The sequence below is a fragment of the Streptomyces sp. SID13666 genome (assembly GCF_010548325.1).
Taxonomy (GTDB): Bacteria; Actinomycetota; Actinomycetes; order Streptomycetales; family Streptomycetaceae; genus Actinacidiphila; species Actinacidiphila fildesensis.
On sequence record NZ_JAAGLX010000015.1, the window covers coordinates 56,317 to 113,987 of the forward strand.

The 57,671-nt window shown below is 69.2% G+C and carries 45 protein-coding genes and 1 pseudogene (1 of these 46 running past the window's edge); 31 read left to right on the forward strand and 15 right to left on the reverse strand.

What is annotated here, in order from left to right; genetic code table 11:
• A protein-coding gene (locus G3I60_RS20650) for a GNAT family N-acetyltransferase (RefSeq protein WP_164294458.1) crosses the window boundary here: on the forward strand, positions 1–3 show its final stretch. It extends 495 nt beyond the left edge of the window; the window shows 3 of its 498 coding nt (coding positions 496–498); its start codon lies off the left edge, out of view; the stop codon is at positions 1–3.
• A 632-nt stretch (positions 4–635) separates the two neighbouring features.
• Here the strand turns inward: G3I60_RS20650 and G3I60_RS20655 are convergent.
• Entirely contained in the window at positions 636–1,646 is a 1,011-nt protein-coding gene (locus G3I60_RS20655) for a hydroxyacid dehydrogenase (RefSeq protein WP_164294459.1), read from the reverse strand.
• A gap of 481 nt (positions 1,647–2,127) precedes the next feature.
• Here G3I60_RS20655 and G3I60_RS20660 point away from each other — a divergent pair, with 481 nt between their 5' ends.
• From G3I60_RS20660 to G3I60_RS20715, 12 genes are all read left to right on the forward strand, one after another.
• A complete protein-coding gene (locus G3I60_RS20660; RefSeq protein WP_164294460.1) occupies positions 2,128–3,456 on the forward strand; it encodes a sugar ABC transporter substrate-binding protein in 1,329 nt (442 codons plus the stop codon).
• Positions 3,453–4,424 carry a carbohydrate ABC transporter permease gene (locus G3I60_RS20665; RefSeq protein WP_138355320.1) on the forward strand — a complete coding sequence of 324 codons (972 nt, stop codon included), beginning with the start codon at positions 3,453–3,455 and terminating at the stop codon, positions 4,422–4,424. Before G3I60_RS20660 ends, G3I60_RS20665 begins: the two co-directional genes overlap by 4 nt.
• Positions 4,421–5,287, forward strand: a complete 867-nt coding sequence (locus G3I60_RS20670; protein ID WP_138355321.1) for a carbohydrate ABC transporter permease — start codon at positions 4,421–4,423, stop codon at positions 5,285–5,287. The genes G3I60_RS20665 and G3I60_RS20670 overlap by 4 nt, the downstream gene beginning before the upstream one ends.
• A gap of 297 nt (positions 5,288–5,584) precedes the next feature.
• A complete protein-coding gene (locus G3I60_RS20675) occupies positions 5,585–6,961 on the forward strand; it encodes an alpha-L-fucosidase (protein ID WP_164294461.1) in 1,377 nt (458 codons plus the stop codon).
• A gap of 47 nt (positions 6,962–7,008) precedes the next feature.
• Complete coding sequence (locus G3I60_RS20680) at positions 7,009–8,442, forward strand: polysaccharide lyase 6 family protein (protein ID WP_164294462.1); 1,434 nt, start codon at positions 7,009–7,011, stop codon at positions 8,440–8,442.
• Between the two features lie 32 nt (positions 8,443–8,474).
• The gene (locus tag G3I60_RS20685) at positions 8,475–9,902 is read left to right on the forward strand and encodes a polysaccharide lyase 6 family protein (RefSeq protein WP_164607610.1); all 1,428 of its coding nucleotides are present in this window, start codon (positions 8,475–8,477) and stop codon (positions 9,900–9,902) included.
• A 143-nt stretch (positions 9,903–10,045) separates the two neighbouring features.
• Positions 10,046–10,885, forward strand: coding sequence for a sugar phosphate isomerase/epimerase (locus G3I60_RS20690; protein ID WP_164294464.1), 840 nt, complete (start codon positions 10,046–10,048; stop codon positions 10,883–10,885).
• Between the two features lie 66 nt (positions 10,886–10,951).
• Positions 10,952–11,599 (forward strand): SGNH/GDSL hydrolase family protein, encoded by a 648-nt coding sequence (locus G3I60_RS20695; protein WP_164294465.1) that lies wholly within the window; start codon positions 10,952–10,954, stop codon positions 11,597–11,599.
• A 235-nt stretch (positions 11,600–11,834) separates the two neighbouring features.
• On the forward strand, positions 11,835–12,368 hold the full coding sequence (locus G3I60_RS20700) for a MarR family winged helix-turn-helix transcriptional regulator (RefSeq protein ID WP_138355327.1): 534 nt from the start codon (positions 11,835–11,837) through the stop codon (positions 12,366–12,368).
• 288 nt (positions 12,369–12,656) lie between these two features.
• A complete protein-coding gene (locus G3I60_RS20705; protein ID WP_164294467.1) occupies positions 12,657–13,067 on the forward strand; it encodes a DUF3291 domain-containing protein in 411 nt (136 codons plus the stop codon).
• Positions 13,068–13,416: 349 nt separating this feature from the next.
• Complete coding sequence (locus tag G3I60_RS20710) at positions 13,417–13,929, forward strand: tetratricopeptide repeat protein (protein ID WP_198358676.1); 513 nt, start codon at positions 13,417–13,419, stop codon at positions 13,927–13,929.
• 813 nt (positions 13,930–14,742) lie between these two features.
• Entirely contained in the window at positions 14,743–15,627 is an 885-nt protein-coding gene (locus G3I60_RS20715) for a GNAT family N-acetyltransferase (protein WP_164294468.1), read from the forward strand.
• A gap of 464 nt (positions 15,628–16,091) precedes the next feature.
• Here the strand turns inward: G3I60_RS20715 and G3I60_RS20720 are convergent, their stop codons facing one another.
• A complete protein-coding gene (locus tag G3I60_RS20720; protein WP_164294469.1) occupies positions 16,092–16,829 on the reverse strand; it encodes a VOC family protein in 738 nt (245 codons plus the stop codon).
• Positions 16,830–17,185: 356 nt separating this feature from the next.
• Here G3I60_RS20720 and G3I60_RS20725 point away from each other — a divergent pair, with 356 nt between their 5' ends.
• Together G3I60_RS20725 and G3I60_RS20730 are read left to right on the forward strand one after the other, a co-directional pair.
• Positions 17,186–18,136, forward strand: coding sequence for an ISL3 family transposase (locus tag G3I60_RS20725; protein WP_239070049.1), 951 nt, complete (start codon positions 17,186–17,188; stop codon positions 18,134–18,136).
• A gap of 147 nt (positions 18,137–18,283) precedes the next feature.
• A complete protein-coding gene (locus tag G3I60_RS20730; RefSeq protein WP_164294471.1) occupies positions 18,284–18,700 on the forward strand; it encodes a hypothetical protein in 417 nt (138 codons plus the stop codon).
• 164 nt (positions 18,701–18,864) lie between these two features.
• Here the strand turns inward: G3I60_RS20730 and G3I60_RS20735 are convergent, their stop codons facing one another.
• The 4 genes from G3I60_RS20735 to lanKC form a co-directional block, all read right to left on the reverse strand.
• The gene (locus G3I60_RS20735) at positions 18,865–19,590 is read right to left on the reverse strand and encodes a PIG-L deacetylase family protein (RefSeq protein WP_164294472.1); all 726 of its coding nucleotides are present in this window, start codon (positions 19,588–19,590) and stop codon (positions 18,865–18,867) included.
• Positions 19,591–19,832: 242 nt separating this feature from the next.
• Positions 19,833–20,330: a pyridoxamine 5'-phosphate oxidase family protein gene (locus tag G3I60_RS20740; protein WP_164294473.1), complete on the reverse strand. Its 498-nt coding sequence runs from the start codon at positions 20,328–20,330 to the stop codon at positions 19,833–19,835.
• Positions 20,331–20,794: 464 nt separating this feature from the next.
• A complete protein-coding gene (locus tag G3I60_RS46450; protein WP_269287099.1) occupies positions 20,795–20,923 on the reverse strand; it encodes a hypothetical protein in 129 nt (42 codons plus the stop codon).
• A 12-nt stretch (positions 20,924–20,935) separates the two neighbouring features.
• The gene (gene lanKC, locus G3I60_RS20745; RefSeq protein WP_164294474.1) at positions 20,936–23,536 is read right to left on the reverse strand and encodes a class III lanthionine synthetase LanKC; all 2,601 of its coding nucleotides are present in this window, start codon (positions 23,534–23,536) and stop codon (positions 20,936–20,938) included.
• A gap of 1,152 nt (positions 23,537–24,688) precedes the next feature.
• On the opposite strand from lanKC, the gene G3I60_RS20750 reads away from it, so the two are divergent.
• Positions 24,689–25,039 (forward strand): hypothetical protein, encoded by a 351-nt coding sequence (locus tag G3I60_RS20750; protein WP_164294475.1) that lies wholly within the window; start codon positions 24,689–24,691, stop codon positions 25,037–25,039.
• Positions 25,040–25,456: 417 nt separating this feature from the next.
• Here the strand turns inward: G3I60_RS20750 and G3I60_RS20755 are convergent, their stop codons facing one another.
• Together G3I60_RS20755 and G3I60_RS20760 are read right to left on the reverse strand one after the other, a co-directional pair.
• Positions 25,457–26,212 (reverse strand): NAD(P)-binding domain-containing protein, encoded by a 756-nt coding sequence (locus tag G3I60_RS20755; protein WP_343241104.1) that lies wholly within the window; start codon positions 26,210–26,212, stop codon positions 25,457–25,459.
• Positions 26,133–26,945: an inositol monophosphatase family protein gene (locus G3I60_RS20760; RefSeq protein ID WP_138355338.1), complete on the reverse strand. Its 813-nt coding sequence runs from the start codon at positions 26,943–26,945 to the stop codon at positions 26,133–26,135. The genes G3I60_RS20755 and G3I60_RS20760 overlap by 80 nt, the downstream gene beginning before the upstream one ends.
• Before the next feature lie 123 nt (positions 26,946–27,068).
• On the opposite strand from G3I60_RS20760, the gene G3I60_RS20765 reads away from it, so the two are divergent.
• The 4 genes from G3I60_RS20765 to G3I60_RS20780 all read left to right on the forward strand — a co-directional run bounded on the left by G3I60_RS20765 (position 27,069) and on the right by G3I60_RS20780 (position 32,039).
• Positions 27,069–28,001, forward strand: coding sequence for a LysR family transcriptional regulator (locus G3I60_RS20765; RefSeq protein WP_164294477.1), 933 nt, complete (start codon positions 27,069–27,071; stop codon positions 27,999–28,001).
• Between the two features lie 863 nt (positions 28,002–28,864).
• Positions 28,865–30,220: a radical SAM protein gene (locus tag G3I60_RS20770; RefSeq protein ID WP_164294478.1), complete on the forward strand. Its 1,356-nt coding sequence runs from the start codon at positions 28,865–28,867 to the stop codon at positions 30,218–30,220.
• Entirely contained in the window at positions 30,217–31,233 is a 1,017-nt protein-coding gene (locus G3I60_RS20775) for an aminotransferase class I/II-fold pyridoxal phosphate-dependent enzyme (RefSeq protein ID WP_164607612.1), read from the forward strand. The genes G3I60_RS20770 and G3I60_RS20775 overlap by 4 nt, the downstream gene beginning before the upstream one ends.
• Entirely contained in the window at positions 31,230–32,039 is an 810-nt protein-coding gene (locus tag G3I60_RS20780; protein WP_164294480.1) for a class I SAM-dependent methyltransferase, read from the forward strand. Before G3I60_RS20775 ends, G3I60_RS20780 begins: the two co-directional genes overlap by 4 nt.
• 121 nt (positions 32,040–32,160) lie before the next feature.
• Here the strand turns inward: G3I60_RS20780 and G3I60_RS20785 are convergent, their stop codons facing one another.
• Complete coding sequence (locus G3I60_RS20785; protein ID WP_164294481.1) at positions 32,161–32,313, reverse strand: hypothetical protein; 153 nt, start codon at positions 32,311–32,313, stop codon at positions 32,161–32,163.
• Positions 32,314–32,541: 228 nt separating this feature from the next.
• Here G3I60_RS20785 and G3I60_RS20790 point away from each other — a divergent pair, with 228 nt between their 5' ends.
• From G3I60_RS20790 to G3I60_RS20800, 3 genes are all read left to right on the forward strand, one after another.
• Positions 32,542–35,793 carry a BTAD domain-containing putative transcriptional regulator gene (locus G3I60_RS20790; protein WP_164607614.1) on the forward strand — a complete coding sequence of 1,084 codons (3,252 nt, stop codon included), beginning with the start codon at positions 32,542–32,544 and terminating at the stop codon, positions 35,791–35,793.
• A gap of 71 nt (positions 35,794–35,864) precedes the next feature.
• Positions 35,865–37,280, forward strand: a complete 1,416-nt coding sequence (locus G3I60_RS20795; RefSeq protein WP_164607616.1) for an FAD-binding oxidoreductase — start codon at positions 35,865–35,867, stop codon at positions 37,278–37,280.
• Between the two features lie 320 nt (positions 37,281–37,600).
• Positions 37,601–40,453, forward strand: a complete 2,853-nt coding sequence (locus G3I60_RS20800; RefSeq protein WP_164294484.1) for a BTAD domain-containing putative transcriptional regulator — start codon at positions 37,601–37,603, stop codon at positions 40,451–40,453.
• 90 nt (positions 40,454–40,543) lie between these two features.
• Here the strand turns inward: G3I60_RS20800 and G3I60_RS20805 are convergent, their stop codons facing one another.
• Complete coding sequence (locus G3I60_RS20805) at positions 40,544–40,780, reverse strand: hypothetical protein (RefSeq protein WP_164294485.1); 237 nt, start codon at positions 40,778–40,780, stop codon at positions 40,544–40,546.
• Positions 40,781–41,064: 284 nt separating this feature from the next.
• Between G3I60_RS20805 and G3I60_RS46455 the strand changes: the two genes are divergently transcribed.
• The 4 genes from G3I60_RS46455 to G3I60_RS20820 all read left to right on the forward strand — a co-directional run bounded on the left by G3I60_RS46455 (position 41,065) and on the right by G3I60_RS20820 (position 45,225).
• Entirely contained in the window at positions 41,065–41,190 is a 126-nt protein-coding gene (locus G3I60_RS46455; protein ID WP_269287108.1) for a hypothetical protein, read from the forward strand.
• 72 nt (positions 41,191–41,262) lie between these two features.
• On the forward strand, positions 41,263–42,459 hold the full coding sequence (locus tag G3I60_RS20810) for a PqqD family protein (protein WP_164294486.1): 1,197 nt from the start codon (positions 41,263–41,265) through the stop codon (positions 42,457–42,459).
• Between the two features lie 14 nt (positions 42,460–42,473).
• Complete coding sequence (locus tag G3I60_RS20815) at positions 42,474–44,627, forward strand: tetratricopeptide repeat protein (protein WP_164294487.1); 2,154 nt, start codon at positions 42,474–42,476, stop codon at positions 44,625–44,627.
• Between the two features lie 49 nt (positions 44,628–44,676).
• The gene (locus G3I60_RS20820) at positions 44,677–45,225 is read left to right on the forward strand and encodes a flavin reductase family protein (protein WP_138355349.1); all 549 of its coding nucleotides are present in this window, start codon (positions 44,677–44,679) and stop codon (positions 45,223–45,225) included.
• On the opposite strand, the gene G3I60_RS20825 is transcribed toward G3I60_RS20820, so the two are convergent.
• Positions 45,204–47,885 (reverse strand): LuxR family transcriptional regulator, encoded by a 2,682-nt coding sequence (locus tag G3I60_RS20825; RefSeq protein WP_164294488.1) that lies wholly within the window; start codon positions 47,883–47,885, stop codon positions 45,204–45,206. The two genes, G3I60_RS20820 and G3I60_RS20825, sit on opposite strands and share 22 nt — an antisense overlap.
• A 319-nt stretch (positions 47,886–48,204) precedes the next feature.
• Positions 48,205–48,623 (reverse strand): annotated as a pseudogene (locus G3I60_RS20830) (transposase); the annotation flags it as partial.
• Positions 48,624–49,190: 567 nt separating this feature from the next.
• On the opposite strand from G3I60_RS20830, the gene G3I60_RS20835 reads away from it, so the two are divergent.
• A complete protein-coding gene (locus G3I60_RS20835) occupies positions 49,191–51,215 on the forward strand; it encodes an ATP-dependent DNA helicase (protein ID WP_343241960.1) in 2,025 nt (674 codons plus the stop codon).
• Positions 51,216–51,598: 383 nt separating this feature from the next.
• On the opposite strand, the gene G3I60_RS20840 is transcribed toward G3I60_RS20835, so the two are convergent.
• From G3I60_RS20840 to G3I60_RS20850, 3 genes are all read right to left on the reverse strand, one after another.
• A complete protein-coding gene (locus G3I60_RS20840; RefSeq protein WP_244809737.1) occupies positions 51,599–52,513 on the reverse strand; it encodes a glutaminase in 915 nt (304 codons plus the stop codon).
• A 335-nt stretch (positions 52,514–52,848) separates the two neighbouring features.
• Entirely contained in the window at positions 52,849–53,175 is a 327-nt protein-coding gene (locus G3I60_RS20845) for a nuclear transport factor 2 family protein (protein WP_164294490.1), read from the reverse strand.
• Between the two features lie 512 nt (positions 53,176–53,687).
• Entirely contained in the window at positions 53,688–54,539 is an 852-nt protein-coding gene (locus tag G3I60_RS20850) for a LysR family transcriptional regulator (RefSeq protein WP_164294491.1), read from the reverse strand.
• A 95-nt stretch (positions 54,540–54,634) separates the two neighbouring features.
• Between G3I60_RS20850 and G3I60_RS20855 the strand changes: the two genes are divergently transcribed.
• The 3 genes from G3I60_RS20855 to G3I60_RS20865 all read left to right on the forward strand — a co-directional run bounded on the left by G3I60_RS20855 (position 54,635) and on the right by G3I60_RS20865 (position 57,341).
• Positions 54,635–55,366: an SDR family oxidoreductase gene (locus G3I60_RS20855; protein ID WP_164294492.1), complete on the forward strand. Its 732-nt coding sequence runs from the start codon at positions 54,635–54,637 to the stop codon at positions 55,364–55,366.
• 476 nt (positions 55,367–55,842) lie between these two features.
• Positions 55,843–56,088, forward strand: coding sequence for a hypothetical protein (locus tag G3I60_RS20860; RefSeq protein WP_239070039.1), 246 nt, complete (start codon positions 55,843–55,845; stop codon positions 56,086–56,088).
• Between the two features lie 374 nt (positions 56,089–56,462).
• Positions 56,463–57,341, forward strand: coding sequence for a GNAT family N-acetyltransferase (locus G3I60_RS20865; protein ID WP_164294493.1), 879 nt, complete (start codon positions 56,463–56,465; stop codon positions 57,339–57,341).
• Positions 57,342–57,671 lie beyond the last annotated feature (330 nt).

Consider the following 57,671-nt stretch of genomic DNA (forward strand, 5'->3'; position numbering starts at 1 on the left):
TGATCTCCATATCCGGGCACGGCGGGATCCCTCACTGGGTCAGGCTGCGGCGGCGAGGGGGCGTCCGCCCCAGCGGATGCCCTTCTCGCTGCGGATGCGGATGCGGGGTGCTGCGCGAACCACGCGGTCACAGCACTAGCTGAGTTCGAGCCGGTTGGTTGGCATCCGGAGCTGATGCAACCCACGTCTGCCCAGAACTGCTCCGGCGGCCCGCACATCCGTTACACCTCACTACCGCTACACCTGCGGACAGAACCCGGTGAGTTCGGATCCATCTGCCCACCCGGTGCGCAGATGACCAGGGAAGTACGGGCGGGCGCACCGAAGCCGCCCTTCCTTCCGCTCGGGCTCATGGTCGACTCCTTCGCTCACGGCGGCGGTCCGGTCCGACGCGTCCGCGGAGCGGATTCGGGGCCGGGAGGTGCTGGCCGACCTCGCAGTTTCGCAGCCCTCGCTAACGTCTCACTCACGTTTCGCTTACGTGATGCCCGTGGCTGTGAGCGGGTGGAATCGGGTGCCGATCAGGCTTGCCCGGACCCGGGCACGCGGTACAGCATGACCTTGCGTGACGTCGCCGATCGAAGGTTCCCGGGGAAGGGAACCGTGTCGGCAGTGGTCGGCAGCGGCCGGCGGTGTCAGGCCAGCGAGGCGGCGTGGGCGGGGTCGATGGCGTGCTGGAGCGGCCGGTTCTGTGTGAGGCGGCGGAGTTCGCCGAGCACGAGCTGTCCGAGGCGGTGGCGTTCGGCGCCCAGGGCGCCGCCCAGGTGCGGTGTCAGGACGACGTTGGGAAGGGTGAACAGTGGTGAGTCATGAGCCGGGGGCTCGGGGTGCGTTACGTCGAGTACGGCGGTGAGGTCGGGCCTGGCGTGCAGGACCTGCGCGGCGGCCGTCTCGTCGATCAGCGCGCCCCGCGCGGTGTTGATCAGTGTCGTGCCCGGCCCCATGGAGTTCAGCAGCCGTGCCCCGATCGAGCCGCGGGTCTGGGGCAGCAGCGGTGCGTGGAGGCTGACGACGTGACTGGTGGCGAAGAGTTCCTCGATGGGGATCAGCCGGACTCCCGCGCGCTGGGCGGTGTCCTGGGAGGCGACGGGATCCGTGGCGAGGACCTCGACGTCGAAGCGGGCGAGGTGGGCGGCGACGAGCCGGCCGATGTGCCCGAGTCCCAACAGGCCGACCCGTGACCGGTACGCGCCCGGGACGTCGGGATCGGTGGGGAAGCGGCGGCTCTGCGCCATCTCCCGCTCGATGCGGTGGGCCTGTTTCAGTCCGAGCAGGACATGGGCGAGGGTGAACTCCGCCACCGGAACGGCATTGGCCGCGGCGGCCGAGACGATCGGGATGTCGCGCTCCCAGAAGGCGGGTGTGGTCAGGTGCCGGACGGACCCCGCCGCGACGAGAACGGCCCGCAGCCGAGGGGCCCGTGACAGGAGGGCGCCGTCGAGAAGGGGTGCACCCCAGCCTGTGAGCAGAATGTCGACGGTCCGCAGCACGTCGGGGTCCGCGTCGAGCTCCTGCCGGGTGAGGGGCGGTCCCTGCCAGTGCACGAGCCGGCCGATCTCGGCCAGTACTGCGGGCGGGTAGACGTCGGCCCGGCGTTCTTCCTCCATGACCAACAGGGCTGTCGGTGCGGTGGCCGGTGCGTTCATGTCGGGTTGTCTCCTCGGCCTGTCCGGTGGTGGACCGGCAGCCGGACGGTCGGCGGTCCCTGCTCGGATGTGATGGAAAGCGTCTGGCTTCATGTCGTGGATTGGTGGGGGCTGTTCGTTGCCCGGCCCGTAGCTCGCAGGAACCATACATCGGATCACTGAAATGTCATCGCCGTGACCCTGGATGTCCGATCTTCCCTGGTTGAGTGGCAGCCGTGGAGAACGAGGCGCCTCTCAGGTCGAACAACCGTTCCCGCCGATGCCCAACTTGTATGGCCAAGAACCCATTTATTGGAGTCGGGTCGTCCCTCCCGTCCGTCGCGCCGGCTGGAGGAGGTGCGGAAGTGTGCCAGATGAGCGCTCCTTCGGTCGGTCGAAACCCTTTGTATTCATCGGACTATTGACCGTTGATTCGGACCCGGTTACCGTCCCAGCAAGCGCTTTCTAGACCGCGGTGATGCGGGCGAAACCGGGAGTTGTCATGCAGAGATCGCGATGGATCGGCGCGGGGGCCCTCGCCTCGGTTCTGATCCTCACCAGCTGTACCTCCGGGGCTGCGGGAGTGGATGCCAAGCAGAACCCCAAGGCACCTCTCGAGCTCTGGACCAGGACGACCCCGGGCGGACCGGGGGAGAAGGGCGCACTGCAGCTCGCCGCCGCCTTCGAGAAGGCCACGGGCTACCAGGTCAAGGTCACGGCCATCTTCGACGACTTCGAGACCAAACTGCAGCAGCGGGCCGCCCAGAAGAAGCTCCCCGACATCGTCATGAACGACGTGACGCAGCTCGGAACCATGCACAGCCAAGGTCTGCTCCGGGAGATCGACCTGGGCAAGATCAAGGACAGCAAGCAGATCATCGAACAGGGCCTGAAGTCCGGGCAGAGCCTGGACGGCAAGCAGTACGGACTGCCGTTCTCCGCGCAGGCGTCCGCGCTGCTGATCCGCAAGGACTGGCGCGAGAAGCTGAAGCTCGACGTCCCGCGCAACTGGGACGACTTCGCCGCGATGGCCACGGCCTTCACCACTCAGGACCCCGACGGGGACGGCAAGAACAACACCGCCGGGCTCGCCGCCCCGCTGTCCACCAAGCGCGGTTACGCCTCCTGGTACTTCTCGAACTTCCTGTGGGCCGCGGGCGGCGACTTCATCACCGAGGCCGGCAAGGGCAAGTACAAGCCGGCGATGACCACCGCGGCGTCGGTGCAGGCCATGCAGTGGTTCCGCGACCTGGGGTGCAAGGCCAAGGCCATCCAGCCCGGCGCGGTGACCATGGACACCCCGCCGACGAACGAGACGTTCGAGTCGGGTCGAGCCGGCATGTTCGTCGTCGGCCCGTACCTGCTGCCGCGCTTCGACCAGTCCCTGGGCAAGGACAAGTACGAGGTCGTGCCGATGCCCAAGGGACCCAAGGACGCCACCGTCCTCGCCGAGGGCGGCTCCGTCTACCTGATGGCCGGCTCGGACAACCAGGCCGGCCAGGACGCCTTCGCCGGCTTCGCGGTGTCCGTCGAAGGCCAGAAGAAGGGGATGGAGGGCGCCACCGGCTACACCGTGCAACTTCCCGTCAACACCGCCGTGGACATCTCCCAGATCCGTCCCGACCCGCGCTGGAAGACCTACGCCCAGGCGTACCAGGACTCCGGGCGGTACGCGCCCTCCATACCGAACTGGACGCCGGTGCGGCAGGTGACGGCGGACGCGGTGAACGCGCTGATGGCGGACTGCGGCCTCGACATCAACGCCAAGTTGGGTGAGCTCGACAAGCAGCTCGCCGACATCCTCAAGGAGCAGGGGATCGCCGCGTCATGAGCCTCGACCAGGCGGAACCGGCCGCCCGTGCGGCAGCCGGCTCCGCCCCCCGCGAACCGGCCCTCCGGGGCGGCGGGACCGCCGGTCGTCGGGGGCGCAGCCGCAGATCGGGCCGGTGGTGGACGCCCTGGCTCTTCCTCGCCCCGGCGCTGCTGCTCTTCCTGTACTTCAAGTTCATTCCCATGGCCAGCGCGCTGACCATGTCCTTCCAGGATGTGCAGCCCTACCTGGGAAACCGGTGGGTCGGCACCGAGAACTACGCCACGGTGCTGCAGTCGCACGGATTCCGTGAGGCCGCGTGGCACACGGTCGTGCTCGCCGTCGGCGAGACCGTCGGCGCGATGTCACTCGGCTTCGCCCTGGCCCTGCTGATGGAGGGGCAGAGCCGGCGACTGGGATTCGTGCGCTCCGCGGCGTTCCTTCCGGTGGTGGTGCCGCTCGCGGTCGTCGCCGAACTGTGGCGGATCATGTACCACCCGACCGGGGACGGCATGCTCAACTCCGTTCTGGGCCTGGTGGGAGCGGGCCCGTCGGGGTTCATCAACGACCCCGACACGTCGATGGCCTCCATCATGCTCACCGGCATCTGGCGGGGTGCCCCCTACGACATGATGATTTTCCTCGCCGGACTGACGAGCGTGGACCGCGGCCTGTACGAGGCGGCGAAGGTCGACGGGGCCTCCCGGTGGCAGCGGGTGTGGTACGTGACGGTGCCCGGACTGCGGTCGGTGTTCTCGATTCTTTTCATCCTCGCCGCGATCCGCGGACTGCGCGTGTTCACCGAGGTGTTCCTGCTCACCAACGGGGGGCCCAACGGCTCCACCGAGGTCGTCATGACCCTCATCTACAAGCTCGGGCTCGAGCAGAACCGGCTCGGCGTCGGCGCGGCGGGAGCGGTCCTGCTGTTCGTCGCGACGCTGATCCTGACCATCATCGTCCAACTGCTGCGGCGGAGGGAGAGCAAGTGAGTGCGCCGACCGAGACCGCGCTGGGCCTGACCGAGAGCCGCAGCGTCGGCGGACGGATCCTGAAGGCCGTCATCTACCTGCTGGTCCTGACGGTGTTCGCGGGCCCGCTGCTGGCCCTGCTCGTCGGCGCCTTCGGCCACATCAAGGACCCGACGCAGCTGAGCGTCGTGCCCAAGGGCTTCACGCTGGACAACTTCCGGATCGCCTTCGACCAGGGGGTGCTCAAGTACCTGCTGAACTCGTTCTTCGTCGTCGGCTTCGGGCTGCTGCTCCAGGTCGTTGTCTCCGTGCTGGCCGGATACGCGCTGGCCCGGAAGGTTTTTCCCGGAATGACGCTGGCGCTCGTCGCCATCCTGGCGACGCTGATGCTGCCCGAGGAGATCCTGGCCCTCCCGCTGTCGGTCATTCTCTCCGACCTGCCGGTCGTCCACTTCAACCTCATCGGCACCCTCGCCGGCATGATCGTCCCGCTGGGCGCCTGGGGATTCTCCATCCTGGTGATGACCGAGTTCATGAAGGACGTGCCACGCGAACTGGAAGAGGCCGCCCGCATCGACGGCGCCGGAGACCTGCGGATCTTCGCCCAGATCATTCTGCCGATGTGCAAGCCCGCCCTCGGCGTCATCGGAGTCTTCGGCTTCACCATGATCTGGGACCAGTACCTGCTGCCCCTGCTCGTCTCCACGGACTCCTCCTCGTACACGCTGCCGCTGGCGCTGCGGACCCTGCGGATCGACCCGGCCGTGACGCCCGGAGTGGTGATGGCCGCCTCGTTGCTGGCCCTGCTGCCCTCGGTGATCGTCTTCCTGTTCTTCCAGCGGTCCTTCGTCAGCGGTCTGTCCTCCGGGGCGCTCAAGGGCTGACCCGCGAACCGACCACCGACCCACGAACCGACCACCGACCCACGAACTGACCGCTGACTCGCGGACCGACCCGCGGCCCCGGTGACTTCGTAGCCCGCGCAGCCCGCGCAGCCCGCGCGGCCCGTGCCGGCCCGTGCCGGCCCGCGGCCTGCGCCGGCCCCGCAGCCCGCACCGGCCCCCGGGGCCTGCCACCCTGACGCGCCCGCGCGTCGGCCCGGTTCCCGCCCCCGTTCCCTACGACCAGCCCTGACGCGCACCGAAAAGCCGCCGGACGCCGATGAGAAAGAGCGATTCCCCATGACTCCGAGCACCGACACCCCGCCGGCGAACCCGTCCGCGACCCCGGATCCCGTAGGAGGCCCGGAGACGAACTGGTTCACCACCGCCCGGTTCGGCATGTTCGTCCACTGGGGTCTGTACTCCCTCGCCGCACGGCACGAGTGGGTCAAGAACCGTGAACGACTGACCGACGAGCAGTACCAGGTGTACTTCGACCACTTCGACCCCGACCGCTACGACCCCGCCCAGTGGGCCAGAGCGGCCAAGGCGGCGGGCATGCGGTACGTCGTGCTCACCACCAAGCACCACGACGGCTTCTGCCTGTGGGACAGCGCCCTGACCGAGTACAAGGTCACCAACACCCCGCACGGCCGTGACCTCGTGGGGCCGTTCGTCGAGGCGTGCCGCGCCGAGGGGCTCAAGGTCGGCCTCTACTACTCGCTGATCGACTGGCACCATCCGTCCTTCCCCGTGGACGGCACCCATCCGCAGCGCGACGACGAGGCGTTCAAGGCATCCCACGCCGAGCGGGACATCCGCGACTACCAGCGCTATCTGCACGGCCAGGTCCGCGAGTTGCTGACCGCGTTCGGACGCGTCGACTACCTGTTCTTCGACTTCTCGTATGCCGGGCGCACCTGGTGGGGCGGCAAGGGACCGGACGACTGGGACTCCCCGCAGCTCCTGCGGACCATTCGCGAACTGCAGCCGCACGTCCTCGTCAACGACCGGACCGGCCTTCCCGGGGATTTCGTCACCCCCGAGCAGTACCAGCCGTCCGGTCCCATGACCGACAACGGGCGACCCGTGCTGTGGGAAGCCTGCCAGACGCTCAACGGCAGCTGGGGCTACGACCGGGACAACCTGGACCACAAGAGCCCCGACCTGCTGATCCGCATGCTCGTCGACGGGGTGTCCAAGGGCGGCAACCTGCTGCTCAACGTGGGGCCCACCGGCCGCGGCGCTCTCGACCCGCGCGACACCGCGGTCCTGGAGGAGATCGGCCGGTGGACGCAGCTGCACGAACGGTCGATCCGCGGCTGCGGACCCTCCTCGTACACCGCCCCCGCCGAATGCCGGTACACCCAGCGCGGCGACCGGCTCTACGTCCACCTGTTCGCCTGGCCGCTGCGTCACCTGCACCTGCCGGGCCTGGCCGGCCGGGTGCGCTACGCCCAACTGCTCAACGACGCGTCCGAGATCATCCCGGTGCACATCGACCCGGACCGGCCCGCGGTCAACACCGAGATGGGCGGACAGCCGGCCGGAACGCTCACGCTCCAGCTCCCGGTCCGGCGCCCCGATACCCCCGTACCTGTCATCGAACTGTTCCTGGACACCCAGGAAACCCAGGACGCCGGGGACACCACCCGGGACACCCTGGCCGCCGGCTGAGCGCCAGCCGGCACACCGTCCGTCCACCACACCCTCACGGAGGCACCATGCAACGCCGCACGTTCCTCATGGGCACCGCGGCAGGGGCGGCGCTGGCCGTCGCCCCCGTCGGCGGACCGCTGAGCGCCAGCGCCAGCTCAGCCCCGGCGGCCGTCCGCACGCTGGACGAGCTGCAGGCCGCGATCGACCGGGCACGACCCGGTGACCGGATCATCGTGGCCGACGGGACCTACACCGTCCCACCGGACCGCCCGCTCACCGTTCGGAACAAGCAGGGCACCCGGCGCGCGCCCGTCACCATCGCCGCCCGGACGCGCGGCGGCGTCATCCTGGAAGGCGAGCACAGCTTCCTGCTCGAAGCGTCCAGCCACATCACCCTCAGCGGCTTCTCCTTCCGGCAGAAGAACACCCTGGACCTCCCCCCGGACTGCTCGCACATCCGGCTCACCCGCAACGACTTCCAACTGGCCGACATCGAGGGCGTGCACTGGGTGATGGTGCGCGCGGACGACAGCACCGTCGACCACAACCACTTCCACGGCAAGAGCACCCTCGGCATCTACCTCGGCATCGAGGGCGCGAACACGGAGGAGATGGCCCAGCGCGTCCACGTGTACCGCAACTACTTCTCCGACCACACCTTCCCCGGCTCCAACGGCGGCGAACCGATCCGGCTCGGCGTCAGCCCCCGAGCCCTGTCCAGCGCCCACGCGGTCGTGGAGTACAACCTGTTCGAGCGCGCCAACGGCGATCCCGAGGCGATCTCGGTGAAGAGCTCGGACAACACCATCCGGTACAACACCATCCGCGACAGTCTCGGCGGGATCGTCCTGCGGCATGGCAACCGCAACCGGGTGGAAGCCAACCACCTCGTCGACGGCACGGAGGGCGTGCGGATCTATGGCAACGACCATGTGATCGTCAACAACTACCTCGCCGGCCTGTCCGGGCGGGCCCTGGTGATCGGCAGCGGTTCGGAGCGCGATCACCTCCCCGGTGAGACGCCCGAGGCGCGCCGCGGCAACGACGCCCCCGACCGGATCCTCATCGCGTACAACACTCTGCTGAACAACAACGGCACGCTCTCCGGGGAGAGTCAGCGTCCGCACGAGCCGCGGGACGTCACCGTCGCGGACAACCTGTTCGTCGCGGACACCGGCCAACTGGTCGCGATGGCGAACACCGTGCGCTTCACCTGGTCGGGCAATCTCCTGTGGGGTGCCGCCGCCGACGGCAACATCCCCGCCGGTGGCGGCATCCGGGTCGACCCCAGGCTGGTGACGGACCCGCACGGCATCGCCCGGCCGGCCGCCGGCAGCCCGGCGATCGACGCGGGCACGCTGCGGTGGCCGCGCATCACCCACGACATCGACGGACAGCCCCGCGGCAGGGCCCGGGATGTGGGCGCGGACGAATACTCCCGCCGGGCGCCGAGGCGCGGACCCCTGACCCCGGCCGATGTCGGCCCTCAGGCCGGCTGAGCGCACCCGCCCACTTCGACGCAGGAGGCACCATGCAACGACGCACGTTCCTCAAAGGCACCGCCGTGACCGCACTTGGCGCCGCAGCCCTGACCGCCACGCTGTCGGGCAGCGCATCGGCGGCCGACATCCCGGTCGCTTCCCTGGCAGCACTCCAGAACGCGATCAACGGCGCCGCCCCTGGTGACCGGATCATCGTCGCCGACGGCACCTACACGGTTCCAACGGGCAGCGCGATCACCATCTCCGGCAAGAACGGCACCGGCGCCGCGCCCATCACCATCGTGTCCGAGACCCGCGGTGGCGCGGTGCTGCGGGGCGCACGCGGCTTCGTGCTCAGCAATTCCAGCAACATCACCATCAGCGGCTTCGCCTTCCGGCAGAGCACCACGCTCGAGATCCCGGCGGACTGCTCGGCGATCCGGCTGACCCGCAACGACTTGCAGTTCGCGGACACCGGCGATCCGTACTGGGTCGTCGTGCGGGCGGACGACTCGAAGATCGACCGGAACCATTTCCACAACAAGACCACGGCGGGCATCTTCCTCGTCGTCGACGGTCCCGGCTCGACCGCCATGGCCCAGAACCTGCACATCTTCCGCAACCATTTCTCCGACCACACCTTCACCGGGGACAACGGCGGCGAGCCGATCCGCCTCGGCGTCAGCGGCCGGGCCCTGTCGGCCGCAGGCGCCTACGTGGAGTACAACCTCTTCGAACGCTGCAACGGCGACCCCGAGGCCATCTCGGTGAAGTCCTCGGACAACACCGTGCGGTACAACACCATCCGCGACAGCCGCGGCGGCATCGTGCTGCGGCACGGCAATCGCTCCAGGGTGGAGGGCAACCACCTGATCGGCGGCATCGACGGGGTGCGCGTCTACGGCAACGACCACGTGATCGTCAACAACTACCTCAGCGGGCTGTCCGGCCGGGCCCTGGTGGTCGGCAGCGGCACCACCCGTGACCACACCCCGGGGGAGACGCAGGAGCAGCGGCGGGGCAACGACGCCTGCGACCGCGCGGTGATCGCGCACAACTCCCTGATCAACAACGCCGGCACGCTGTCGGGCGAGACGCGGACGTACGAGCCGCAGGACGTGACCATCGCCGACAACCTGCTGGTCGGCGATTCGGGCAGCCTCGTCGCCATGGGAGCCACCTCCGGCTTCACCTGGCGGAGCAACCTGCTGTGGGGGGCGGCCGCCAACGGCAACATCCCCTCCGGGGGCTTCACCCGGGCCGACCCCCGGCTCGGTCAGGGCACGGACGGTGTTCTGCGGCTGACGGCCGGCAGTCCGGCGATCGGCGCGGCCACGCTGGGCGGCACCGTCGTGGCCGACGACATCGACGGGGATCAGCGCGGGAGCGTACGGGACATCGGTGCCGACGAGTACGCGACGGCGCCCGTACTGCGGCACCCGCTGACCGCTGCGGACGTGGGCCCGAACGCCGCCTGAGCGAGACCCGGTGACGGGGCACCGCACGCCGGTCGGTCCATCCGACCCGGTCCGCCCGACCCCCGTGCGGGCGGACCGGGTCGGATGGACCGACCGGGCAATCGCAGACCATCCGCAGGCCACATCGCGAGCAAGGCAGGGTCATGACCGAGGAGAGCAGACGAACCGCGGTGGAGCGCCCGCCACTGGGTCGGCCGGGCGGGCTGGACACGGGGCTGACCCGCCTGGGCCTGTGCTCGGTCACCTTCCGCCGGCTGCCTGCTGCCGAGGTCGCGCGACGCGCGGCTGACGTGGGCCTGGAGGTGATCGAGTGGGGAGCGGACGTGCACGCGCCGGCGGGGGAGCCCGGCACGATCCGAGCGGTGCGTGAGGTCTCCGACCGCTACGGGCTGGCCTGTTGTTCCTACGGTTCGTACTTCCGTGCCACCCGCGCGGAGCTGGCGGCGTTTCCCGCTGTGGCCCAGGCCGCCGTGGTGCTCGGGGCGCCGCGGGTACGGGTCTGGGCGGGGGGAACCGGATCGCGGTCCGTCCTGCCGGACGAGCGGTACGAAACCGTGCTCTGCCTGCGGGAGGCGGCCCGGATCGCCGCGGACCACGGCTTGGAGCTCGCGCCGGAGTTCCACGGCGGAACGCTCACCGACACCGTCGCCTCGACCGTCCGGTTGCTGGACGAGGTGGGCGCGGACAACGTCCGCACGTACTGGCAGCCGCCGCAGGACACCCCCGACGAGGTGGCGCTGGCAGGGCTCGTCGAACTCGGCGACCGGGTCACCGCCGTACACGTCTTCTCGTGGTGGCCCGGCAACAACAGGCTGCCACTGGCGGACCGCTGGGACCTGTGGGCTCCAGCGCTCGGCCTGCTCACGGGCCGGGGTGTCGAGGCGCTCCTGGAGTTCGTCCCCGGCGACGACCCCGCGGTGCTGGCCCGCGAGGCCCGGACCCTCAGGCGCGCCGCAGATCAATCCCCATCCGGTCAGACGTAGTTGACTGTGATCCGACGGGCCACGACAGGCGTCCCGTCGTCCGCCCACGACGCCAGGACGGCAGACATGCACCTCAAGGACGACGACACGCTCTTGTTCATCGGGGACTCCATCACCGACGCGGGCCGCGACCGTGCGGATCCCGCATCGCTCGGCCAGGGATACGTCCGCGAGATCGCGCGGACTTTGCGCGAGCGGGCGCACGACGGACCGGGCCCCCGCATCCTCAACAGGGGGATCAACGGTCATCGCGTGTATGACCTCGCATCCCGCTGGAACACTGACGTCATCGACCACCGGCCCACCGTCGTCACGGTCAAGATCGGCATCAACGACACCTGGCGACGCTACGACCGAAACCTCCCCAGTCCGGTCGACGAGTTCGAGGCGTGCCTCGACCGCCTGCTCGCGGACACCGCGAGCAAGCTGTCCGCACAGCTGGTCGTCATCACTCCGTTCCTGCTCCCGGTCGGGCCGGACCAGGAACGCTGGTTCGAGGACCTGTCGCCGCGTACCGACGCCGTCCTGCGGGCAGCTGTGAACAACGGAGCCCAAGTGGTCCGCGCAGACCTTGTCCTGCTCCGCGCGGCGCAGGACCGGGAGCCGGCGGAGCTGGCCCCGGACGGCGTCCACCCGACCCCTCTGGGGCACCGGTTGATCGCCGACGCCTGGCTCGCCGAGGTCGCTCCCACGACCCCGCACGGGCGGCGGTAGCACCGCCCCAGAAGAGACTGCCCCGAACCCTGCACGCCGGCTGGGGCCCAGGGACGGCGGGGTGATCGTGATTCGGCATCAGGCCGCAGGGTGTCACCTATGAGGGCAGGCGCGGTGATCGCGGGCGGTGACTCGGCGCCCATGAAAGGCACTTCGACGTTCAAATAATTGACGTTGAGGAGCGTGCGTCACGGTGGTAATCTCACGTCGAACATTTCAACGTTGAGGAGTCCTCGTGGAGCGTGACGCCGTCGACCTCATCGTGGAACAGTGGGCTCGCGTCCGCCCCGACCTCGACGCGTCCCCCGTGAACGTTCTCGGCCGCCTGTCACGGGTGACCCGTATCGTCGAGCGCGAGTTCCAAGCGCTCTTCAGCGAATTCGGGCTGCAGATGGGCGAGTTCGACGTCCTCGGGACCCTCCTCCGCGCCGGCCCACCCGGCGGCATGACCGCGGGGGAACTGACCCGCCACTCGATGAAGACAGCCGGTGCCATCACCAACCGGCTCGACCGGCTCGTTGCCAAGGGCTACGTCACACGCGACCTCGACCCCGCCAACCGGCGTACGGTCATCGTCGCCCTCACCCCCGCCGGCCGCGAGCTCATCGACCGTGTCATCGGCGCCCACCTCGACAACTCACGGCGCATCCTCGCCGCGCTCGATCCGCACCGGCAAGGCGACCTCGCCGCTACCCTGCGCACCCTGCTGATCAGCCTTGGTGATCAGGCGAATGACACGAGCGACGTCCGCCTGGCGGGCGAGGCTTGAGTCACTGGCCCCCGAGCAGTCCGTTCCGCCAGGGCATCCCCGCCGCTTCCCTTCTCGCCCTCGAACCTGGCCGCAATCGCACGGCGATGGGGACTGAACATTCCATTCCGGGTCCGTGGGCGGCGACTCTCTCACCGCCAGCAACCGGGACCGGGCCGGACCAAGACCTCGCGGCGGTCCGCTCCGGCGACACCTTCGTCATCCCCAACTCGACCGGCTCGTCCGCTCCTTCCCTGACATCATCAGATTGCCCCGGCAAGCACGACGCCACTACCGAGGAGTACTTCAATGCCCACCTTGCGCTGGACCACCCCCAACTCTCCCGAAGGCCACGAATCCGCGCTGATCATGGCGTCGCGATTCGAGGTCCGGAGCCTTAAGGACGTGCCGCGGTTCTTCCTCAACTCGCCGGCGGCGTGGCGCCAGGTCCGCAAAGCTCCAGGCTGCTTCGGCGCCTCGCTCGTCGCCCGGCCCGTCAAGCGGACGTTCCAGACACTGTCCGCATGGGAGAGCCGTGAGCAGCTCATGACGTTCGTTCAGATGGAGCCGCACCGCTCCATCATGAAGGCGATGCGCTCCACGATGAGCGATTCCACGTTCGTGTTCTGGGACGCCTCCGTCGCGGATCTCCCGATCAGTTGGGCCGAGGCCGAACGACGACTCGACGAAATGGCGACCAAGGAAGCCCAGGAGCGCTGACCAGCTGATGCGTCCTGTTCGCAGCCACGTCCACTGACCGTCCGCACAAGATCGTCCAGCAACGCCGTTGGCGGTCTCGGGCGCGGCCAGCTACGGCAGGCACTGCGCACGGACGAGCTGACTCAGCTCGAGGCGGTGTCATCGGGCTGACCGAAGTGGCAAATGCGACCCCGGAGGACGCCGGACGCGCTCCCGACCTGGCCGGGCGCGGACTGCGCGCCCACAACCCTGCCCAAAGCCAACTCGCCGGGGCACTGCCTGACAGAAGCCGGCAGAACACGTCCAACTGTCTGCGGACGAGGCTGCGATAGGGTCAGTTGATCACTCGTACACATGGGGGGCTGCAGTAGTGACGACCGACGTGACACCCGAACTGGCCGAGGCGATCCAGCGTGGCTACGACCAGCGCGACCGGGCGAACATGGCGCCGACGATCGCGTACTTCCAGGCGCTGCTCGCCGAACACCCCGACCACCCAGTCCTCGTATACGAGGTGGGTGGCGCCTACGACACCGCGGGCCTGGAAGAGACCGCCCGCGGCTACTACGAGCGGGCCCTCGCCCTCGGCCTCGACGGTGACGCCCTGCGCCGGTGCCTGTGCCAGTACGCCAGCACCCTGAGGTGGCTGGGCGAGCTGGACACGTCGCTCGTGGTGCTCGACCGCGCCCGCAGGGAGTTCCCCGACTCCGACTCCGTACGCGTCTTCCGCGCCCTGACCCTCAACGATGCCCAGCGGCCGGACGAGGCGGTGGCCGAGTTGCTCACCGTCGTCACCGGGCACGCCGAGGTCACCGACCTCGGGCGGTGGGCGGTCGGGCTGAGCGGCCTCGCCCAATGGCTCGCCGACGGCCGCCCCGAATAGGAAGCGTCCCCCTGCGCAAGGCCGGCGGGATGCTGAGCGGGCGCGAAGGTGCCGGTTTCGAGGAGTCAGGGCCCGCCGCCTGGCCCGCCCCCTGCCACAGGGCCAGCAGGCACCCATCTGTCTCGCTGCCTGACCTGATGCCCCGCTGCCGTCCACCTCACCGTCCATCGGCGCCCAACCGAACGGCAACCGGCAGAGCACAGCTCGCCGTCTGGGGCGTTTCGTGGCCAGCACCCTGCTGACCGAGCGCTGGAGAGCCGCACGCCAAGCCAGCGCGCCGCCGCCCCTGCCCCGCCCCGGCCGACTTCACGCAGGAGACACTCGACTTGGGCTGACCCTACGACAGCGAGGCCGGACAGGATCCGAACGGCGGCTTACCCACCTCGTCCCCGCGCGCTGAAGTGGTGCCCGCCCTGACGGATGTCCCGGCCGGGCTCGCGAGGGAGGAACTGGTGGAGACCTTCGAGACGGGGGAAACGGTCGTTCGGCGTGACGTACACCGCTCCGGGCGGGTGTGGAGTGAACAGGCGCTACGGGTCCTCGCCGACACGGGCGAGGCGCTGGTGACCGCGTGCCCGCCCGGGGCTCAGGCCCGCTGGCCCACCCCGGGCCGGGCCCTTCGCCGACGCCGACCAGTGGGCGGCCTGGCGCTGGAACCCCGCCTGGCCGCCGCCATGTCTGCCCCAGTGCGAGGGAGCCATCGAGCACGGAGCACGGATCGACTGGCACCACCCCAACCGGTGGGCGCGTTGCACCGCACGACGCACCGCCCCCACCTGGACAAAAGGGATCCACCCGGCCAGGGTCGTATCCGTGAGCACCCCTCTTGGCGTCACGCTGCGCCCGTACACCCCGGCTGATCAGACCGCTGTTCTCCACTTGATCAACGCCGACCGCCTCCCTGGCCAGCCGCCGACCACTCCCGCGATGCTCCATCAGGCGCTGCAGGGCCGCTCGCCGGTAGATGCGCAGTGGTGGGCCGCACTGGACCAGCCCACCACCGAGGTGGTCGTGGAGGACACCGGGGCCGTCTTCGGCGTGGTGTCCTACGCCGTCCGGCCCAAGGACGACACGGGGGTGATCCTGTGGCTGCATTGCGGGGAGGCCGCCCGGACCGCCGACCTGCTGATCCGGCGCGCGGTCGCCGCACTGGCGCCGCGCCCGGTCCAGGCGTTCCAGATCGCCTCCGCGCTGTCTCTGGGGCTGGAGGCGTTGCCGGTCCGGAACCGTGCGGTCACCGATGAGGCGTTGCGGCGGGCGGGGTTCACCGGCGAGCGGCTGTGGCGGTACCTGCGCGCCGCACTGCCCACCCCCGGCCTGCCTCACGCCGCCCACGTTCACATCGGCCCCGCCGACGACACGGGCAAGAACGCCCGACGGCTGGAGATCCGCAACGGCCCCGACGTGGTCGCGGAGGCTGTGGTGGGCCCGCCGGTCCACGGCATCGGCGTCCTGTGGCGGATCGAAGTGGCCCCATCCGCACGCGGCCAAGGGCTGGGGCGCGCCCTGTTGGGCTCCGCCCTGGACGTCCTGACCGGGCTGGGCGCCACCGAGGTGATCCTGTACGTCGACGACGACGCTCCTGCCGGAGACGACCGAGACCGCACCGCAGCGAACCGCCTCTACGATTCAGCAGGATTCATCGAGATCGACCAACTCCACTCCTACACGCTCGCACCCACTGGGCATCCGCGTTGAGGTCTCTCCGCATGGCATCCCGAAGAGACTGGTATGCCTCGTCGTACCGCTGCCGGCCCGTGACGTACTCGTCGCTGTCCCGGCCGCATCCGTCGGCGACCACGTCGCGCAGGTCGCGGAGCCGGCGGAATGTGTCATCCGCCGGCCCGACGATGTAGCGAGGCGCGCAGATCGATACTTCGTAGCGCAGGGCTGTGCATGCTTCGAAGGATTCCCACACGGCACGCCTGCGCCGCTGCGGATATGGGTCTGGCTCGCGCACGGCAACGCGACAGGTGTGCCGGGTCTGTGCCAGGGCCGCCAGGTAGGAGTCGTAGAGGGAGCGGCGGCCCGCTCGTGGCCTTCCTGGCGTCCACTGACGCGCGCTGGATCACCCGGGGACACCATCCCCCTCACCGGCGGCATGCGCTGACGCCACGCGGACCTCGCCGCTGAACCGAAACGGCCGGAGCCGTTGCTCAAGGTCAGCGAGGGGAGAGGAGGCAGAACTCGTTGCCTTCCGGATCGGCCAGAACCGTCCAGGAGATTGCGGACCGGTCGATACCAGGGTCGGTGGCGCCCAGAGCGCGCAGTCGGGCTTCCTCTGCTCCCAGGTCGTCACCGGGGTAGGGGCACACGTCGAGGTGGACGCGGTTCCACACGCTCTTGGTATCGGGGGTGCGGAGGAACTCCAGGTAGGGCCCGACGCCCTTGGCGGAACGCATGGTCGCATGGTCGTCGGTGACCTCGAGCAGCGTCCAGTCCATCGTCTCGCCCCAGAACCGGGCCATCCCTCGTGGGTCGGTGCAGTCGACCACCACCGCGGCGATCGGCCCGGTGTCCTGGTAGATCGGACGGGGCTCCAGGACGCAGAACTCGTTGCCTTCCGGGTCGGCCATGACCGTCCAGGGGACGTCACCCTGACCCACGTCGGCGAGCGTCGCGCCGAGATCCTTCAGGCGCGCGACCAACTCCGCCTGATGGGCGGTCGAGGTGGTGGCCAGATCAAGGTGCACCCGGTTCTTCACCGTTTTGGGTTCCGGGCGGGCGACGATGTCGATGCAGACGGCCACGGGGTCGGGGTAGACGAAGCCCACGGGTTCGAGGTTGGTCACGCCAGGTCCCTCGCTGTCGACACCCCAACCGAGTGCCTCCGCCCAGAACCGGCCGAGCACGGAGTCGTCCTGGGCCTTCATATTAATCTGTACGAGTCTTGTTGCCATGTCTCAGATCCTAGAAGCTGCCGCTCGACCGCCGTGATCCGACATGTGCTCGACCCGGTAGTGACCATGGTCGCCTCTTTCTGTGTCGCCGCGACCAGCCTGCAGGAGTTCCTCGAACGGATCGGCCAACGGTTCGCGAACCAGCCCGGATCATCGGCCGAGGCGCAGAACCGGCATCCCGTCCCCTTGAGGCGATCTCGGTCGTCGGATGACGTCATTTCTGGTGGACATCCGGAGCACACAAGATCGCCCCCTGCTGCCCAAACCCTTGACCAATCGCTGCTACTTCACGGGTTCTGGCTCAGGTTCTGCGCTCTGTCGCTATTTTGGGGGTGGTTGGGCATCAATTCTGTGTGATGGGTGGGGTCCGCATCGCGGACGTTCTGCTGCCCGGTGCCGAGGTTCAGATCGATCGAGTGATACTCACGGAGACGGAGGTCCGGCTCGCCGTAAGGTCTCAGGCCGCGTCGGCAGCATGTCCCGACTGTGGACGGAGATCCGCGAGGGTGCACTGCTACTACCCGCGGACTCTGGCGGATCGTCCGGTGGCAGGCAAGCGTGTACGACTTGAACTTCAGGCCCGCCGACTCCTGTGTGACAACGATCAGTGTGACCGCCGCACTTTCACCGAGCAGATACCGGCCCTGACGCGTCGGTACGCACGCCGCACGGACGCTCTCACCGCCCAGCTCGCCGACCTGGCCCTGTTCCTGGGCGGCAGGGCAGGAGCACGCCTGTCCGAACGCATGTCCATCGGCACCTGCAAGGACACCCTGCTCCGGCTCATCCGCGCCCTGCCACTCCCGTCCTCGGCCCATGTCCCGCTTCTTGGTGTCGACGAGTTCGCCCTGCGGCGCGGGCGGACCTACGCAACGATCCTCATCGACATGTCCACCCACCTCCCGATCGACGTTCTCGCCGATCGCGGCGCGAACACCTTCGCATCATGGATGCGGAACCATCCCGAAGTGCGGATCATCTGCCGCGACCGTGCCGGTTCATTCCGTGACGGAGCCCAGGCGGGCGCCCCGCAGGCCCAGCAGGTGGCCGACGCCTGGCACCTCTTGCACAATCTGGCCGAAGCAGTCGAACGCGTTGTAGGCCGACACCGTGCCGACCTGCGAGAACCTCTCACCTACCATCACGATCAGACTGAAGACAGCCGGCCTCAGGAGAACCCAGACCACACGGAACTGGACATCCGTGGACGGCCACGGCCTCTGGTCACCCGCACCCGTGAACGCCACCAGCAAATCCACGAACGCATCGAGCGCGGTGACACCTTCGCGCGATCGCACGACACGTGAACGGAGCCGGCCGTGCCTGTTACAGGACAGTGACACCGCGTCGACAACGCATTCGCGTGACGGAACATCTCTTCTGGTGAGAACCACACCAATGGCATTTGTCTTGCCTTTGTGTGACAACCGACAGCTTCACTGGAGGGGCCCACCATGATCGTCACTAAGCGGAACTCCCTGCGTATCGCCGTAGTCAGCGGCATCGCGGCAGCCTCCGTCGCTCTGGCAGGCACCGCCGCGATGGCCGCGACTCCGGCCACGGCCAGCACCTCCGTCGCGCAGAAGTCACTCGCCGCCAAGGCCACCATCAGTGCGAAGCCGTCGGTGGGCTCCGTCAAGGCGTGGCAGCTGTTCCGTGTCACCGGCACGACGACCGGCCTCAAGGCGGGCACCAAGGTGACCTTGCAGCAGAGGCAGGGCAGCAAGTGGGTCACGCTGCCCGCCTCCGTCCCCGTCGCGCGCAACGGCGCCTACTCGCTGGGCGTCAAGCTCGGCCTCAAGGGCAAGAACAGCCTGCGCATCGTCAGTGGGAACACGGCCTCCCCCGTCTTCAACGTGACGGTGCGCTAGTCCCCGGTGATCGACCTCGACTGTGCCCCGGCGCCGGATGCGCGCCGGGGCACAGTCACGTGCGGCAGGCGTGGAGCGGGTGGTCTGCGGCTATGGGACGTTCCAGGCGGAGATGACGGGCTGCTCGTCCTCGATGGCAGGGCAAACGCTCCTTGATCCGGCAACTAGCGGGGGTAGACCTGGAACGTCACCGCTGGAACGCCCCCGAAGCGTGGGGCGGCCATGTCGAGCATGCCCTGGAGGAAGGACTGGGCGTAGTCCTTCGGGGACTGGTCGGAGAGCGCCGTGATGTACGCCCGGTGCTCCGCCAGTGAAGCCACCGCCCGCTCCGCTCCCGACGGCGTGGCCTCCACCGCGTGCGTGGCCTGGGGGGACCCGGCCACAGCCACCCACCGCACGCCGTCCCACGGCGCGTCCGGCAGGTCGGGGAAGATCCAGCGGTTGCCCGCGTCGCCCGCCGCGTCGAGCGTGGCGCGGCCGACGATTCGGTGGTCGGGGGAGTTCCAGGCCGTGCCGCCCCAAGTGTCGTGGTGGTTGAGCGTGATGAGCAGCTCGGGCCGGTGCCTGCGCACCGCCGCGGCCAGGTCGCGGCGCAGTTCGAGGCCGTCCTGGATGACGCCGTCTGGGTGGTCGAGGAATTCCACCGCCGTGACACCGACCACGGCCGCGCTGGCCCGCTGTTCGGCCTCGCGGATCCGGGCCGACTCCTTTGGCTCGAGGCTGTCGATCCCGGCCTCGCCGCGGGTGACCAGCAGATAGGTGATCTCGCGTCCCGCTGCGGTCCACTGGGCGATCGCCGCGGCGGCTCCGTACTCCAGGTCGTCGGGGTGGGCGACGATGGCCAGTGCGCGTTGCCAGTCATCGGGCATGGGTGTCAGTTGGTCCGTCATTTCCGCCACGTTAGGGCCTGTCCGGTCGAGTTGGAACCGGGATTGTGCCGCGGTGGTGCGGCGAGCCGCGATGTGCGGAGCCCGATGTGAGGGCCGGCAGCCGGTAGCGGAAGAGAGGACGCCGGTCGCTGCTCGAAACGAGCAGCATCGCAGGCGTTCGGATTCTTCGATGGAGCGGAGCCTCGGCCCATTTCCTGATCTCGTACCGCAGAACTGCCACGCGTTTTGCGAAGGCGGTGATCTCAGGCGCACTGACGTTCGGCGCGCTGTCGGATCAGCTCCTCGACGGCGGTGGGCAGGGTGGTTTCGAAGTCGATGAGTTTCGCCCAGGTCGGGGTGATGACGATGCGGACCATGCCGTCGTAGAGGGAGCGGACCTCGGCCTCCCACTCGGTGCGCTGCTCGGGTGTCATCGCGTAGCTGCCGTTCATCTGGAGGTACTCCTCCGGGATGCCGTCGACGACGTCCAGCTCGGCGCGCCCGCGCAGGAGCAGGATCTTCGGTGGGTGGACCTCGGTGTCGATGGTCAGGGCAACGATCGGGTTCTCGCGCAGTGCGGGCAGTTTCGCGGCGTTCTTCGTGGTGCACAGGACGATCTGCGAGCCGTTCCAGGTGAACGCGATCGGGATACTGCGCGGGGTGCCGTCCGTGGCGACGTAGGCCAGCCGGGTCAGGTCGCGGGCCAGCAGATCCTGGCTGATCGGGCGGTTCAGGATCTCGGTGATCTGGGTCGGCTGCATGGTGATCGCTCCTTCGTCGAGGTCGTGGAGCGGCCGGTTCGCGGCCTCTCGTGCCCCTGGGACGGAGCCGGCCGCACGTTCTCGACATCCCAGGCGCACGAATTCTCCTGGAGGCGGCCGCGCAGGAGTACGCCGTCTGCGGTCAGAGCCTGGGGGAGGCGTACTGTCGATGCGTGCCGCTCCGTCGGTTCAGCGCGCGCCGCTGGCAGGCCCAGGGCCACAGCGATGTGGGAACGGCGCCGCCGCATCGCCGCGGACGGCGGTGCCCGCCTGCTCGTGGACCTGGCCGAACTGGTCCGCCCACAGGTCATGACAGATACCGCCGGGATCACGGCGGACCTGGCGGACCACGGCCGTACGGGCACGCCCGACGCTGGAAGCCGGTGTGCCCGGTGCATGCTGCCCGATGCGCTGTTGATGGAGGAAGGAGCGGACCGTCGGGCATGCCGACGGTCCGCCACCGATCACATGGTTGTGGTGGTCGGGTTGGTCCACAGGCTTTCGTGGATGCTGAAGCAGGGGGGCCAGAAGGCCCCTTCCTGTTCGGCGTCGACCTCGACGGTGAGTTCCTGCAGAGCGAGAATCTGGTTCATACCGGCGTTCCTTCACTTTCGAGAGGGGACCTCAGGGTGGATGGGATGCCCGTGGTCCAAGGTGAACAACTCGTCCTCGGGGCCGTGCAGGACACGTTGCAGTGCCAGAAGCACTCCTGCGGCGCCCCAAGTCAGGTCGGCGGTGCATCGCATGCCGCCCGCGCCGAGGTAGCGGACACCCTGGCCATGGGGCTGGGCGTGTTTCAGCAGTCCGGTGGCGACCCGTACGGCGGCTTCACGGTCGTCCGGTCGGCCGGTCAGTTCGGCGTGCTCGGCGAGAAAGTAGGTCAGCCCGGCCAGTCCTGTGGACCAGCCCGGTTCCATGGCGCAGGTCTTCCGGGCATCGGCGACGAGCAGCGGCAGTGCCGCGACGCAGCGGTCGTCCGGCGAGGTCGCCACATAGCGGGTGAGGACCGTGGCCACGCCCGCCGAGCCGACGGACAGGTAGGGCATGGCACGCCTGATCACGGCATTGTCGGCGAAGGACAGGCCTCCGTCGGGCAAATGGAGCGCGCGGTCGAGTTCTTCGTGGATCAGGTGACGGCCTGCTGTGAGGTAGGAGGTCCGACCTGTTGCGTCGGCCAGTTGGTGCAGGAAGAGGGCAAGGCCGGAGCGGCCGTGGAACAGCCCTCTGGCGTCGTGGTCGCCGAGGGTCGGCACCAGGTCGGTGGTGCGCACGATCGCGTCTCCGGCTGCCGCGGCCAGCTCCAGGTGCCGGTTGTCGCGTGTGCGCCGGTGCAGGGCCAGCCAGCTCAGGCCGATTCCGGCCCGGCCGTCGGCCAGTGTGGTGCAGGTGCGGGTCAGGGGATGGTTCTCGGCGGTCTGCAGGAGTTCGGTCGCCTCGTCCAGGCGGCCGAGCTGCGCCAGGACCCGGGCGATGCCTGCTGATCCCGCGTTCAGGCCGGGTGGCAGTTCATCGCGCAGTGCCAGGGAGTCGACCAGTAATCGCTTCTCGATCTCCTCAGGGATGGGCACGCCCGCCCGGTGCAGGGCGTGTACCACCCCCGAGGTTCCGTAGGCAACGCAGACGGTGTTGGTGTGGAATGCCTGGGGTGAGGGTGGGAAGACCCAGTCGGATCGACGGGTGTCGGCCGCATCGAGCAGTCCGATGGCTACCCTCGCGGCGAGATCGGCGAGGCAGCCTTCGGGATCGGCGTCCACGTCGGACGGGTCGGGCAATGCCGCGGAACTGCCGCTGTCCGTACGCTGGAAGGCGGTCGCGCGAGCCCACAAGTCCGCCGGCACTGCCGCAGTGGCCGTCAGATCACGTCGCAACAGCGCGAGTTGGGACGATTGACGCTCCGCTGCTCCTTGGAGGGGTGGAGCGAAGAGGGACAGCGTGAGTGCGGCCATGGCGTACCGGTCGTGCAGGAGCGGGTCCGTGTCGGCGTCGGCGAGGCCGCGGGGGAGGGTGAACCCGGGGGTGCCCATGGCGGCCGCCGGCTGAGTCAGCGGTGTGGCGGCCTCGAAATCGATGAGTCTGGCCCGCAGGTCGGCGGTGACGATGACGTTGGCGGGACTGAGGTCCCCGAAGCGGTAGCCCCGGGAGTGAAGGTGGGAAAGGGACTCGTCCAGGCTGCGCAGGATTCGGCGGCAGGCCTTGAAGTAGCTCGCGGAGTCGCGGTTGGGCCACTCGGCCTTGGTGGTGGGTGAGTTCCGGGCCACCCAATGGTGCAGCGAGATGCCGTCGATGAACTCTGTGACCAGGAAGTCGTGTTCCCACTCGGTGAAGTGGTCCAGGGGCTGCGGGCATACCCCGGGGGCCGCCGCGTGGAGGGCGGTGAGGACGTCGTATTCGCGGCGCAGTCTCTGCCGCGCGCTGACGCCGTCCCAGGTATAGCCGTTGTGGGCGCGTGCTTCCTTGATGAAGACAGCGCGTCCGGTGCGGCGGTCCACCGCCTGATATGCCCCTCCGGCGTTGCTGGGCTGCAGTACCTTGGCGATCTCGTAGTGGCGGATGACGATCGGCCCGGAGTGCGGTGCGGGCTCCTGGGCGACGAAGGGATCGGTGACGCCGTCGGGAAGGATGAACGCGGGTCGGCGTTGGTCCGGCACGTCGCGTCCGAAGCCGTCACGGATGACCGGTTCTCTGCTGCCGTCCAGGCGTAGCCGGCTGCGGTGGCTGAACGCGCCGTAGCGGTAGTGGACGGTCCGAGAATCCCGGTAGCGGCGGTCGGACAGGATGTACGGGCCCTCCTCGCCTTCCAGCGCGGCCGAAAGGACGGCCAGGAGGCGGTGGGCCGTCTCGGTGTCCTGCGGGTAGAGGGCGCAGAACTTGCCGGCCTGTGCACGGTCCGCGTGCTTGTGGTGCAGTGCCAGGAAGAACTTCTGGGCGCTGACGTGCTTGAACGGCACCCGCTCAGCGAAGCAGGTATGTGCTACAGCGTCGAGGACGTCCTGTGTGCGGTCCAGGCGCGCGGACACGTGGATCTTCCAGCCTTGAGCGGCCCGTCGGAGAGAGGGGTGGCTCCACGCCGTCCAGATGTCCTTGCCGGTGCTCAGCCATCCATCGGCCACCTGCGCAGGGGCGAGCCGCTGTCCGGTGTCGCTGATGGTTGCCAGCGGGGCGTAGAACTCCTGACTCGCAAGCGCCATACCGATGGCGTCGAGCAACGGATCCTCCTGAGGGTCGAACGAAGGTGGGCAGAGTGGCGGGTGGGAAGGATCTTTGGGAACCAGTGGCATGTCGTTCAGTGGTATGTCGTCCCAGGCCGAAGCACCCGGGCCGGAAGTGTGACGTCGTGTGCTCGATGCCGGGTCGCGGATCGGACGGCACCAGGCACGTCGGCTGCACGACGTCGGGGAAAGGGGCGTCGACAGCGGGAGGACAGCCCTGCAGCTTTCTGCGATCACCCTCCTCACCACCCACCGGCCCTCCGCCGGCACCGAGGGATTGCGGCGCGCGCCGCAAGCCGGGAACGCAGACGCGCGAGGATCACTGTGCCGGAGCAGGCGCCGACAGCGCATCCGTGAAAGCCCGTAGCCCCGCACGTAGACGGCGGGCCGGCCGGTCGAAGGTCGTCCCCCGTATCCCGCAGGGTTGCGCGCGGCCGGAGAGAAAGCCGGCCATCATCTGTCCGGACGCCGACTTCGAGCCCTCGCAGAACCAAGCGTGCCCGCATAGCCTTCCGCTTCGCCGCCGCCAAACCATTGGACGAACTCTCCGGGAGCGCCGTCCCAGCACCGAATCGCGCCCTGGTGGCCGTCAGCGTCGACGTCGAGATCGGCGACGGAGACGCTGGGGGAACCGGAGTGCACCGGTACCTGCTGCGGCTTCCTGACCGCGAACGTGCAGCGGTTCGGGGAGATCGTGCAGTGGTCGGACCGGGAGGTTCCGTGGGAGTCTCACACCGCCGAGCCGCCGCACCCTCCGCCGGAGCTCCACTTCGACGCGGTTCAGTACGACGCCGAAGTTGCTTGCGCTGAGGGCCCGCGTGTACGGCCCGCGGTGATGATCCACGGCCGTCCGGACCTGCGGATCGGGCTGAGGAAAGCCAGCGACGACAGGTCGCCACCGTGGTCCGTACTCTGCCTCCGGGCAGTTCCTTGGAAGACGCTCGCACGGGGTGGATACCGCGGCGGGTGGGGTCGTTGATGCGGGGGGACGGCCGAAGGTCAGCGCATGGCTGTGGGGCTCGTGGGTAGGCAGGGGGACCAACGATTGCACTTGGCCGCCGGCACGGTGAAACTGCGGCGGCGGACCTCGTGAGGAGTTTCAGCGGCGGACCCCTGCGGGTGGAGGGTGGCGGGGCCTACTGTGCCGTCATGAAGACTTCCGGCAAGAAGAAGCCCATTTCCGAGGATCTGAAGGTGCTGGATGCCGACTTGGCCGTGGCCGCTGACATGATCGCCGGCAATGCGGCCACCAGTCTGCGCGACGGCCGCTGGGTGGATCTGGTCGTGGACTTGGTCGAGGCCAACCGGCGTACTCAGATCAGCCTGCACGAAGCGGTCGAGAAGGCGCTCGCGCACGGTCAGAGCTTCGAGTCCCTGGCAGCTGGATCCCATCTGTCGGCCGAGTATCTGCAGGAGGCGTACGAGCAGTTCGATCGTGCGGCGGTGGCACGACCTGGTCCCGATAAGGACGGCCGGGAGCCGTGGCGGGTCCTGGGTTGAGGGCCGTACCGTCGAAGGGCGTCCGAAAGCCAGCCCTCCCGTGGCGGGGGACGCCCGTGTCGTACGGCATGTTCAGAGGGCTAACAGTTCGTCCGGCGTAGGAGCAGGGTGACGCATCCGAGTGTGCCCCGGTAGCCGTGGAGCCAGGTGTGGCGGTGTTCGGCCGCTGCCTTGAGGGCTTCTCCGTTGTCGGGGTGCTCGGGGTGGTCCAGGGCCCACTGGGAGAGGCTTCCGGTCCAGGACCACTCGTAGTCGTCCCATACCTGGAGGGTGCTGACGTGTCGATCCGTTGACGGTCCATGGCGGCATCCTGCCCCTGCCTGCCGCGTGGGTCTCACGGTTTTTGGCAGGTGGTGGGGGACGCGCAGGGGCGGGAAGCGGATCGTTCAGGCTGGTGGATGGGGGTGGTGCGTGCTGTCAGCGTGTCAGGGAGACGGCGAAGGGCTGGAATCCATGGCGTCGCACGATGTGGGGGACCAGCAGGATGAGGGCTTCTGTGGCGCGGGCGGTAGTGATGCCGCCGAGGTTCTCGATCCATTCCGGCTGCCAGCCGAGGTCGCCGAGCAGGGCTCCGACGGTCTTCTTGGCGTGGTCGTCCTCGCCGGACAGGTAGACCGTTGGCGGTGTGGCCAGCGTATGTGGCGACGTCATGACCATGAAGAGCATGGTGTTGAGGGTCTTGACGACCCGGGTGTCGGGTAGGGCCTGCTGGAGGTGTTCGGCCAGGCTGCTGCCGGGGTAGACGAGGTCTCCCGGCAGTCCGTCGGCGGCATCGTGGGTGGCGTTGGAGACGTCGATGAGGATTTTGTCGGCGAGTTCGGTGCGCAGTTCCGTCAGTCGTTCCAGCGCGCTGTCGCCCGGGGTCGCGTTGATCACGATGTCGGCGGCGCGCGCGGTGGCGCGCTGGTCGGCGAACCGGATCGAGGGGTCCATGCCTGCCTCCTTGCCCGCTGCTGCCGCGTCGGGGGTGCGGTGGCCGAGGATGACGGTGTGTCCGGCGGCGGCGAGGGCAGAGGCGAGGTTGCTGCCGACGCGCCCGGTGCCGAGAATGCCGATGGTGCTCATGGGGGACTCCTTGTGGTGGGAGGGCTGATCAGGCGAGCGGGGCGAGGACCGTGACGGCGGCGGCGTGAAGGCCGGGGGCCGCGGCCAGGAAATCAGGGCTGGCCAGATTCCAGGGCGCGCCGCTGATGTCGGTGACGGTGCCGCCGGCCTCGATGGCCAGAAGGGCGCCGGCCACCAGTCCGGAGCGGACGTCGGAGAACTGCCAGAAGGCGTCCATCCGTCCGGCGGCGAGGTGGATGAGTTGCAAGGTGGCGGGGACCGAGACCCGGACGACCAGGCCGTTGATCAGCATCGCGGTGACGGATTCGCCGATCTTGCGGAAGGTGTCGGCGTCCTCGCCGGGCTTGGCCTGGCCAGTGCCGACCAGGGCCGCGCCCAGGTCGGTCTTGGCCGACGCGCGCAGCACGGCGCCGTTGAGGTGGGCGCCCCTTCCCGCGATCGCGGTGTAGGTGTCGCCGGTCAGCGGAAGGTGGACCACGGTCAGGACCGGCTGGTTGTCGCGCACCAAGGTGGCGGTGACCGCCCAGTCGGGCATGCCGTGGACGTGGTTGATGTTGCCTTCGGCGGGATCGACGATCCACCACTCGCCGTCTGGCAGCGCCCCGCCGGCCAGTTCGTCCTCGGCCCACTGCGAGCCCGGCCTGGCCAGGAGCAGCGGCTCCCGCATGACTTTCAGGACCGCGTCGTCGTTGGCGTAGATCTCCTTCACGATCTCGTCGAGAGCCGTTCCGCGAGCGTGCGTGGTGAAGCGGTCGAGCAGTGTGTCGCCTGCGGTTCGAACGATGGAAGTGACCGTGGCCAACAGGGAGTTGTCGAGGTCGAAAGACGTGTCGAAGGACATGGGGTGCTCCTGAAGAGGAAGTGACCGAAGCGGCGATGGCCGCGGCTCTGGTGTCTGGTCTCGACCGTAGACCGACCACTGATTAACAACCAGTGCATGTTGGTCAGCTATATATTTACTCTCATGCACTTGGACTTGAACCTGCTCACGGCCTTGGACGCACTACTGGAAGAGGGCAGCGTGAGCGGCGCGGCGGCTCGCACCCATGTCACCGCCCCGGCGATGAGCCGCTCGCTGGGCCGTCTCCGCAAGGTCACCGGGGACCAGATCCTGGTCCGCTCCGGGCACACCATGGTCCCCACCACCTACGCTCTCGCCGTCCGAGCACAGGTCCACGACCTCGTGCAGCAGGCGCACGAGGTGCTGTCGCCGGACCGGGAGGTGGATCTGAGCACGCTCGAGCGCGTGTTCACGGTGCGCTGGCACGACGCCCTCGCCGACGCCTGCGGCCCGGCCCTGTTGGCAACGGTGCACCGCCAGGCCCCGGGCATCCGGCTGCGTTTCGTCGCCGAGCCCAGTGCCGACACCCCGGACCTGCGCCGGGGCGATGTGGACCTGGAGTCCGGCACCGGCACGCCCGCGGCGCCCGACGTCCGCCACCGGCAGATCGGGCAGGACCGCCTCGTCGTCGCGGTACGCCCAGGTCACCCCTTGGCCGGAGCACCGCTGACCGTCGAACGCTACGTTGCGGCCGAGCATGTCACCGTCTCGCGTCGTGGACGGCTGCGCGACCCGGTCGACGATGTCCTGGCCAGCCTCGGAATGGAGCGTGTGGTCGTCGCTGCGGCCCCAACAGCATCAACCGCCCTACGACTTGTCCACGGCACTGACCTGGTCGTATCCGTCCCCGAGGCCAGTACCCGAGCGGCGCGACGACAACTGGGCCTGCTGGCGCTGCCAGCCCCCATGCAACTGCCGCCGATCGGGCTCTACCTGGCCTGGCACCGGCGCCATGACAACGACCGGGCCCACACCTGGCTCCGCGAACAGGCCCAAACGGTCCTGCAAGCCCTGTTCGCGGAACCGACCACACCGGAATGGCAACCGACCCGATGAGCGGCGCTCGCGGCAATACGGAATCCACCGGACACGCGGTACGTGCCCCCCGGCCACGGCTCCCCTCTGCAGCAGACACGGCTGAGAGGCCGGCGACCGCCTCGCCCTGCAGACCGGTGCCGACACGACCGGCACCGCAAGATGTTCCTTCTCCAGTACCACTTCGCGATGCTCCCCTGGAACGCGAGAACCGGATAGCAGGAACCCCTGCTGCGGCCGGCATACAGCCCGTGCATGCAGGTGCCCAGCCGTGGCAGGCCGGCTTCATGTTGATCCGAAAGGGCGATGCCGCGCAGGTGTCCTGAGGCCGTCCGTGCAGAACGGTGGCGGCCACGATGGCAGTATCCGCTTCTGAGGGTCCCCGGTGTCTCCGCGCGGACTCGTGCAGCGATCCGCCGGGTCGAAGACCGGCGGATGTGGCCCAACGCGGTCGCCCAGGCACTCTCGTGTTTCGAGTGGGCGGCGACGCGCTGGTGGTGGACCGGAATGCGGGAACGCTGACGGTCGCCGAGGTCGCCGCCCACTCCCTGGCTTCGGTGCCGAGGGCGATCAGCAGGTGAGACTTGCCGGGTGCCGGGTGCCGGGTGCCGGGTGCCGGTGCCAGAGTCGGAGTCGCGGATGAGGAAGAGCCGCAGGCTCTTCTTGGTCCATTCGCACTTGGCGAGGATACGGATCCGCGTAGGTCGCGATCACCGGGTCGTATCGGGTGTTGCGGCCAACCCGCATTGCCGTCCCCGACTGATAGCCCACAGTCAGTTCCTCGACCTCGCTGAGAGGTGTTCTGCCAGCGGGCCCCCTGCGGGTGGAGGGTGAAGGCGCCACATTGGCGGGAGTCTGGAGCGAGTTCCCACTGGGGCCTGTTCATGCATGATGACGGGATGAACCACAGCAATCAGCGCTTGCACGTCATCGTGCTGTCGAACTTCGCGAAGGGTTTCGACAAGTACGCGTTCACATACGGTAAGGCGGGGATTCCGGAGAGTACCTATCTCGACAGGTTCCACCTGCTCACCCGTGCGGAGTTGGGAATCGGCATCGCCAAGGCGCGACGCTTGCTGGACCGTCTGGCCATTCCCGGCGACCGGCTGCTGGTGCTGGAAACCACGGTGGACCCCGACAAGCTGGTGTCCAACGTGTCGACCGGCCTCGGCATGGAACTGCACGAGGATCGCATCCGGTTGTCAGAAGTCCACGAGCTCGACCAAGTAGGCGACGAGTTCACTCTGCGCCCGACAACCGTCGAGGATGCGATGGCGGCCTCACTGCACCTGCACGGATCGGCACAGCGTCGATACGCCGACACGCGACCGCGCTCGGTTTCGCTTCTGCCGGTCGCCTCCGCCTGCCAAGCCCGGTGTTCGTTCTGCTTCTCCTCGGCTTCGATCTCCAGCGACCAAGCGCCGGCACGGGTCCCGTGGGACGCGGTCGCCCACTGGCTGGAGCGCGCCCGTGCGGCGGGTGCCGAGCGTGCAGTGATCACCGGCGGCGGGGAGCCCACGCTCATACCGTTCGAACAGCAGCTGCGACTGGTGTCCGCCTGCTCGGCGGCCTTCCCGAAGGTCGTCCTGATCACCAACGCGCACACCCTGGCGAAGGGCCGGCACGCTGACCGGGCCGGCCGCCTCGCAGCCCTGAGCGCCGCAGGCCTGAGCGTGCTGGCGGTCTCCCGGCACCATCAGGACGACGCCGTCAGCGAGCGGCTGATGATGCTGCGCACGCCGGTGGCCTCTGTGATCGACACCTGGCGCGTGGAACGTGACCGCTGGCCGGGGCTGCGGATGAGGCTGATCTGCGTGCTCCAGCACGGCGGCGTCGCCGACGCGGCCGACGTCGCCGACTACCTTTCGTGGGCCGCGGCTCTCGGTGTCGAGGAAGTCTGCTTCAAAGAGCTCTACGTATCCACCAGCACCGAGTCGCTCTACTTCGACCGCGCCGCCAACGTCTGGAGCCGAGAGCACCAGGTTTCGCTGTCCATCGTCACCCGGTTCGCCGAGCGGCACGGCCTCGAACTGGAGAGCCGCCTGCCCTGGGGCGCGCCGGTCTACCACGGCAGCTGGGACGGACGGCCGATGCGGATCGCCGCTTACACCGAACCCAGCCTGCTCTGGGAACGCACCAACGGAATCGCACGCAGTTGGAACGTCATGGCCGACGGACGCTGCTACGCCTCCCTGGAAGACCGGGCCAGCGAGATCGTGCCGGAAGGTGCAACTGCATGAGGTTCGACGAGTTCCAGGAATTCCGGAAGCGGCAACTCAGTGCTTCCTCGTCGCTTCTGGACGCCACCGAGACCAACGTGTACCGGGCGCTTGCTCCGATGCGACCGGAACCACCGACCGACATGACTACGGTGTACCGGTGCGATCTCGCCCGTGCCTGGCTGCGGCGCTTCGAGCTGCCGGAAGAGTGGTCCGGCCACGCCATGGTCTGTCGAGGGGTCCGGCACGGGCTCGGCGTGGTGTTCCATTGGCTGCGTGCCGTGCAAGCGCGGTTGTGGCTGCCCAGCGACGTGTACCCGGTTTACTTCGAGCTGGCCCGCGCAGCGGGCCTGGCGCCCGCGTCCTACCCGACGCTACCGGCGCCGGCCCTGCCGAGGTCGCCGGCGGACGACCGGCCCGAATACCTGCTGCTCGCCAACCCCAGTAAGCCGCTCGGCCGATACCTGTCCGATGCCGAGTGTGACGCGGTGATTTCGTGGTTGCGGGTATCACCACTCCGCCGCCTGCTGATCGACAGCGTCTACGACCTGGGAGCCCCGTTCGCCGCCGCCACACGGCGATTGCTGGACACCGGTCGTGCGGTCCTGCTGCATTCGGTCACCAAGGGATGGCTGTGGCCCCGCACGTTCGGCGTGGTCCTGCTGGGTCCGGGGCAAGTCGAATGGGCCGAGGCGTTCCGGGCGGATCCGCCGACGTCGGCACAGCTGAGGCTCGCCGGCCGTCTGCTGACCGAGCACAGCGACGTGCCCCGGCAGGTCGTCGACGAACTGGCCGCACGGGCTGAGCGGCTGTTCGAACGGTTGCCGGACGAAGTGCTCGGGGCGATTCCCACGGCGAGCCGGACGTGTCCCGGCAACTACTTCTTCCCGGTGGAAATCCCAGCGCAGACGCTCCAGCGCGAGTGCGGCGTGCTTGCCATGCCGGTCAGTGTGTTCGGGGAGAGCAGTTGGTCCGGCTCCGTCCTGACCAGCCTTGCTGACGCTTTCGGCCCGACGCCGGCGGTGGCACGATGAGACCACTGCAGGACCTGGCCGTATACGACGATGCGGACTTCTACGATCAGGAGTTCGCCGCGCGGACCCACGACATCCCGTTCTTCCTCGGCCAAGCGGTCCGGGCGGGCGGTCCGGTCCTGGAGGTGGCCTGCGGAACCGGGCGCATCACCCTGCCGATCGCGCGGGCGGGTGTCGAGGTCACAGGGCTTGACATCATGCCCTCGATGCTCGCGCGTGCCCGTCAGCGGGCCGAGGACGAGCGACTGCCAGTCGAGTGGCTGGAACAGGACTGCCGAGACATCCGCTCCGACAGGCGCTTCGCCCTGGTGTTCTCGGCAACCAACGCGATGCAGCACCTGCACGACCTGGATTCCGTGGTCGCGTTCCTCACCTCGGCGCGAAACGTGCTGCGACCAGGAGGGACCCTGATCCTGGATGTGTTCAACCCCGACATGGCCAAGCTGTGCCGGCTCCCCGAGTCGCCCTACCACCACAAGTCGGTCGTGGACCGGGACGGGGCGAGGCTCGACGTGCGTGCGGCGACCAGCTACGACGCCGCCGCCCAAGTGCTGCGCTTCACGCTGGACTACCTTCGCGACGGCGTGTGCGTACGCACCAAGAAGGTCAGCATGCGCTGCTTCTTTCCCGAGGAACTCTCGGCGCTCTGCCGGCTGGCCGGTCTCGACGTCGCGCAGCGCTACGGAGACTACGATCAATCCCCGTTCACGAGCACCTCGCCGAAGCAGCTCCTGCTCTGCCGCTCCCGAACCGCCAACGGCCAGATCGGCGATCCGCCGTCGGTACCGGTCATGCCTCCGAGCTGAGCCGGCACCACATTCCGGTCAACACGCCTGGTCGGGGGCCGCATGAGCGGTGATCCTCGTTGGCGTCGCCGCGTCCGGGTGCAGGGCGCGCGGGCCGGGTACCCCTGTTCCCCGTCAGCGGTCACCACGGCAGGGCGCAGGCCCCTTCCGGCGAGGGCGGTGCAAGCTTGATCGGCGAGGTGGGGTCGATCTCGACGATGACCGGACGGTCGGGGCGGACTCGATGGGCGAGGAGAGCGGTGCTGTAGCCCGAGCTGGTACCGATCTCCAGCACCGTGTCGTCCGGCCCCGAGTCCAGGTGGTGCTCGTCGCGACGTCCGGCGCAATTCCGTAAGCCGGGGCCCGGGTCGGGCGAGGAGCCCCTGTGTGTGGCATGGATGGGCGAGCATGGGGTGGTCAGTCGCGGGGACGCTCCGGAGGTGGTGGCTGTGCTGAACGAGGTAAATGCGTTCTCGGCTTCGGGAAGCCGTCCAGCGCGGGGTTCGGCGGGGCTGCTGCCGTGATGCCGGCGCGCCCGAGCTGGCGCATCCAGTTGCTCGGATCGTTCGCCGTGACCGTGGAGGGGGTCGCGATCGAGGCCGGGGCGTGGCGGTTGCGGAAGGCGAAGGCGCTGGTGGCGATGCTGGCGCTGGCGCCGGGCCAGCGCTGTCATCGCGAGCACGTCCTGGACGAGCTGTGGCCCGATCTGGAGCCGGCGGCCGCGGCCCGAAATCTGCACCAGACCCTGTACGTGGCGCGCCGCGCGGTCGCCGGCGGCGGGCCCGCGGAACCCGGACGGCTGTCGATCCGGGAGGAGCAGGTCGTGCTGGACGTCGCTGGACCGGTCGAGGTCGACGTGTTGCGGTTCGAGGTGTCCGTGCAGGAGGCGTCGGCGGGGGACGATGTGGCGATGTTGCGCGCCGCGGCCGACCTCTATGCCGGGGATCTGTTGCCTGATCTGTCGGACGCGGACTGGTTGACGACGCGGCGGGAGCAGTTGCGGACGGCGTCCCGTGAGATCTCGGTGAGGTTGGCGACCGCGCTGGCGCGGACGGCACCGGAGGAGGCGCTGCTCCTCCTGACACGGGCGCTGGATGCCGATCCGGTGCACGAGGGGGCTGTCCGCGTGACGATGGGGGTGCTGGCAGGCCTGGGCCGACGATCCGAGGCGCTGGCCCGGTACGAGCGCTTGGTCGATGACCTCCTGGACGCGTTCGGGACCGACCCGGATGCGCAGACGGTGGCACTGTTTCGCGAACTGTTGACGGGTGCGCCGGCGGCGGAGCGTCCTCGGGCAGCCGATGTTTCGACCCCTAGTGAGGTTGTCGGCCATCTGCCGGCCCCGTTGACCAGTTTCGTCGGGCGCGAGCGTGAGATCGCCGACGTGGAGAGGCTGACCCGGCAGGCCCGGCTGCTCACGCTGACCGGGGCTGGTGGCAGCGGCAAGACACGACTCGCCGTGGAATCCGCGCGGCGAGTGCGTTCGAGGTACGCCGACGGGGCGTGGTTCGTTGATCTGACGGCCGTCGCTGAACCGGTGATGGTCGCCGACGCGGTGGCCAAGGCGCTCGGGCTGGACTCCGATGTGGCGGATCGGGGGCGGGCGCTGGTGGACCAGCTGCGCTCTCGACGGCTGCTGATCGTGCTCGACAACTGTGAACACCTGCTCGCCGCCTGTGCCGGGCTGGTCGGTGCGATCCTCGCCGGATGCTCGGGTGTCGACGTGCTGGCGACCAGCCGTGAGCCGCTGCATGCCCAGGGCGAGTTCACGCTGCGGGTGCCCTCGTTGACCCTGCCGTCACCCGACTGGGACCGCGCGGCCGGTTTGGAGCAGCTTGCACACTTGCCGAGTGTCCTGCTCTTCGTCGACCGTGCGGCACAGGTGCGGCCCGGGTTCGCGCTCGACGCCGACAACGCGCCAGGGGTGGTCGAGCTGTGCCGACGGCTTGACGGGATGCCCCTGGCGTTGGAGTTGGCGGCGGCCAAGACCGCCGCTCTCGAGCCGGCGGAAATCGTCCACCGGTTGAGTGACGTGCTGTCGCTGCTCTGCGGGGGAGGCGTACCCATCACCCGGCACCAGACGCTGCGTGGCACCTTGGAATGGAGCCACAACTTACTCGCCGGCCCTGAGCAGGTTCTGTTGCGCAGGCTTTCGGTGTTCGCGGGCAGTTTCACCCTCGAGGCGGCGGAGGCAGTGTGTGGTGATCCTCCGTTGGGAAGAACGGGGGTGTTCGAGGTGCTGGTCAGGTTGGTGGACCAGTCCTTGGTGGTACCGGCGAGAACGGCCGCCACGACCCGCTACCGGCTGTTGGAGACGGTTCGTCAGTTCGCGCACGAGAAGCTCGTTCTCGCCGGAGAGGCGGAGCGGTCGGCGGCCGTCCACGGTGCGTACTTCCTTGCCTTCGCCATGGCCCACAACCCCGAACGGGCCGCAGGCGTGGTGAGAGAAGAGCCGAAGCTGTTGGACGGCGAGCATGACAATCTGCGCGCAGCACTGGGGTGGGCCTGCAAGCACGATGCCGAGACCGCCTTGCGCCTGGCCGCCAATCTGTGGCGCTTCTGGTTCCTGCGCGGCCACGCCGTCGAGGGCGCGCGGTGGCTCGAGCGGGCGTTGGCCATGGCACCCGAACCGACTCGGCCCCGTGCGGCCGCCTTGATCGGGCTGACCGGGCTCGACAGTCGCCAAGGGCGCTCCGACCGGCATCGGGCGCTGGGGGCGGAGGCGGTGGCGATCGTCCGCCGGATCGGCGAGCCCGACGAGGTGGTGATGGCCCGGATCGCGGAGGCCACGCTGGTGTGGAGCACCTTTGACCTGGACGAAGCCGAACGGATGGCCACCGAGGTACGGGCCGAGGGCATCGCACGCGGCCGGCCCGAGCACGCCGCCGCCGGTAGCTGGCTGCTCGGTCATTGCGCGCTGTTCCGTGAGGACGCTCCCCTGGCCATCCGGCATCTCGACTCCTGCCTCATCGAGCTGGCCCACGCTGATACCGCCACGCGCCCTTTCCTGCCCGTGATCACGCCCTGCTTGCTCCTCGTCCCGATCGCCGGGCGACTGGTCCCCTACATGGAAGAGACCATGCTGCTGGGCCGGCGTGTGGGCGTCGTTCAGGCAACGGGGTACGCGGAGGCCGCCCTGGGCTACGCGCACCGGCTGACCGGAAATCAGCAGACGGCACTGTCCCTGGTCGCCGAGGCCGTCGACCAGTTCGCCGACCTGGGCGATGACCTGGCCAGGGCGCAGGCGCTGCACCAGATCGGCTGTCTTCACCGTGACATGGGTGCATTCCGGGAAGCGGGGCTGGCGCTGTCGATGGCGCGGGATGTCCGCAGCGCGATCGGAGATCGTCGAGGGGAGTTACTGACCGACATCAGCCTGGGCCTGCTGCAGGCCATGGCGGGTGACATCTGCGACGGCCTTGGCAGCGTCCGTCGGTCGCTGTCCGGATTCGAGGCCGCAGGTGACGTGGTGGGCATCGGCGCGACACTGACCGCGCTCGGGGCCATTGAACTACTGTCCGGCGAGACACGGGCCGCGCGTGAGTTGTACCGACGGGCTGCGGAACGGTTCGCTCCGTGGCCACGGTTCGCCGGATGGCTGAGGTTGGCCATGGCCGAGCTCTCCACCGAGCTGGATGATCACCGTCGAGCCGCCCGGGAGACCGCTGCGGCGGCAAGCGTTTTCGATCCTGTGCGCTGCGTCATCGCCGGTCGCCATTTGGCCACCCTCCGTGACGGTGGTGCGGGCGGCGGCGCGCGGGCGGCCGCACGTTGAGATCGTGTTGAGTTCTCGTTGGGGCGGGGTCCCTAGGGTCGGTCTCGATGTGACGGCCCATGGGAGGAATCATGACCACGACCCAGCACGCGGCAAGCCCTATCGGGGACGCCACGCTTGCCGAGTTCACCGCAGGCCTGCGCGGCACCGCGGTGCTGCCGGGTGAGGCGGAGTACGACCAGGCCCGCAGTGTCTGGAACGGGGCGCATGACCGGCGTCCGGCGGTCATCGCCCGGTGCGCGGGTGTGGCCGACGTGATCCGCACGATCGACTTCGCCCGCAGTGAGGGGCAGCCGCTCGCGGTACGCGGAGGGGGCCATTCCATCCCTGGGTTCTCCACTCTTGACGGCGGCATCGTGCTGGACCTCTCCCCGATGACGGGAGTCCAGGTCCATCCGGACCGCCGCACCGTGACCGCGCAAGCGGGATGCACGTGGAAGGACCTGGACGCGGAGACCCAGCAGTTCGGGCTCGCGGTGACCGGTGGTCTGGTGTCGTCGACGGGCATCGCCGGTTTCACCACCGGCGGTGGCATCGGCTGGCTCATGCGCAAGTACGGACTGGCCAGCGACAACCTCGTCGGAGCCGACGTCGTCACCGCTGACGGTCAGTTCGTGCGGGCGAGCGAGCGAGAGAACGCCGAACTGTTCTGGGGTCTGCGCGGCGGAGGCGGCAACTTCGGGGTGGTGACCTCCTTCGAGTTCCAGCTCCACGCGATCGGCACGACGGTCCTGTCCGGCCTGGTCTTCTACCCGGCCGAAGAAGCCCAGCAGGTACTGGCCGGGTACCGGGCGGCGTGCGCGTCGGCTCCTGACGAACTGACCACGCTGGTCAATCTGACCACCGCCCCGCCCGTGCCCTTCCTGCCCGCGTCCGTCCACGGCACGCCGGTCATCGGTGTGGGCGGCTGCTGGTCCGGCGACCTTGACGCCGGCGAAGCGGCCACCGCGCCCTTCCGGTCCTTGGGCACCGTCATCGCCGACGTGTTCGCGCCCCACCCGTACGCGGGATGGCAGCAGGCCCTCGACCCGCTCTACCCGCGGGGGATCCACAACTACTTCCGCTCGGCGCTCCTTCGTACGGTCGACGACGATGCCTTGCGCGTCCTGCGGGACTTCTTCGTGGCGCTGCCCAATCCGCTCACCGAAATCCACCTGCAGCATCTCGGCGGTGCCGTGGGCAGGGTGCCCGCGTCGGAGACGGCCTACGCGCTGCGCGACCAGGAGTTCATCGTCAACGTCATCGCCCGCACAACGGACGCCGACGGTTTCGGCAAGGTCGTCGACTGGGCACGGCAGCTGACCGCCGCGCTCGGACCGGATGCCGGCGCCTACGTGAACTTCACCGGCGAGTCGGACCCGTCCCTGGTCCGGGCTTCCTACCCGCCGGACACCTACCGGCGACTGGTCGAGCTGAAGAACCGCTACGACCCCGCCAACCTGTTCCGGCTGAACCAGAACATCGTCCCCTCAGTCTCCTCAGGGTGACCTCAGTCCCGTCAGGGTGACCCTGGCGCGGAGCCGCCCCGGCCGTGTTGTGCGAACACATCACCTTCTGGCCGGGCCTGTGGCGACCGACAGATCGACGTGCGCGGACCGCACGCGTATTGGCGCAGCACGGCACCCGGGAAGCGGGAGCTGCTCCCGTAGGCTCGCGGCTGTGCGGCCGTCAGCAGCACACATCGGGCGTGCGATGGCCATGGATGCCCTCTACCAACGTCACGCCGAACGGCTTGGACGAACCTTGTGGGGCCCGAGCCGGGTCCGATAGGAAGGGGGTGCGGAGTCCGGCCTACGGGGGTGCGCCGATGTCGTTGGAATTCCGGCTGCTCGGCAGCATCGAGGCATATGCCGACGGCAGACCCGTGCCTCTTGGGCACGTCCGGCAGCGAAGCGTCCTGGCGGGCCTACTCGTCGACACGGGCCTGCCCCTGACCACGGACCAGTTGGCGCAACGCGTGTGGGGAGACCACCCGCCCCGCCAGGCCCGGGCCACCCTGTACGGCTACATCTCCCGGCTGCGCCAGGCGCTCCCGGGCACCGACGAGGCGGACATCACCCGGCGGAGCGGCGGCTACGTGCTCGTGCTGGCCGACACCGTGACCGTGGACCTCCACGAGTTCCGCCGACGGGTCGCCGAGGCCCGCGACGGCGAGGAGTACGCCCCGCTGGAACGTGCCCTGGCACTGTGGCACGGCGAGGCCCTCGCCGGTCTCGACACGCCCTGGTTCAACGCCCTGCGCGACACTCTCGACCGGGAGCGCTATGCCGCCCAACTAGCCCTGGACGACGAGTGGTTGCGGCGCGGACAGCACGCCGCGCTGCTGCCCTCCTTGACGGCGCGCTCGGCCGCGGCTCCCTTCGACGAACGCCTCGCGAGCCAGTTGATGCTCGCCCTGCACCGCGGCGGCCGATCCGCCGAGGCGCTTGCCCACTACCAGGGCGTACGGCGCCGGCTCTCGCGTGAACTCGGCATCGGCCCCGGCCCGATGCTGCGGCAGATCCAGGCCGCCGTCCTGCGCCAGGACGTGGAACCCGGACCCGAGGCGCAGGACGGCCGGGGGCTGCCCGAGGGGCGGGCGATCGCCCGGACCCTGCGGAAGATCACCGCGTCGCCTGCCCAACTACCGCCGCCTGTCATCCCGTTCACCGGCCGGCGCGACGAACTCATGCGGCTCGACTGTCTCCTGGCCGCCGCTTCCCCCGGCCGGATGCGCCCGACCGCGGTCGTCGTGTCGGGCACCCCCGGCGTCGGTAAGACCGCATTGGCCGTGCACTGGGCCCACCGGGTGCGGCATGCCTTCCCCGATGGGCAGTTGTACATGAATCTGCGCGGGTTCGACCCGGGCGGACCGGCGGTGAGCCCGGCCGAGGCGGTTCGGGTCTTCCTGGACGCCCTTGGGGTGCCGTCGGCTCGCATCCCGCTCGGCCTGGAGGCACGGGTCGGCATGTTCCGCAGCCTGCTGGCCGACCGGCGGGTACTGGTGGTGCTGGACAACGCCCGCCATGCCGACCAGGTCCGCCCGCTGCTGCCCGGTGCACCCGGCTGTCTGGCGCTGGTCACCAGCCGTGACCGGCTCATGAGCCTGGCCGCCACAGGAGGCGCCCACCTGCTGTCCGTCGATCCGCTCGCCCCGGGCGAGGCCCGGGACCTGCTGACCGGCCGGCTCGGTGCCCGCCGGACAACCGCGGAACCCGGCGCGGTGGACGAGATCGCCGGCCGGTGTGCGGGACTGCCGCTGGCCCTGGCGATCGTGGCCGCCCGCGCCGCCGCACAGCCGCGGCTGCCGCTGGCCGCGCTCGTCGAGGAACTGCGGCAGACCGGCAGCCGCCTGGACGCCTTGGACGGCGGCGATCCGGCCAGCCGGGCGCGGGAAGTGTTCTCCTGGTCCCAGGACGCGCTGAGCACCGACGCCGCTCGGCTCTTCCGACTGCTGGGCCTCCATCCCGGTCCCGACATCGGTCTGCCGGTGATCGCCGCCCTGGCCGGGGTGCCACCGGCGCGCGCCCGCACCCTGCTGGCCGAGCTGGTCCAGGGCCACCTTGTGTCCGAGTACGCCCCGCGCCGCTACGCCCTCCACGACCTGCTGCGGGCCTACGCCACCGAACTCGTCGGCGAGCGCGACGGCGAGGAGACCCGGTCCGCGGCGACGCATCGGATGCTCGACCACTACCTGCACACCGCCCTCGCCGCCGACGTACTGCTCACCCCACGGCTCGATCCGTCGCCCCTGCCCCCCGCCCGGCCGGGCGCCACCCCCACGCGGCCCGCCGACCACCAGGAGGCGCTGGCCTGGTTCACGGCCGAACACCCCGTCCTCCTGGCCGCGGTCGAACTCGCTGCCGCCACCGGCTTCGACCCGCACGCGTGGCAGCTCGCCGCCACCCTCACCACCTTCCTCGACCGGCACGGTTACTGGGAGCCGCTGGCCGCGGCCCAGACCACCGCGCTGGAGGCCGCGCGCCGCCGGGGCGACACGGCCGGAGAAGCCGACGCCCACCGCAGTCTCGGACTTGCCCAGGACCGGCTGGGCCACCCCGACGACGCCCGCACGCACTACGCACACGCGCTGGACCTGTTCGGTGCACTCGGCAGCCACCCCGGCCGGGCCCGCACCCACCAGCACCTGTCCCGGATGTCCGAGGCCCAGGGACGCCACGAGCAAGCGCTGGACCACGCCCGCAACAGCCTGCAGCACTACCGGGCCGCCGACGATCGGGCCGGACAGGCCGCGGCCCTCAACCACATCGGTTGGATTCGGGCCCAACTCGGCGACCACCAGCCGGCGCTGACCCACTGCCAAGAAGCCCTCGCCCTGGCCGAAGGGTCCAGTGACCTCAACGGCCAGGCCCACACCTGGGACAGCCTCGGCTACATCCACCACCATCTCGGCCGGCACCGCCGCGCCGTCGACTGCTACCTGCACGCTGTAGCCCTCTTCCGCCAAACCGGCGACCGCCGCAGCGAAGCCGCGGGCCTTCTGTGCCTCGGCGACGCCCACCATGCCGCCGCCGACCCCGCCGGCGCCCGTGACGCCTGGATCGGTGCCCTGGCCCTCTTCGAAGAACTCGGCCACCCGGACGCCAAGCTGCCGCGCGCCAGACTCATGGGCCACCACGACAGAGACCCGGCCGATACGCCGCAGCCCGCACACCGCTGACCTGGCCGTCGAACCGGCTGGGGGCGGGGAGAACAGGCTGTGGGGGGCTCCCGACGACGGAGACGGGATCTCTGGCCGGGTGCGAGTCCGTCAAAGACGTCGTCCGGGCCTGTTGAGATCGGCGAGTTTTCGGACGTGGTGGACTTGCAGTCCGGCTTGTCCCTCGCACATCTCGCACTGTCCGGCGAGGAGCCGATGGATCTGCTCGTTTCGCCGGGCGGTGGCCAGGGGCGGGTTGCGGTCGGTCAGGACGGTGGTGCGCTGCCGTTTGAGCGGGATCCCGCCGAAGCGGGAGACCAGCGGTTTCCTGACCTTGTCACGCTGCACCGCGACCTGGAAGCAGGTCCGCCCACCACTGGTCAGTGGGGCATTCCCACCAGCGGCCACGCTGTGCCGAGTTCGTCCATGACGATCCGGTCGCCCAGGAGTATCAGATGGCCGGTGGGAGCCACATGAAAGTGCGCCTGCAGGACCCGAAACCTGTAACCCCCCAGGTTCGTGGCTGGCCTGCAATCGATGAATCAGAGTAATGCGATTGCTCTACCCGGCATCGTGGCGTCCTTGAATGATTCTCCTGTCAGGCTCAATCAGCCCTGAGAAGGAGCGGAAGCATGAAGTCCACCATCAAGATGAAGCGCCCCGCGGCCAAGAAGATCAGCGTCCGGCGCACCGGCGACGTCCGTCTGACGACGGCGGCGTTCTGCGGCGGCTCGACCACCTACTGGGTGCAGGCCTGATCTTCTGAGAGCGGCGGCCCGGCTGCCGGATGGTATGCCGGGCCGCCGCTCTCACGGACGCTGGGAGTGCTGATGGCCGATATGGGTGTTGAGTTCTATCCGCTGAGTTTCGTGCCCGAGGGGGCCGACGTGGTCATCGGTCGGACCGAGACGGGGACGTACGCCGTTCTGCCCGGTGACGGCGCCGAGTTGCTGCGACGGCTCGAGGGGGGTTCGACGGTCGCCGAAGCCGCCGCGTGGTACGAGCGGAGCTTCGGCGAGCCGGTGGACGTGGACGACTTCCTCGAGTCCCTGAGCGAATTGGGCTTCATCAGGGCGCCCGGCAGCGCGGCCGCCGTGACGGCCGCTGCGCCTCGGTTCCAGTGGTTGGGGCGGGCGCTGTTCTCCACACCGGCTTGGTTGGTGTACGGGGCTGTCGCCGCCTGTGCCCTGATCGAGCTTGTCCGGCAGCCGGGCCTGCGACCCTCGTACTCCCAGGTGTACTTCACCGGATCGCTCGTCGTCGTCGAGGTGACGCTGCTGTTAGGACAGATTCCACTGGCTTTCCTGCACGAGGCCTACCACGTCCTGGCCGGTCAGCGTCTCGGGCTGCACAGCCGGCTCGGCATCAGCAATCGGTACAACTACGTGGTTTTCGAAACCCGGACCAACGGCCTGTTCAGCGTGCCGCGCAGGCAGCGCTATCTTCCGTTCCTGGCCGGAATGCTGATCGACACCGTGGTGGTCGGCGCCCTGGACCTGACAGCGGCTCTGCTGCGCAACGGCCACGGTTCCACGGCGTTCGTCGGACGGACGTGTCTGGCGTTGTCGTTCTCGGTGCTGGCCCGGCTCGGCTGGCAGCTTTTACTACATCTGCGCACCGATCTGTACTACGTCCTGAGTACCGCTCTGAACTGCCACGACCTCCACGAGGCGAGCAGGTCCATACTGGTCAACCGCCTGCGCCGGCTCTCCGGCCGGACCACCGGCCTCATTGACGAGACCCAGTGGACCGACCGCGATCGCAAGATCGGGGGCTGGTACGGATGGCTCATCGCCTTCGGATTCACGGGGACCGTAGTCCTGGCCGTCTTCGTCACCGGACCGGTCGCGGTGACCTATGCCGTGCGCACCGGTCGGGGCTTGCTGGCCGGTACGGGGACTTGGCACTTCCTGGATTCCCTGGTCGCACTGCTCATATTCACCGTCCAGATCGTGCTGCCGGCCGCGTTGGCCTGGCGCAAGCGGAGCCGCAACGCCGGACGCAAGCCGAAGCTACTCACCGCCTGAAGGAGTGATGTCAGATGTCTCGCCACCTGCACGTCGTCGGGGCCCGCGCCCGTGACCGGCGCCCGATGCTGGAACAGCCCGCCGGGGCCGTTTTCGCCTCCTGCCACAAGGGACTGCGGGGACCCTACACGGGAGTGGACACCATCCTCGCCGCCGTCCTGCCCGACGTCGTACGCAGGTGGCCCGACCTGGTCGATTACCACCGCTTGGAGATCCTGGAGGCTATCCCGGAGCTGAGCGAGCTGATCGGTCCGGCGCCGTACACCCTCGCCAAGGACGCGCCGTTCATGGAGCGCACCCGCTGGTACGGGGACACCATGACCCGCTGCTTCTCCCAAGGGATCATCACCTTGTTGCGCGAGTACGCACGGCGCCTGCGCGAGATGGGATCCGTGCCGCCGACCCTGGTGTTCGACGCCGTGCACCGTGCCGAAGGCACGACGCAGCAGTTCGTCGCGCTGTTCGTCCGCCGCGTCGGCGCGGACCTGTGGCCCGCGGTGATCGGCACCGACGGCGGCGTGGGGTCCGCGTTGGAAGCCGCCCTGACGGAGTTCACCGATCGGGTGGAGGCCGTCCCGTGCCCGGACTCCGAGCAGTGGTCCCCCGCAGACCTCGTGGCCGAGTACATCCTGTCGGACGGGACCTGCGACGACCCCGCGGCCTACCGGGCCTATCTGGAGCTTGACCCGGACGAGCGCGCGGTCCTGCACGACCGGCGCGCCGAAGAGCTGGAACCGGAAGCGTCGTGGGGCGTGCGGACCGCCGCGCTCGCCTACCACCGGGAGCGGGGTACCGATCCCCGCGGCAAGGGCGTCACGGCCCTGCGAACCGCGGCCGAGTACCTCACCCTCATGGGCTTCCAGCGGGCGGCGCTGGAGATGAGCGAACGCGGCAGGGCGCTCACCGACCCCGTCCACGACGCGGACACGTACCGGAAGTTCACCAACATCCTCATCGCCCAAGTGCTCGGGCTGGGGCGGCTGGACGAAGCCGCGGCACTCTGCAGCGAAGTACGCCGACGGTACGCGCAGCCGCTGGCTCACATGACCACCAGCTACTTCATGGCGATGATCTACACGCGGTTCATGGTGCCCCGGGACAACGAGAAGGCGCTCGACTTCCAGAACAACGCCGTGGTCATCGCGAACGGCCTGGCCGACGAGCGGCTGCGCCTGATCCACAGCGGCTTCCAGGACAACGCTCTGGCGCTGATCGAGATGCACCGCGGCAATCTGCCCCACGCGCTGAGCCTGGTGGACGGCGCGATTACGCGCGCGGACGGCCGGCTTGGACCGGACGAGTGGGTGCTGCATCGCTCGCAGCTGCTCTTCAACCGCGCCCGCCTGCTCGGCGCGATGCGCCGTGATGACGAGGCCTACGATGTGCTCACGACGTTGTCCGAGATGGACCCGCGCTACACCGAATATCTTACCGAGCGTGCCAAGATCTGCCGGCGGCGCGGCGACTTGGAGGCGGCCATCCGGGACTACGATCGCGCCGCGGAACTCGGACCGCCCTTGGTCGAGGTCTACCACAACCGGGGCTCGGCCTACGCCGAACTCGGCATGATCGAGCAGGCTCTCACCGACTTCGATTTTGTCCTCGACATGGAGCCCGACGACGCGGACACCCTCCTGAGCCGCGCCGAGCTACTGGTCGATGGGGGAGAACTCGACGGCGCGGCCGCGGACGTCGAGCGCGCGCTGAAGCTGGTCGACGGCGATCCCCGGCTGCACTGCCTGCGCGGCATGATCCACCTCGCGGCAGGGGACGCCGCACTGGCGCTGCCCTGTTTCGACGCAGCCCTGGCCCAGGATCCCGACTACCCGGCCGCCCTGGTCAATCGAGCGGTCGCACTGTTCGAGCTGTCCGAACCCGGCCGGTCCGTCTCGGACCTGACCCGGGCCTTGGAGCTGTCCGATGCTGCCGCGGACCTGCTTCTCAACCGGGGGATCGCCTACACGGCCTGCGAGGACACCGCAGCGGCGCTCGCCGACTTCGACCTCGCACTCACGCTCCCGGACGCCGATCGTCCGGAGTTGCTCTACCGACGCGCACTGTGCCTGATCGGCGCGGGCGACCGGGACCAAGCCGAGGCGGACCTGCTCGAGTGCCGGCGGCTCGGCACGCGGACAGAAGAAATCGACGACCTGCTGGCGAAGGCCTGAGCCGGCCTTCGGGCCGCCGTTTCGGCAGCGAGAAGAAGGAGTCACCACTATGACAGTGAGCGCTCAGAGCTTCCGTGACGTCATGGCCTGCCTGGCGATGCCGGTGGCGGTGGTCAGCACGGTCGACGGGACCGGCGGGTGGCACGGCGCCACGCTCGGCTCGGTCGTCTCGCTCTCCTTGGATCCGCCGCTGGTGATGTTCGCCCTCGGGAGCGGCACGAGCGTGCATCGGCCGGTGTGCGACAGCGGACGCTTCTGCATCAGCATCCTCAACGCCGGCCAACGCGCGACCGCCGAACGGTTCGCCGGCGAACCGGCGGGCCGCTTCGCCGCGGACATTGTCTCCCTGGACGGTGTCCCCGCGGTCGGCGCGGCCGCGGGCTGGCTGCTCTGCAACCGGTCCGATCTGGTCGAAGCCGGGGATCACACCATCGTGATCGGCCGGGTCGAGCACGCATTGCGCGGCCCCCACAGCCCCGCCGGGCCGCTGCTGTACCACGAGCGCCGGTATCACCGGCTCGGTGTGGCGGCCGAGCTGCACAGCCTGCACTCGGCCGGAGACGTACATCAGTCCTCCTATGCTGACACCCCGGCCTGACCGCCATCGAGCGTCGCCCTGTCGAGGTGGAGGCGCAGTTCCGCCCGTCCGGTCAGGCCGAGCTTGTCGTAGGCGTGCTGAAGGTAGTTGGAAACGGTCCGGGGCGACAGGCCCAGCCGCGTGGCGATCTGGGGGGTCGTCAGAGCCGAGGCCAGCAGCACGACCTCCTGCTCGCGCCGGGTGAGCAGGGATCCCAGTCGCCATCGGTCCAGCAGCGGGGTGCGCGCGCCTTCGCAGCGGCGCGCGAGCGAATCGGCTCGCTCCCGGAAAAGGGCTGCCGCCGCGTGTCGGCCGCCGAGGCGGTGGGCCTGGGAAGCCGCAGTGGCGGTCTCCGCGGCGAGCAGCGTTCGACCGAGGCGGTCGAAGGCGTTGGTGGCCTGCCCGAGGGCGTCACCGTCGCGCCGGGCCAGTCCCTGCGCGGCCGCAGCCATGACGGCTACCGTGTCCACCTCCACCGTGCGAGCGAGATCTGCGAGTCGGGCGCGCACATCGCCGGCAGCGCCCAGTCGCGCGGCGTCGTAAAGAGCGATCGCTTCGTGTGCGAGATGGCCACGCTTCCCGGACAGCTCGGCGGCGAACCTGCAGGACTCGACCGCCCGGGAGAGTTCGCCGACGCCGACGTACACCCAGGCACGGCCCAGAGCGATCCACGGCTCGAACGCGTCACTGTGGCAACTGTCGTATTCGTCCACTTGATTCAGCCAACGGCGGGCTTCCGCGGCGTCGCCAGCCATCGCAGTGACAGCCGCCAACTCCATCGTCCACGCGGTCTTCAAGCAGAACAACCCCTCGCCGTCCGACAACGTCAGGGCCTCACGCAGGCTTCTGGAGGCGAAGCGCACGCGACCTTGCGCCTGGGCGGCCATGCCACGCAACGCCGCCCAGATGCCGGCCATCGATCGGGCTCCGGCCACGACCGCCTCGGCATAGCCCCGATCGGCCAAATCCTGTGCCTGACGGACGTCTCCGCACATGAGGCGGGCCAGACAGCCTCCGTAGCCGACCTGCGCGGCGCCCCAAGGGAACTGTCCGCTTGCCACGTCGTCCAGCACGGCCGTGCCCTCCTGGAAGATCGCTTCGCCCAGCGCACCGCGGCCCAGCAACCCGGCTGCCGCCGCACCGGCGGCCGCGGCCCAAATCTTCGCCTGCGGACCGGAATCCGGGCGGGCCAGGACCGACTGCGCGGTGAACAACGCCTGATCGCCGTGTCCGTCGGCCAGCTGGATCCAGGACCGCTTGGCCTCGGCCTCGTGACGGCCGTGCATCACAATTCCCAACGTGCGTTCGGCCACATGCGCGGGCTCGCCCAGCCCGAAGTATTGGATCTCCGCGGTGGTCAGGGCCCATGCCGCGGCTTGCCCAGGGTCGTCGGGCCGGGACGGTAGGGCGTCGGCGGCGCGGCGGCTTTGCCCTTGGAGCATCAGGACCCGGGCGAGGAGCAGATCCGCAGCCGGGCCGGGGCGATTCATCCGGGACGCCACGGCGAGCTTCGCGGCGAGTTCCAGGTCGAAGCGTGCCATCGCCCGGCCTGCCGCCGGCAAAAGGAACTCGGGGTTGGAGATGGTCCCGGCGTGAAGCTGCCATTCCCCCGCGCGCAGCACGTCCTCCTCGCGAAGCGACGGGCCTCGCAGGAGGGTTGCGAACAACTTGCCGTAGACGCGTCGGGCTGTGCTGCCCGTCAGCAGGAGGCGCACCAACGGCACGGACAGAGGTGGCGCGAGGCGAACGGTCGGCTCGGCCGTGTCACCGGCGACTCGCACCATGCCCGCCCGCTCGGCGGCGTCGATCGCCGCCGGCTCGACCATCGTCTCCAACAGACCCATCCGGATCGGCTCCGCGCAGGCGACGACCTCGACGACGCCTCGCACGATCGGCCCCGCCTCGTCCATCCACTGTCCGGCCAATCCATGGACGAGACTGTCCGGAGCCCTATCCGCCTGCCGAAGGCCGGTGACCGTCTGCTGGAGGCCACCCTGTACGGAGAGTGCGCCGATATCCATGAGCGCTCGCAGGGCAAGGGGGTTCCCGCCGATCTGCCGCGCGAGACGACGGCGGCCGATCACGTCCAGGCGCGCACCGAGCAAGCGGTCGATCAGCCGGTCCATCGCTTTTGCGGACAGCGGGCCGAGCGGCAGGCAGGTGATACGGCCACTGCTCCACAGGGCGTGTAACGCCGACGGAAGAAGCCCGCCCGGGGCGACGGTGCCGACCAGGAATATCAGGCGACGGGCCATCAGCTCGGCGAGCACTGCCGCCGACTCGTCGTCGAGTACGTGCACGTCGTCGACGACCATGAGCATCCGGTCCGGTCCGGCTGCCCGCAGGGACGAGATCAGCCGCGACAACACGGTGCGCCCGTCGGCGATGTCGGGTACCAGGTGGGCGATCGCCCCGAACGGCGTCGAGCGCATGTCCCGGCGGGCGCCGACCCACAGGACCGGGCATCCACCCGCCCCCAGCCTGGCTGCCGCCTCCCGTGCGACCCGGCTCTTTCCCGCCCCACGGGCACCCGTCAGCATCACGCCCCGGACACCTGGGTGCCGGTATTCGGCCTCGATCGCCCCGATCTCGTCGTCCCGACCGACGAGGAGCCATTCTTCACCCGCCTTGTCGCTCATCCGGGCGAACGCCGTCGGATCAGCCCTGCAGGAAATGTCCATCGCAGCTCCCGAGTTGAGGAAGCACGCCACCAGACCGTTGTGCGCGGGAACCCGCGATGCTGCTTTGCCATCAGCGCGACGGCTGGTGAACCCCTGCCCCTGCCGGCCGTGCGCGCCGGTGTCAGCACTCTGTCGACGAGGTGTTGAACAAACGTTGTGAAGACCTTGAATCGCCTGACCGGAAGGTGCGCAGGCGGGATGGCGAGGTCACCGGCGCGCAACTCGGTCCGCGCCGCCAGCTGCGGTGTGTGCCGTGCGCTGGGCCTGGAGTCTGGCGCGGACCTGCTGCGCGTCGGACTGCTCAAGCTGGTCGAAGACGTCCAACGATCATCTCCAGTTCGGCGACGGTCTCGTCGGACGGTGCCAGGTCGCGCAGCGTGTGCGGCATTGTGCGTGCGGCGTCCGCGATGATCGCCGCGTCGCGGGCATCGGTCTTGGCCTCGCCAGGGTAGAGGTCGACGATTCTTCGCATCGTCAGGCCGGGCAGGTAGGCGACGCGGCAGCCTGTGTCGCGGGCCACGGCCAGGGGCAGGGCGCCGATCGAGGCGGGCTGGCCGACCACCACCAGCAGGGAGCCGTGCTTGGCCTGCAGCTTGGCGAAGGTCTCGCGCAGTTTCGGCTCGGTATTGGGCGGCCGCTTGTCGAGGACCCGTTTGCCGACCGGGGTCAGGGCGGTGGCGTGGTGTCGCCCTTGCCCACGTGCAGGCCGAGGTAGACGTCGATGTCACCCGTGTCGATCACGCGTACTCTCCACGGCGGTCGTACCCTTCCCGGCCTCACCTGCGGCATCAGCGTGCCGGCATCCACGTTACGAAGAGCCTGCCTTACCCCGGGAGATATCGGCGCTCGTGCCCATAATCCGCGTCCTGTCGGCGCGGAGAGATTGGTGATGCCGCACCACCGCTCGAGAAGGGCCTCGACATAGGCAGTGATGCGTTCGGACGGAGGCACCTCGACCTCATCGCCGAGATAGCGCTCGCACAGGTCCCTGAAGGTCCGGCGGGCACTCTTGTCGTCCGCCGGCCGATTCTCGAGTGCGGTAAAACATCGCCGGCACCCAAGGGCTGGTTCGCGATAAGGCAGGCGCAGCGGGAGCGCAATTAGCGATATGCGGAACGGTGGAATGCATGGTTGGCCATAGGGTCAGCCGTCATGGATTCAGTCGTAGGGCCATGGCTTGCCAAGTAAGTCAAGACTTATCTTTAGAGAGCTTTGACCGTATGGTGTGGCTCGAATCGAAGGAGCCCCCTGTTGTCGAAACTGAGTGATTCCGCTGTGCGTGCGGTTGACTTGGAGCGGGATTATGTGTCCTCGTTGTATGAGTTGCTCACCGAGCGGCTTTCCGAGGCGCGAGTACACCGAGCGAGTGTGCTGAAGGCCCCGGCGGAAAGCGCCGGTGAGGCATACGAGAGGGAAATCGCCGCCGAGCGTCTGGCCAAGGAAATCGGCCGGCTGGAGGGTTCCGAAAAGGGGCTGGTCTTCGGGCGCATCGACTGGACGGATGGCACGGTCCTGCGCATCGGGCGGATCGGACTGCATACGGAGGAGGATGACCTGCCTCTGCTCGTGGACTGGCGCGCGAACGCGGCGCGGCCCTTCTACGAGGCGACACCGGTCCACCCGATGGACCTGCGGCGGCGCCGGCACCTGCGCCTCGAGGAGCGCACGGTCGTCTCGGTGAGTGACGAACTGCTGGACGGAACCGCCCCGACCGACGAGGACGTTGTGGGGGACGGCCCGTTGGCCGAGGCTCTGTCGGCACGGCGTACGGGCAGGATGCACGCGGCCGTCGCGACGCTGCAGGCCGAGCAGGACGAGATCGTCCGCTCCGCCCACCGCGGGGTGACCGTGGTGCAGGGCGGGCCGGGCACCGGCAAGACGGTGGTCGCCCTGCACCGGGCGGCCTATGTCCTGTACGCGTTTCCGCGCGCCGCGGAGGAGGGTGTCCTCGTGGTGGGCCCGAACGCCCGGTTCCTCGACTACATCTCCCAGGTCCTTCCCTCGCTCGGAGAGAACGACGTCGTTCTGGCGACCTGCCGGGAACTGGCCGGAGTGTCCACGGACACGGTGGACCCGTTCGATACGGCGCGTCTCAAGGGCGGCTCCGACCTCGCCGACGCCTTGGCCGGCCTGCTGCGTGTCCACCAAGCCCCCGCCGGTGACTTCACCGTGCGGGTCGGACGGGAACGGGTTCACCTGTCCGGCGAGGAAGTCGCCGCCGCACGTGACGCCGCGGTGGCAGCCGTACCGGGGCACAACCCCGCGCGCCAGGTGTTCAGGGAGCTCTTGGTCGACGCCGTCACCGACGCGATGCAACGTGACATGGGCGACCTCCTGGAGCAGATCGACGCCGATGCCGTCAGAATGACGGGCCTGGACCTCGACCGGTTCACGGGAGCTGCCCAGCGCCGTGCCGAAGGTGCGGCCGACCCGGGTCCGGTCCACGAGCTGGACCTGGACGCCATCCGAGCCGATCTCCTCGACGACGCCGGCGTCGACCGAGCGGTCGAGGTGTTGTGGCCGCGGCTGGTACCCGGTGACCTCGTGAAGGCGCTCCTGACGAACGCCGGCGCTCTCGCCGAGCGCCTGCCCCGCCTGACCGCGCAGGAGCGGTCCCTTCTGCTGCGCGGTGCGGACGACCCGTGGACCGATGCCGATGTGCCGTTGCTGGACGAGGCGGCGAGCCTGGTCGACGGCCCCCCCGAGCGGACGTACGGGCATGTCGTCGTCGACGAGGCGCAGGAACTGACCGCCATGCAGTGGCGGATGATCGTCCGCCGCTGCCCGGCCAGGGCGATGACGCTGGTGGGTGACTTCGCCCAGGCAGGCCCGGTCGCGACAGCACGCGACTGGAAGGGAGCACTGAGCCCCCACGTCGGACCGCGGTTCAAACAGCACAACCTGACCGTCAGCTACCGCACCACGCAGGAGATCCTGGAGAGCGTCCGGGACCTGCTCACGCGGATCGCTCCGCAGAAGCCCACACGCTCACTGCGAAGCGGTGAGCGCCCTCGCACCGTGACCACCCCTCCGGACGAGGTGGTCACCACCGTCGTTCAGGAACTCCGCGCCCAGAGCACCGCGCATCCGGGCGAGCTTCTGGGAGTGATCTGCGCGGACACCAGGGTGAGCGAGCTGACGGCCCAGGGCATCGCTCACCACGCACGCATCGTGCCGGCGTCCGAAGCACGCGGCCTGGAATTCGACGGGGTCGTCGTCATGAACCCCGAGGAAATCATCACGGCCCGCCCCGGTGGGGAAAGGGATTTGTACGTAGCCCTGACCCGGGCCACCAAGCGCCTCTGCACCATCACCGTCCAGCCCGCCTGACGACTCGGCGGTTCACGGGGTACAGCTCGGTCAGCCCGAGAGGAGGTCGCCTGTGGTGCCGGGGTGGGTCGGCCAGCGTGGGCCGGTGGTGAGCTGACTTCCCCTCTACCTCCGGCTTTCCCGCTGTTGTGAGTTATGTGCTGGGGGAGCGGTTGGGAGGCGTTTGGACTCCCGCCGGATGCGTGTTGGGGTGAGCTTGTTCGCCTCCGCCGGCTACTCCCACGGCTGTCGAAGGTCGGCGACCGGCGACCGGTGGCCGCGTTCGCCTGCGCGGGGGCGAGCGTGTCCCGGCCCTGGGGCCCCGTGACGGGACGCGGCCGGTGGTAGCTGCGCACCGCAGGCCCGGGAGGGGCGACTTCGGCGCTGATCCCGGGCCGCTTTGGTCAGAAGATGGACCAGCCGGTGGCGGTGGTGAAGTGGTCGAGTGCGGTCATGGCCGCTACCGAGTTGCCGGCCGGGTCCAGGCGCGGGCCCCGGACGCAGATCGCGGCCCGGCCTGGGACGATGGCGAGCATCCCGCCGCCGACGCCGCTTTTCGCGGGCAGCCCGACCCGGTAGGCGAACTCTCCGGCCTCGTCGTAGGTGCCGCAGGTGAGCATTACCGCGTTGATCCGTTTGGCCTGTGAGCGGGTGAGTCGTCGCGTTCCGTCCGCGGCCAGTCCGTGTCGCGCCAGCATCCGCCCGACCAGGGCGAGGTCGCGGCAGCTGGCGCTGATCGAGCAGTGCGCGATGTAATGGTCGAGGACGACGGGCACCTCGTTGCGCAGGTTGCCGTAGCTCTTGATGAGGTGGCCCAGCGCCGCGTTGCGGTCTATGGTCTGCGCCTCCGAGGCGGCGACCAGCGGATCGACGGCGATGGCGGGGTTGCCGGACTCGGTGCGCAGGAGGTCGAGGACCGCGCCCGAGGCGTCGCCGGTCAGGGCCTGCAGCCGGTCGGTGACGACGAGCGCGCCGGCGTTCATGAACGGGTTGCGGGGCTTGCCGTGGTCGGACTCCAGTTGGAACAGGGAGTTGAAGCGGGTACCGGATGGCTCCAGCCCGACGCCTTGCCAGAGCGTGTCATCCCCGTGGGACAGGGCCAGGAGCAGGGTGAAGAGCTTGGAGATCGACTGGATCGAGAAGGGTTGCTCCCAATCGCCGACGTGGTAGAGCTCGCCCTGGACCGTGGCGATGGCCATGCCGAACGCCTCGGGGTCGGCGGCGGCGAGCGCCGGAATGTAGTCGGCGACCTCGCCCTGACCGGCGGTGGCGCGGGCGGCGCGCTGGCACTCGTTGAGCAGTTCTTGCAGGTCCTCCACGGCGTCATCCTGCCACGACGGACCGCGGCCGATCTCGGGGGGATCCGGCGTTCGCGTTCGGCGCGGCTGTCCCCAGCGGCCGAGACGGTGTGGGCGTCAAGGACCGGCGGGGCGTGGGCGAACCGGAGGTCAGCCGGTTTGGCCTGACGGTCAGCGCCGAGGGTAGGGCATCGCTCGACGCCCTGACGACCCTTGGCCTCGACTGCGTGGCAGACCTCGCTGTAGATGTCGTCCGGTGGGTCTGCCTGGGGGCCCGAGGGCCCTTGCTTTTCCCGCCCCTGCAAAAGCGCTCCTGGCGATCTGCAGGGTAGACACGTCCAGGAGGGGTCCGGCAGTCAGCCGAGGAAGTCGACGTGGTCGATCAGGCCGTCGCGGACCCGGTAGGCGACCAGCACGCGGAGGGGGTCCTGCGTGATGCCGTGGGCGATCTCGTGGTCCACCACCCAGTCGCCCTCGGTGAGTCGGCCGACGATCTCGGCCCGGCAGCGGCCCTTGGCGAACATGTCGGCGTACGCCTTCCGCACGGCGTCGCGCCCGAGCAGGCGGTCGCCGCTGCGGCGGTTGATGCAGACGTCGGGGGCGTACGTCGCCGCGAAGGCTTCGAGGTCATGGCAGTTGTAGGCGGCGAGCTGGCGTTCGACGATGGTCTCTGGGGTGGTCACTAGTTGATCATGCAGAGTGTTCCCTTGCTCGTCCAGGGGAGACCAGACCGGGACTACCTGCCGATCGGCACATTCCCACCTCGAACGACCTTCCGTTCGGCATCTGCCTGCAGCCACCGTACGGTCTGCAGCTCTTCGCCACCCGCCCACTCGACCTGACCACGCGTACACCCCCGGAGGGCTTCCAAAGCCGACCACTTGGTTGCCGTGACCTGATGGCGGGCGTTCCTCTCCAACGAACACGTCGCGGACAAATCTGGCGGTGGGCGCCCGACATGCCGTGCTCCCCGCCCGCGTGGGGATGGACCCGGAACACTCGTCCTGGTCGCCTCGCCGTCGAGCTGCTCTCCACCCGCGCGGGGATGGACCCCCTAGATGAATGATGCGAAGGTGCGAGTGGTCGAGACAGATGTCACCTGGTCGCGCAGACCGGCACCAGCCGCGTGCACCCACCGCGATCTGCCGACTGAGCCGGGCCACGATGGGTGGATCCTGGCCGGGGCGGGTGGGAGCTACTGGAGACGTGTCGCAGTCCGGATGAGGTCGGCGACGGCTCTGGACCGGCTGTGCGGTGGCCAGGCGATCACGGTGGTGACCGTCGGCGCGTCCAGCACGGGCACGGCGGCGAGGTCACCGTGCAGTTGGGCTCGGCACGAATCCGGTGAGACGGCACAGGCACGGCCGAGCGCGACGAGCTGCAACAACTGCGCATGGTCGCGGACCTGCGGGCCGGGGCCGGGCGGGTAGGTGCCGTCGGGGTCGGGCCAGCGGGGGAGGGGCAGGCCCGGCAGCCCGGTGATATCGGCCATGTGCACATGGGCCCGGGCGGTGAGCGGATGCCCGGCCGGCAGGACCACAACCTGACGCTCCGTGCTGAGCTCTTCGGTGTGGAATCCAGCCGTCGAGTCGAACGGCCGGTGCAGCAGCGCCACGTCGGCCCGGCCGTCGCGCAGGAGTCGTTCCTGCTCGGCCGGACCGCACAGGATGACGTCGACGGGGACCGCGCCGGGTTCGGCGGCGTACGCGTCGAGGAGTCTCGCCAGCAGTTCCCTGGACGCGCTGGCCTTCGTGACCAGGACCAGGCCGGGGCGGCCGGTCACGGAAAGGGCGGCGCGGCGGGTCCGCCGCTCGGCGGCCTCGACCGCGTCGAGAGCCGCCCGGCCCTCGACCAACAGCACCGAGCCGGCCTCGGTCAGCGTGACAGTGCGACTGGTCCGATCCAACAGCACTGCCCCGAGCCGGCGTTCGAGCCGCTGGATCGCCCGTGACAACGGTGGCTGCGCGATCCCGAGCCGCTGCGCGGCCTGCCCGAAGTGCAGCTCTTCAGCGACGGCGACGAAATACCGCAGTTCCCGGGTCTCCATCCGGCCACGCTATCCCGGATCAATACCCTGACGGTATCGTTGCGCACCCGATCGGTCTTGGACTTCCGCCGAGGCCCGAAGGCAGCATCGTCCCTATGACTGAACGGAAGATCGCGCTGGTCACCGGCGCGAACAAGGGAATCGGCTACGAGATCGCCACAGGCCTGGGCACCCTCGGTTGGAGCGTCGGCGTCGGCGCTCGCGACGACCAGCGCCGAAGCGCCGCGGTGGAGAAACTGCGCGCCGCTGGCATCGACGCGTTCGCCGTACCGCTGGACGTGACCGACGACGCGAGCGCGACCGCCGCCGCACGGCTGATCGACGAACAGGCCGGACGCCTCGACGTGCTCGTCAACAACGCCGCCATCGCAGGCGACATGCCACAGGAGCCCACCCGGATCGACCCCGCCACCATCCACACGGTCGTGGACACCAACGTGATCGGCGTCATCCGCGTCACCAACGCGATGCTGCCGCTGCTGCGCCGCTCCGCCGCACCACGGATCGTGAACATGTCCAGCAGCGTCGGCTCCCTCACCCGGCAGTCAGGACCCGCCGCCGAGCAGACGGTAGGTCCGGTGTCCGCGGCGTACGCGCCGTCGAAGACCTTCCTGAACGCCGTCACCCTCCAATACGCCCGGGAGTTGAGCGGCACGCACATCCTGATCAACACCGGCTGCCCCGGCTACGTCGCCACCGACCTCAACGGCTTCCGCGGCGTGCGCACCCCCGAACAGGGCGCGGCGATCGCCATCAAACTCGCGACCCTGCCCGACGACGGCCCCACCGGACAGTTCTTCGACGACGCCGGAGTCGTGCCCTGGTGATGTGCACGGCGGCCATCACCCGCCATGCTGATGCCGCTGCGCCCACGCATCTCGAACAGATCCGTGGTGGCCGTCCCTGCCAACGCTCCGGTGCCCGGGGCAACGCCCCGCACCGTTACCGGCTCCAACAATCGTGACCCGGGGATCCGAATCGCAAGACCTCACTGCTGTTCACCAATCCTCCGACCCGCCGAATCTCCATGCGCTCGGTGACAACTGGGCCGAAAACTCGGAGCAGGTGCAAACAAGGTCGACCATCTGGTGACAAGTGGCGCGACCCCTGCGCCACCGAAGCCCAGGTCGGCCCGCAGAATTGGTGACACCTATCTTGGCAATTCACAGAAGGGCTCGCCGGCGCGCATGACATGAAGCGAGGGAGTCCAAAGGTCGGTTGTGACGCCAGACCTGGACTCCCTCGCGACCGCGCTCTACGTGAAGTCCGACGACGTGCTGAAGGAATCGCGGTACCTGGCGCCATGGCGCCCGTCGGCGGGATCCCGCCCCGGCTCACGGATGCCGAGCTGGTCACCCTCGCGGTGATGCAGGCCATGCTGGGCTGCACCTCCGAACGCCGCTGGATCCGCCACGCCCAGGCTCACCTGCGGCACCTGTTCCCCTACCTGCCCGGAGAGTCCGGCTACAACCGGCGCCAGCGCAAGGCCACCGACCTGATCGACCAGGTCAACCGCCTCGTCGCAACGGGTGCGGATTGCTGGGAGTGACTTCGTAGGTCAAGCAGCGAGTTGGTAGCGGGCCTGGTGGTTGCGCTGGTTCTCTTGGCCCAGAGGGTAGGTCCAGTAACGGTCGAAGTCGCCGCTGGCGAGCAGCGCGCGGTGTCTCAGGACGGGTTCGGCGCCGGCCAGCTACGAAGCAACCGTGCTGGTCGCGGCCATCAATGAGTGGCTGTGACCTCACGGCCGCACCAGCCTTCAGTTAACCCATTGCCGAGGAACCGATAGGCCAGCTAAGTTCTCCCAGCCGTCCATGCTGATCCGGACAGGCTCTGTCGACGAGGAGGTGTGGAGCACATGCGCAGGAGTGCCCAGCAGTTGAGCCCGCGTACTGACCTTTGCCACCTCCTCACGACGGAGACACCTTGTCGTTTCGCATCACCCCACTGACCGACCCCGCTCACGGGGCGCACAGTCGACGCCTTGCATGGCTGGCGTCCGACGCCGATTCCATCCCCGTCGGGACGGCCTATCTGCGTCTGTTCGATGGCGGACAAGAGCACCTGGCCGAACTGACCCTCCACGTCCATCCCGTGGAGCGCCGCAAGGGCGTCGGCTCCCAGCTCCTGGACACGGCCGTGGGCGCCGCCCGGGACAACGCCCGGCGCTGCGTCAGCGCGCAGGCCCAGGCCGGATCGCCCGGCGATCACTTCCTGCCGGCCCGCGGCTTCCGTAGGGTGCTCACCTTGAGGTTCGCCCGCTTGCCACTGGCCGACGTGGACGCCATCGCCCTCGCCGAGATCATCGAGCGTCCGCATCCCGGCTACCGGCTGGCGTCGTGGCAGGGTACCGTCCCCGACGACCTCGCCCAGGCGTTTGCCGCCTCACGCCGGGCCATGGACGACATGCCCATGGAGGACACCGACCACGGCATCGTGGCCTGGGACGTGGACCGGGTCCGGGCTGCGGCGAAGGTCGTTGAAGAGCGCGGCGACCAGTTGCACACGGTTGTCGCCATCGACACTGCGGACGGCTCGATCGCCGGATTCACCGAACTCGTCGTCCCCGGCAATGGCACGGGTGATGGCCAGCACTACGGTACCGGCGTACTGCCCGAGCACCGCGGACACGGACTCGGCCGATGGATGAAGGCCGAGTCGATCCGACAAGCCCACGGGCGCTATCCAGACCTCGGCGGCCTCCTGACCGACACTGCCGACAGCAACACGCACATGAGACACATCAGCGACAGCCTCGGTTACGTTCCCACACACACGACACTCCAGTACCAGCTCGACCTGTAGAGGCGAGCGGACGGGCCGGACCTGGGCATCACCTCGTCCGGCCCGTCCCCCATTGCGGCTCGGTCCGCGATTGATGGTGGGTGTAGCTCCGTCTCGGGGGCAGCTGATCCGGGGTGTTGCGACGACCGTTGACGAGCCACCGTCGGGCAGTACCGGTACCGGTATGGGCTCCACCGGCCAGGTCGCCAACACCGGCGACCTGGCCGACCGCGCCGGTAGGCGGGGGTAGGAACCTGGTCATTGGGGGAGTCCTCATCGCGGTGCCTCCCCTGCGCGAAGCCCGCACGCCTGGCCGGCAGGCCAACGCGATCTCGTCGTCCTGCCCGCGCA

Excerpts from the sequence above, each read along its gene's own strand:
- G3I60_RS20655 (WP_164294459.1), bottom strand. The coding sequence starts at position 1,646 with ATGAACGCACCGGCCACCGCACCGACAGCCCTGTTGGTCATGGAGGAA.
- G3I60_RS20660 (WP_164294460.1), top strand. The coding sequence starts at position 2,128 with ATGCAGAGATCGCGATGGATCGGCGCGGGGGCCCTCGCCTCGGTTCTG.
- G3I60_RS20665 (WP_138355320.1), top strand. The coding sequence starts at position 3,453 with ATGAGCCTCGACCAGGCGGAACCGGCCGCCCGTGCGGCAGCCGGCTCC.
- G3I60_RS20675 (WP_164294461.1), top strand. The coding sequence starts at position 5,585 with ATGACTCCGAGCACCGACACCCCGCCGGCGAACCCGTCCGCGACCCCG.
- G3I60_RS20680 (WP_164294462.1), top strand. The coding sequence starts at position 7,009 with ATGCAACGCCGCACGTTCCTCATGGGCACCGCGGCAGGGGCGGCGCTG.
- G3I60_RS20685 (WP_164607610.1), top strand. The coding sequence starts at position 8,475 with ATGCAACGACGCACGTTCCTCAAAGGCACCGCCGTGACCGCACTTGGC.
- G3I60_RS20690 (WP_164294464.1), top strand. The coding sequence starts at position 10,046 with ATGACCGAGGAGAGCAGACGAACCGCGGTGGAGCGCCCGCCACTGGGT.
- G3I60_RS20695 (WP_164294465.1), top strand. The coding sequence starts at position 10,952 with ATGCACCTCAAGGACGACGACACGCTCTTGTTCATCGGGGACTCCATC.
- G3I60_RS20705 (WP_164294467.1), top strand. The coding sequence starts at position 12,657 with ATGCCCACCTTGCGCTGGACCACCCCCAACTCTCCCGAAGGCCACGAA.
- G3I60_RS20720 (WP_164294469.1), bottom strand. The coding sequence starts at position 16,829 with ATGGCAACAAGACTCGTACAGATTAATATGAAGGCCCAGGACGACTCC.
- G3I60_RS20725 (WP_239070049.1), top strand. The coding sequence starts at position 17,186 with ATGGGTGGGGTCCGCATCGCGGACGTTCTGCTGCCCGGTGCCGAGGTT.
- G3I60_RS20730 (WP_164294471.1), top strand. The coding sequence starts at position 18,284 with ATGATCGTCACTAAGCGGAACTCCCTGCGTATCGCCGTAGTCAGCGGC.
- G3I60_RS20735 (WP_164294472.1), bottom strand. The coding sequence starts at position 19,590 with ATGACGGACCAACTGACACCCATGCCCGATGACTGGCAACGCGCACTG.
- G3I60_RS20740 (WP_164294473.1), bottom strand. The coding sequence starts at position 20,330 with ATGCAGCCGACCCAGATCACCGAGATCCTGAACCGCCCGATCAGCCAG.
- G3I60_RS46450 (WP_269287099.1), bottom strand. The coding sequence starts at position 20,923 with ATGAACCAGATTCTCGCTCTGCAGGAACTCACCGTCGAGGTCGACGCC.
- G3I60_RS20750 (WP_164294475.1), top strand. The coding sequence starts at position 24,689 with ATGAAGACTTCCGGCAAGAAGAAGCCCATTTCCGAGGATCTGAAGGTG.
- G3I60_RS20760 (WP_138355338.1), bottom strand. The coding sequence starts at position 26,945 with ATGTCCTTCGACACGTCTTTCGACCTCGACAACTCCCTGTTGGCCACG.
- G3I60_RS20765 (WP_164294477.1), top strand. The coding sequence starts at position 27,069 with ATGCACTTGGACTTGAACCTGCTCACGGCCTTGGACGCACTACTGGAA.
- G3I60_RS20770 (WP_164294478.1), top strand. The coding sequence starts at position 28,865 with ATGCATGATGACGGGATGAACCACAGCAATCAGCGCTTGCACGTCATC.
- G3I60_RS20775 (WP_164607612.1), top strand. The coding sequence starts at position 30,217 with ATGAGGTTCGACGAGTTCCAGGAATTCCGGAAGCGGCAACTCAGTGCT.
- G3I60_RS20780 (WP_164294480.1), top strand. The coding sequence starts at position 31,230 with ATGAGACCACTGCAGGACCTGGCCGTATACGACGATGCGGACTTCTAC.
- G3I60_RS20790 (WP_164607614.1), top strand. The coding sequence starts at position 32,542 with ATGCCGGCGCGCCCGAGCTGGCGCATCCAGTTGCTCGGATCGTTCGCC.
- G3I60_RS20795 (WP_164607616.1), top strand. The coding sequence starts at position 35,865 with ATGACCACGACCCAGCACGCGGCAAGCCCTATCGGGGACGCCACGCTT.
- G3I60_RS20800 (WP_164294484.1), top strand. The coding sequence starts at position 37,601 with ATGTCGTTGGAATTCCGGCTGCTCGGCAGCATCGAGGCATATGCCGAC.
- G3I60_RS46455 (WP_269287108.1), top strand. The coding sequence starts at position 41,065 with ATGAAGTCCACCATCAAGATGAAGCGCCCCGCGGCCAAGAAGATCAGC.
- G3I60_RS20810 (WP_164294486.1), top strand. The coding sequence starts at position 41,263 with ATGGCCGATATGGGTGTTGAGTTCTATCCGCTGAGTTTCGTGCCCGAG.
- G3I60_RS20815 (WP_164294487.1), top strand. The coding sequence starts at position 42,474 with ATGTCTCGCCACCTGCACGTCGTCGGGGCCCGCGCCCGTGACCGGCGC.
- G3I60_RS20820 (WP_138355349.1), top strand. The coding sequence starts at position 44,677 with ATGACAGTGAGCGCTCAGAGCTTCCGTGACGTCATGGCCTGCCTGGCG.
- G3I60_RS20825 (WP_164294488.1), bottom strand. The coding sequence starts at position 47,885 with ATGGACATTTCCTGCAGGGCTGATCCGACGGCGTTCGCCCGGATGAGC.
- G3I60_RS20850 (WP_164294491.1), bottom strand. The coding sequence starts at position 54,539 with ATGGAGACCCGGGAACTGCGGTATTTCGTCGCCGTCGCTGAAGAGCTG.
- G3I60_RS20855 (WP_164294492.1), top strand. The coding sequence starts at position 54,635 with ATGACTGAACGGAAGATCGCGCTGGTCACCGGCGCGAACAAGGGAATC.
- G3I60_RS20860 (WP_239070039.1), top strand. The coding sequence starts at position 55,843 with ATGGCGCCCGTCGGCGGGATCCCGCCCCGGCTCACGGATGCCGAGCTG.